Origin of the sequence: Gordonia sp. McavH-238-E, from assembly GCF_022348225.1 — a bacterium.
GTDB lineage: Bacteria > Actinomycetota > Actinomycetes > Mycobacteriales > Mycobacteriaceae > Gordonia > Gordonia terrae.
Genome location: NZ_JAKRFE010000006.1, coordinates 287,316 through 344,986, shown reverse-complemented (window position 1 = coordinate 344,986; position 57,671 = coordinate 287,316). Strand labels below are relative to the sequence as shown.

The following is a 57,671-nucleotide window of genomic DNA, read 5'->3' as shown; positions in this document are numbered from 1 at the left end:
GCCACCAACCGGTGTGACCGGCCGGACGGGGCATCATCTCGTCTTCGATATCCATGATCGCCATAACATCGGCGATGTGCATCGGGGCCTCCGGTTCCTTGTCGAACCGCCACGACGGGATGAACTTGGCTCGAAACTGACCGTGAATGTCGGCGCCGCCGATGAGAACTCGTTCGATGTTGTTCTCCGCCAACAGAGCGCGAACTCGTGCGAGTTCTTCGGGTGCGGCTCCGGGTGTGCTGACCATTGATCCTCCAGGTGTGGTCTTATGCGAGTGGCTAAGAGTGTGAGACCGGGTGACGCCCGTTACAACAGAGTGGTTTCAGCCTTCGGAACCGTGCGAGCGCGCCCTTGCGATCTGAGGTCACCCGCTTTGAGCCGCGCATACTCGGAGAATGCCCGCCCGCGAACCCGCTCACCGCCGTCACACTCGATAACCGATCCAGTGATAGTGCGCGCGTCGTCCGCAGAGGCAAGCGACACATACCACCCCGTATAGTCCTCCGGCTCCGGCAAGAACCCCAGCGGCGAGACCGTCGAGATCAGCTCGTCCATCGGGAGATCGGCTATTGACGTCGCTCCGGTCGCCAACGCAGGCGGACCTGTCAGCGACGTCAGCATCCCGCCAGGCGCTACCGCGTTGACCCGGACAGCGGGGGCGAGTTCGTAGGCGAGCTGACGAACCAGGCCCACGACCGCATGCTTCGACGCGGTGTAAAGGGGCCCCCCGCCCCCGGGATGCATGCTCGCGTTCGACGCGGTCATCACCAGTGATCCACGGGTCTCCCGAAGTGCGGACGTAGCCGCTTTCGCCCCGGCTAGAAAAGCTTTCACGTTCAGATCAAAGATCTGACCGAAGGCGAGGTCGAATCTCTCGTCGTCCGGCAACTGCTCCATACTCTGCCCGAAATCCCAGAACCCAGTATTGGCCACGAAGCAGTGCACTGACCCGAAGGCTTCCCGGGCCGTGGCGACCACGTCGCGGTTGTCGCCGAGTCGCGTCGCATCACCGCGCACGGTAAGCACCGCGTCGCCATACGACTCTTGCAACGCAGCGATTCTGGGCTCGGACAATTCGAGCACGGCGACCGACGCGCCCTCACGGACGAATCGGTCGACCACCGCCCTACCGATTCCCGCCCCACCTCCGGTCACCACGGCGATGCGGCCGGCCAGCCGCCCGTGCGCCGCCACCGACGGCTGGTGCGAGTCATCCATCGAGATCGACCATCACAATCCCATCGTCCACCCGGACCGGGTACACCGTGATCGGAATGGTTGCCGGCGGCGCCAGCACCTCACCGGTCTTCAGCGAGAACCGGGCCATGTGAGCGACGCACTCCACCGAGCAGTCCGGTTCCACGTATCCCTCAGAGAGAGACGACTCGCCGTGAGTGCACACATCGTCGGTCGCGAAGAACTCCCCGTCGACGTTGAACACCGCCAGCACCTTGTCCCCGACGACCGCTCGATGTCCTTCGTCGACGGGAACGTCTTCAGTCGCGCAGGCCTTGGTCCATGCCATGGCAGTCACCTACTCGGCTTCAGATCGCGGTGACCCCACCAACTCGTAGTCGTGAAGCTGGCACCGTGGTGGGTGGCGTCGTCGACCAGCCGGCCACCGGCGCCGAACTCGATGGTGTACCCACCGGGCGCGAGAGCATAGAAGGAGAACATGAGGTCGTTCGAGTGTCGGCCCAGGTTCGTCTGCGCCAACGCGGCTGCGTCGCAGCGTTCGAACGCGGCGCCCACTGTATCAATGTCGTCGACCTCGAACATGATGTGCTGCAGCGTGAAACTTGTGCGACCCGGCACGAGTGCCAAACTGTGGTGGCGCTCGTTGCAGTGCAGGAAGTAGATCGTCTCCTCGGACAGATGGATCACGTCGGTGAGGCGCAGGCCGAGCAGGTCGCAGTAGAAGGACAACATCTTTTCGATGTCGCTGCAGAAGAGGACCATGTGACCGACGCCGAGCTCGGTCTGGAACGTGCTCTGGTACGGCGAAGTGAACGGGTCACCGGAGACAGCCGCCGAATGGAACAGCTCCACGGCGTTACCGTCCGGGTCGCTCCCAACGACGAGCCGCTCCACGCCGCGCTCGGCGCGGAGATCCGCGTCGGCCTCGACAAACCTGTGCCCGGCCGCAGACAGCTCATCGACGAGGGCATCCACCTCGCGATCGTCGGCCAGTTCCCAACCCGCAAATCGCAGATCGTTCTCGTCGCCTCGCACGATCCGGGTGCGCCACGCGCGGCGGTCGAGCCGGATGTCGAGCTCATCGTCGCCACGGTCCCGGACCTCGGCACCGAGCATCGGGCCCGCCATCTCGCGCCAACCGTCGAGATCGTCGGTCGTGAGTCCTAGATATCCAAGTGCACGAACATTGGTCATGAGGGCAACGCAGCCTTTCGTAGGTCGAGGGAGGGGTCGGCAATGGCAACCGGGTCGATCGGCGACTGTTTGTCGATCAGTCGCGAGACCGCGCGCATCTCGCGCGAGGCGTCCAGCGCCACCGCGCCGACGACCCGGTCACCGTGAAGATGGATGGACATTCGGATCTCACCGTTCCGGTCGTGCCGGAAAGCGATGTCGTCGCCGAGTGACGGACGACCGGCGACCTCGACTCGATGTTGGTACTGGTCGGTCCAGAACCAGGGGGCTCGAAGCGGGGGCACATCACGACCGGTGATGTCGGCGGCAACTACCTGCGCGTGGTCTCCGGCTGTGCGGAAGTGTTCGATTCGCACCCGGCCCAGCCCCGCGTACGGCCATGTCGCCACGTCGCCGATCGCATAGATGCTCGGGATCGATGTCCGCCCGCGCTCGTCGCACTCGATCCCATCGAACACCTTGATCCCGCACGACTGCGCGATCTCGACGTTGGGCACACTGCCGATGGCCACCAGGAGCAGATCGCAAGGCAACCGTTCTCCGGTCGTGGTGACCACGGCCTGAACGGCCTCATCACCCTCGATCGTTGCGATGGTGTCCCGGACGAACCGCACCCCGGCTTCCTCGTGGCGCTGGCGTAATCGCCGCGCGACCCAGGGCGCTGTGCGGGACGCGATCGGCAGATCGACGGGATCTACGATGGTGACCTCATGTCCGCGGGCGCGCAGACCCGCTGCAACCTCGGACCCGACGAACCCCCCACCGGCGATGACCACGTTCGCAGCATCGCCCAGGCGGCGCTGCACCAGAGCGGCATCGTCGATCGAACCCAGCGTCAGCACGTGGTCGAGATCGCCTCCAGCTATCGCCAACCGCCGCGGTGTCGACCCGGTCGCAAGGATCACGGTGTCGGCGTCGATCTTGTCACCGGCGTCGGTGCGCACGGCCCAGCCCGACGCGCGTGCAGCGAGGCTGGTTGCACGCGTGGCGATCCGGACGTCGACGTTCTCGTCAGCGTAGAAGTTCTCGGGCACGACCGGCGTCGGCGCTTCCCCGGCGAGCATCCCTTTCGACAACGGAGGCCGCTCATAGGGCAGAACCGACTCGGCGCACAGGAGCGTCACCGGACCGGCGTGCCCATACGCCCGCAGCGTGTGAGCGACGGTCGCACCGCCCTGTCCGCCACCGATGACGACCACATGGGGGTTCACAGGAACACCGACAGATTGTTGCCGAGCAAGACGGTCTGATCGAGCAAGATGGTACGACGAGCCAACTCGAGATCCCCGTGGTCGCCCGACCGACGACGGATCAGATCGCGTCGACCGCCGGCGAACTGGTCCTGGTAGGTCGCGCTCCGTGTCCGGTACAGGAAGAAGTTGGACATCACGCGGTACGAATCCGGCTCGTCACCGGGCTCCACCTCCACATTGGTGATGAGGTGGCGGGTACGTGACGCGGGAACCTCGGACCACGCGCGTCCACTGTTCACCTTTCGCACCCGTTGGGCCAGATCCTCTTTGGTGTCATCGAAGTGTGCACCTCCGCCTTCGGGCTCGAATTCCTTCCGTTGCTCACGCGGCATCCGCGCCAGACGAACGGGAGCGACGTACCGGATGTCCTCGGCCAAGAGGCCCAGCCACTCGTCGAAGAGACGGTCGTCCAGCAGGCGCGCTTCCCGGAACAAGAACTGGCTGATCTCGTGATGAACCTCGAGTGTGACTCTCTCCGTGGCAGTCTGAGGAATCATTGCTGCCCGCCCTCCATCAGTTCCAGCCAGCGCCGGTAGAACGCCCGGCCGGCCTCTTCGCTGTAAATGTTGCTGATCCGTCCTGGAAAGCCCTCTTCGCTACCGGCCGCCCCGAGGCCCATGGTGAAGTCGAAGTCGGAGCGTCGAGCCCGGCGTCCTTTGAGCACGTCCTGGATCTCGGCCCAGTTCTCGCCGTCCTCGGCCTCGAAGATCCCGCCGGCGCTGAACGTACGCAGTGCGTTGCGTCGCATCGCGTCCTTGACCTCGTCGGGGGCGTCGGCATCACCCAGGGTCCATGCCATCACCTCGATTTGATGCGGACCGCGGGGCTGCCATACGCGAAACGTGTTGGTACCGATCAGGAAGGAGAAGTTCGGGAAGACCGTGTTGTGGCCTCGTACGTGTACGGCCCGGTGCTCACCCAGACGCTCGATCTCCCGCTCCCGACTGGCCGCCCGGTATGCACGGGCGGCATCGCCGTAATCGGTCATGTCCGGCGCGTCATCGAGATAGAACCCCGTACCGTGCCCACCGGGGGAACTGAACTGCAGCCCCTTGGTCTCCGCGGTCACCCAGTCGCCGCCCTGCGCGATGAGCGCCGACACGTGACTCGTCTCCGCGTGGTAGACGTCGGTGGCGAACTGCTCCGACGGGAACTTCCAGTTGCAGTCGATCGTCCACCGATTGGCTGCGCCGAGGACCTCGTTGTTCTCCCAGCGATCAGCGAACGAATCGAAGTACCAGACCATGTCGCCGAGGTACTCCTCGAAGTCCGGAAGGTCCGAACTCCAGGTTCCGAATACGAAACCTCGGAAACAGACGATCCGGGGCACCTGCGTGGCCCCCATCCGGCCCTTGTCCAACTTCGACAGGTAGCCGTCTTCCTCATGCGGCACCTGGGTCAGATTGCCCTGGAGGTCGTACACCCATCCGTGGTACGAGCAGGTGAACGCTCTCGCATTGCCCTGGTCCGCCCGGCAGATCCGCATGCCGCGGTGACGACACTGGTTCATGAATGCCGCGTACTCGCCGCCGCCCTTGTTGACCACGACCACGGGGTCGTCGCCCATGGTCGTCGTCAGGTAGTCGCCGCGCTTGGGCAACATCGACTGATGGGCGAGGAACAGCCACGACTGACCGAAGATGCGATCCATCTCGGCTTCGTAGATGTCCTCGTCGGCGTAGATCGCTGCGCCCACTCGGCCCGCATCCGGGTCGACGAGCTGACTGTAGGTCTTCGACACAAGCTCCTCCTTTGTGACCTGCACAATGCACCGGGCGCACGGCGTCCGACCAGAGATCGATTCCAGGCAGCGGAACGGTCAACCGTTTCACCACTGCCTTTCGCCCGGCCGTCGTGGCCCCAACCCTTCCCGGGATCTAACGGGCCGAGGTCGGTACGGTCGGCGGTTCCGTTCTGCGGAACCGGCCCACCTGCGCGCGAGGACAGATCTCGATCCGGTCTGTACCGTCTGCACCACAATCGAAGACGCCGTCGATGCGCGGTGGGAGAACCTTCATGACGAAGGCGCCGTAGGAGCAACACCCTCCCCGGGAATCTCTCAGGCCCCAGTACCACTGCGCGAAGGCAACTCTGGAGAACAGACGGTCATCGTCGACCGGCTTACCGAAGGTGTAGGGCACCCCACGACGGAGCGCCCGGACTCTCAGGTCTCAGGACAGAGCGGGGAGGTGTTCCGCCATGTAATCCGGGAGATCACCGGACCGCCGAGATCTGGAGTGCCATGAAATCCGTCTGCGCCACCGGGGCCGGAGAGTTCGTCGACCGACACGTCGGGCCTGATGCCACCGCCATCGAGGCGATGCTGCGAGCTCTCGATCACCCGACACTGGATGCGCTGATCGACGCAGCAGTACCCCAGCAGATTCGCGACACGGTGCCGCTGACGCTCCCGGAGGCCGCACCGAGGCAGGCGTCTTGGCGTCTCTCCGCGAACTTTCCGAACGTAATTCGCCCCGCGTCCAGATGATCGGACTCGGGTACCACGACACGGTGACTCCCGCCGTGCTGCGACGCAACATCCTGGAGTCTCCCGCGTGGTACACGGCTTACACGCCGTACCAGCCCGAGATATCGCAGGGCCGGCTCGAGGCTCTGTTGAACTTCCAGACGGTCATCCAGGACCTGACCGCCCTCCCGGTGGCCGGAGCGTCCCTGCTCGACGAGGCCAGCGCGGTGATGGAGGCGATACTGCTGATGCGCCGCGCCAACCGGAAGTCGACCGCGTCTCGCGTGATCCTCGACGCCGCGTGCCTACCGCAAACCCTCGCTGTCGTCTCCGGGCGAGCGGCCGCTGTGGGCATCGAGGTCTCGACCGCAGACCTCTCCGCCGGCCTTCCGGCCGGCGAGTTGTTCGGACTCGTGATCCAGGCTCCAGGATCGTCCGGGGAGGTGCGAGACAACACCGGCCTGATCGCAGCCGCCCATGAACGCGGCGCCCTGGTCACCGTCGCCGCCGACCTGTTGTCCCTGACCATGGTGGTGCCACCCGGTGAACAGGGCGCCGATGTGGCGGTGGGTTCGGCTCAACGATTCGGGGTTCCGCTGTTCTTCGGCGGACCTCATGCCGCGTTCCTGTCGGTGCGCGCGGGACTCGAGCGGATGCTTCCGGGCCGACTCGTCGGAGTCTCGGTCGACATAGATGGCGCACCCGCGTACCGCCTCGCCCTACAAACCCGCGAGCAACACATACGACGCGACAAAGCCACCAGCAACATCTGCACTGCACAGGCTCTGCTCGCGAACGTCGCCGGAATGTTCGCGGTCTACCACGGTCCAGAGGGGCTGCGCGCCATCGCGGAACGAGTGCACAACCACGCCCGGCAGCTCGCGGCAGGGCTCGAAGCCGCCGGCTTCACACTCGAGCACGAGCAGTTCTTCGACACGCTCGTGGTCGCTGCCGACGGCCAGGCCCACGGGGTGGTGCGGCGGGCCGAACAGGCAGGGATCAATCTCCGACGTATCGATGTCGACCATGTCGGCATCGCCTGTGACGAACTGACGACCGACGGGATCGTCGACAGCGTGTTGGCCGCTTTCGGTGCGACGCGCGTGCCTCTCACCGACACCTGCCGACTGCCGGCATCTGTCCGGCGCACGACGGGGTATCTCACTCACCCTGTCTTTCACCGTCATCGGTCCGAAACCGCCATGCTCAGGTATCTGCGCTCCCTGTCCGACAAAGACCTCGCACTCGACCGAACGATGATCCCGTTGGGGTCGTGCACCATGAAGCTGAACTCCGCGGTGGAGATGGAACCGATCAGCTGGCCCGGGTTCGCCGGAATCCATCCGTACGCGCCTCCCCGGCAGACCGACGGCTACCTGACACTGATCGGTGACCTCGAGAACTGGCTCGCCGAGCTCACCGGCTACGCCCGGGTGTCCCTGCAGCCGAACGCTGGTTCGCAGGGCGAACTCGCAGGCCTCCTGGCGATAGCCGGATACCACTCCGCACGCGGTGAAGCCCATCGCAAGGTCTGTCTCATACCGCAGTCGGCTCACGGGACCAATGCGGCATCGGCGGTACTCGCCGGCATGAACGTGGTCGTCGTCAGAACCGCAGACAACGGCAACATCGACCTGGATGATCTGCGAACCAAGATCTCGGCACACGGCGAGCGCGTCGCTGCCATCATGTTGACCTACCCCTCTACACATGGCGTCTACGAACGTGACGCCCGGCAGGTGTGCGATCTCGTCCACGACGCGGGTGGGCAGGTGTATGTCGACGGAGCCAACCTGAATGCCCTTGTCGGACTTGCCAGGCCGGGATGGTTCGGTGGCGACGTCAGCCATCTGAACCTTCACAAGACCTTCTGCATCCCGCACGGCGGAGGCGGCCCGGGAGTCGGACCAGTGGCCGTTCGCGAACACCTCGCTCCGTACCTTCCGGCCGACCCCCTGGACAGTTCGACGTCTGGCGGCACACCGGTGTCCGCCGCCCGCCACGGATCGGCCGGCATCCTCCCGATCACATGGGCATATATCGCACTGATGGGCGGGGACGGACTCACCCACGCGACCAAGACCGCGGTGCTCGCGGCAAATTATGTCGCCAGGTCCCTCCGGGATCATTTCCCGGTGCTCTATACGGGTCCGTCCGGCCTGGTCGCGCATGAGTGCATCCTGGACCTCCGGGAGCTGACCAAGACCACCGGAGTTACGGCGGAGGACGTCGCCAAACGTCTCATCGACTACGGATTTCATGCTCCGACGCTGTCCTTTCCGGTCAACGGCACGCTGATGGTCGAACCGACCGAGTCGGAGAACCTCGCGGAATTGGACCGGTTCATCAAGGCGATGATCGCCATCCGGGCAGAGATCGACATGGTGGCCGAGGGCATGTGGCCACTCGAGCGAAGTCCGTTACGGCAGGCGCCGCACACACCCGAACAGGTGACCGCGGACAGGTGGGACCTCCCCTACCCGCGCAGTGTCGCCGCCTACCCGGTCGACTCGCTGCGCAACTCCAAGTACTGGCCGCCCGTCCGGCGGATCGACGGGGTGCACGGCGACCGCAATCTGGTCTGTTCCTGCCCTCCCTTAGACGCTTTCGATGAAACCGATTCCGGTGTCGCCGACAAACAGGAGATCCCCGTATGAGTAGCAGCAGCCCGTCCTCGGAGGTCCTTGAGTCTCCACTGCTGGCCGAACACGAAGCGCTGGATGCGCATTTCACCGATTTCGCAGGCTGGCGGATGCCACTCAAGTACGACAGCGATCTCACCGAACACCACGCCGTGCGTTCCGCAGCGGGTCTGTTCGACCTCTCCCACATGGGCGAGATCGCCGTGGAGGGTCCCGACGCCCCGGCGTTGCTCGATCACGCTCTGGTCGGTCGGCTGTCGTCGGTCAGCGTCGGACGCGCGAAGTACTCGCTGATGTGCTCCCCGGAGGGCGGAGTGATCGACGATCTCGTGGTGTACCGTCTGGGCGACACGCGTTACCTCGTGGTGGCAAACGCCGCGAACAGTCGTCGAGTCCTCCACGAGATGAATTCGCGTGCAGCACACTTCGATTCGGTCACGGTGACAGACGAGTCGCCGGCCACCGCTCTCATCGCCGTCCAGGGTCCGGCGTCCCGGGAGATCGTGCAGTCGTTGGTCCCCGTCGACCGTTCCGGCGATGTCACCGACCTCAAGTACTACGCCGCCGGCCCGGCCCGAGTCGCCGGTGTCGAGGTCCTCTTGGCGCGCACCGGTTATACCGGCGAGGACGGCTTCGAACTGTACGTACCCAACGACCACGCCGTCGAGCTGTGGCGAGCGCTACTCGCGAAGACAACCGAACTCTCCGGCCGCCCGGCCGGACTCGCATGCCGGGACACGCTGCGACTGGAAGCCGGGATGGCCCTGTACGGGCACGAACTGTCCGAGGAGACCAACCCGTTCGAAGCAGGACTCGACAAGGTCGTCCGCCTGGAGAAGGATTTCGTCGGACGCGATGCGCTGGCAAAGCTCGCGGAAGGCGAGGTGCGTCGCCGGCTCGTCGGACTCAGAGGGGACGGACGGCGAGCCGCGCGGGCCGGTTACCGGGTCCTCGACGGTTCCGGCAGTGCCGACATCGGCATCGTGACCTCTGGAGCCCTCTCACCGACACTCGGTCACCCCATTGCGCTCGCCTATGTCGACATCGAGTCGTGCGAACCCGGAACGCAGGTGAACGTCGGCATCCGTGGTCGTCACGAGGCGTTCATCGTGGCCCCCAGCCCCTTCTATCGCCGCTCTTGACCGCTATCGAACCAAGGAGACAACGATGCCCGCACAACCCCTCCCCGACGATCGCTGCTACACCGACGAGCACGAGTGGGTGCTCGTCGCGCCCGGTGCCGCACTCCCCGACGAACCGGTTCGGGTGGGGATCACCTCGGTGGCCGCAGATTCTCTCGGCGAGTTGGTCTTCGTCGAACTCCCCGAGGTCGGCACGACGCTCGTGGCCGGCGAATCATGCGGCGAGGTCGAGTCGACCAAGACCGTGTCGGAGTTGTATCCCCCTGTGAGCGGCCGAGTCTCGGCACTGAATGCCGCCGCGGTGGAGAATCCCGGTCTCATCACCGCCGATCCCTACGGGGAGGGGTGGCTGTTTGCCGTTCTCGCCAACGACACGGGGGTTCTGCTCACCGCCGCCGAGTATGCCGCCAAGAACGGCCTGGACTCGTGAACGTCCTGGACGCCGATCTCACCGCCTACGATCCCGAGATCGCGGCGCTGATCGCTCGAGAACTCCGTCGCCAGCGCACCGGCCTGGAGATGATCGCGTCGGAGAACCACGCACCGCTGGCAGTGATGCAGGCCCAGGGTTCGGTGCTGACCAACAAATACGCCGAGGGTTACCCGGGCCGGCGCTACTACGGGGGGTGTGAACACGTCGATGGCGTCGAACAGATCGCCATCGATCGGGTCAAGCGCCTCTTCGGCGCGGGATATGCCAACGTGCAACCACATTCGGGCGCGACCGCCAATGCATCGGTGATGCACGCATTGCTCACGCCCGGCGACACCATCCTCGGCTTGTCCCTGGACGCGGGTGGCCACCTCACCCATGGAATGCGCCTCAACTTCTCGGGCAAGTTGTATGACGTCGCGGCTTACGGGGTGTCCGAGTACAATCACCTCATCGACATGGACGCTGTCGCCCGCGCGGCCCGCGAGCATCGTCCGCGCCTCATCATCGCCGGCTGGTCGGCCTACCCGCGCCACCTTGATTTCGCCGCGTTTCGGGAGATCGCCGACGAGGTCGGCGCCCACCTGATGGTCGACATGGCCCACTTCGCCGGCTTGGTGGCGGCGGGGCTTCATCCCTCACCGATCCGGCACGCACACGTGGTCACCTCCACCACCCACAAGACGCTCGGGGGGCCCCGCGGCGGGATCATCCTGACGAACGACGGTGACATCGCGAAGAAGATCAATTCCGCAGTCTTCCCCGGGCAACAGGGTGGGCCCCTGGAACACGTGATCGCGGCGAAGGCCACCGCCTTCAAGATGGCCGCCGACCCCGACTTCGTCGAACGTCAGCAACGGTGCCTGAACGGGTCGCGGGTGTTGGCCGACAGGCTGATGCGCCCCGACGTGTCACGAGCCGGAATCAGCGTCGTGACCGGAGGAACCGACGTGCACCTCGTTCTGGTGGACCTGCGAGATGCCTCGATCAACGGACGCGAGGCCGAGGACCGGCTGGCGGCCGTCGGGATCACGGTGAACCGCAACGCCGTACCATTCGATCCGCGTCCGCCGATGGTGACGTCGGGTCTCCGCATCGGTACGCCCGCGCTCGCCACCCGGGGTTTCACCACTGTCGATTTCGAGGCGGTCGCCGACGTGATCGCACGCACGCTCTCCGCACCTGCCGACGCCGATCTCTCCAGCGAAGCCGAAACCGTACGCTCGCTGGCGGCGAGACACCCCCTTTACCAGAGCGTGACGTCGGCATGACGGTCAGCGTATTCAACCTCTTCAGTGTCGGCATCGGCCCGTCCAGTTCGCATACCGTCGGTCCGATGCGCGCCGCCGCGAGGTTCGCCGCCGAACTGCTGGACAACGGGGCACTGTCCCGGGTCGTCGACCTGCACATCGATCTCTACGGATCTCTGGCCGCCACCGGGGCCGGGCATGGCTCGATGCCCGCGATTCTCCTAGGACTCGAAGGACTCTCGCCCGAACACTCAGATGCTGACGAAGTCGAGACCCGGATCAGCCGAATCCGGGAGTGCGGCCGGGTCGAGATAGCCGGCGCGCAGGCTGTGGCCTTCGCCGAAGAAGACATCGCACTGCATCCTGCGACGTTTCTCGAGCGCCATCCGAACGCGTTGACGCTCACCGTCTCCGATGTGCTGGGAGATCCGATCTCGTCGAAGACCTACTATTCGATCGGTGGCGGATTCGTGATCGCCGACGAGGACCAGGACACCGGGACGCGGGAGCTACCGAAGGGGCCGTTCTCCTTCGCCACTGCGGGCGAATTGCTCGCGCTGGCCGAAGGGCACAACAAGTCCATCAGCGAGGTCATGCTGGCCAATGAAGTGGCCGTGCGGAGCGACCGGGAAGTTCGCTCGGGGCTGCTCCATCTGCAGGATGTGATGTTCGCCTGTCAGCAGCGTGGACTCACTCGAGACGGTCTGCTACCCGGCAATTTGCGTGTTCGCCGCCGCGCGCATAACTGGTACGAACGTCTACGAGTTGAGGACCCCCATCGCGATCCCGCATTCGCCGAGGACTGGGTGAACCTGGTGGCTCTCGCGGTCAACGAGGAGAACGCTGCCGGGGGCCGGATCGTCACGGCGCCCACCAACGGCGCCGCCGGGATCATTCCTGCAGTCCTGCACTACGCCCGCCACTACACGCCCGCGGGTCGCATGGACCCGGACGACAGCTGCGTCCGCTTTCTCCTCACCGCGGGCGCCATCGGTTCGCTGTACAAAGAACGCGCTTCGATCTCGGGCGCAGAGGTGGGATGCCAGGGCGAAGTCGGCTCCGCTGCTTCCATGGCTGCTGCTGGGCTTGCCGAAATCCTCGGCGGCACAGCCGCGCAGGTCGAGAACGCCGCAGAAATCGCGATGGAACACAGTCTCGGTCTGACCTGCGACCCCATCGAGGGACTGGTTCAGATCCCCTGTATCGAACGTAACGCGATCTCGGCAGGCAAGGCGATCAATGCCGCCCGGATGGCTCTGCGCGGTGACGGCACTCATCGCGTCAGTCTCGACCAGGTCATCGAGACGATGCGAGCCACCGGAATGGACATGAGCGCGAAGTACAAGGAAACGTCTACCGGTGGACTGGCCATCAACGTCCCGGTGAACCTCGTCGAATGTTGATGTGCGGGAACGCCTGTGCAAGCCCATCGGGAGGTGAGGCCCTATGAATGCAAGCCCAGACGGCCGACGGTTACTGCGCCTCGAGGTGCGGAACAGCCAGACCCCCGTGGAACGGAAGCCGGCCTGGATGCGTGCACCCCTCAAAACGAGTACCGGCCACCGCGAACTGCTTGCGCTGGTCGAACGTGAGAGCCTCCACACCGTGTGCCAGGAAGCCGCCTGCCCGAACATCTTCGAGTGCTGGGAGAATCGCGAGGCAACACTTCTCATCGGCGGTGACCAATGCACTCGGCGCTGCGACTTCTGCCAGATCGACACCGGGAAGCCGATGCCGATAGATCGTGACGAGCCGCGTAGGGTGGCCGACTCCGTCGAGGCGATGGGTCTGCGCTACGCAACGGTGACCGGCGTCGCACGCGATGACCAGCCCGACGGCGGGGCGTGGCTGTACGCGGAGACGGTTCGTCAGATACACAGTCGGTGCCCGGGTACCGGCGTCGAACTGCTGATTCCCGACTTCAAAGCCGGCAACACCCAATTGCAGCAAGTATTCGACAGTCGACCCGAAGTTCTGGCCCACAATGTGGAGACGGTGCCCAGGATCTTCCGCAGAATCCGGCCCGGATTCGACTATGCGCGTTCACTCGATGTCCTCCGCCGTGCCCGCTCGGAAGGACTGATCGTCAAATCCAACTTGATCCTCGGACTGGGCGAGACCACCGAGGAGGTCATGACGGTTCTCGATGACCTGCATGAGGCCGGGTGCCAGTTGATCACCATCACGCAGTACTTACGTCCATCTGCCCGACATCACCCGGTTTCCCGTTGGGTCACGCCAGAGGAATTCGCAACGCTGGAGGGTGCCGCGCGCGACGCCGGATTCCTCGGGGTCATGTCGGGGCCTCTCGTCCGGTCGTCTTATCGAGCGGGACATCTTTATGCAGAGGCGTTGCGTTCGGCTGTACCCGGCCCAGCCTGAATCGACACAGATGCACATCTCAGCAGACATCGTCGTTCTCGGTGCCGGGCCGGCCGGGTACGCGACTGCATTACGCGCATCCGAACTCGGTCGATCGGTCATACTGATCGAATAAGCACAACTCGGCGGTTCTCGCCTGCACCAGGAGTGCATACCCATGGCCACGCTCCTACAGAGTGCTCATTCTTTCGCCCAGGGCTGCGCTACCGCAACTCTCCGGGCACACATGTCGTCCGACTGTGGACGCACGGGGCAGCCGATCGCCCACCCGCAGTCCGTCGTGTCTCGGATGCATGAGGGTCTGCGGTCACTGATCGCACGTCGTGACATCACCACCATCCGGGGGCGAGGCCGTCTCTTCCGGGATCGGGCCGTGGAGGTCGACCGACACCGCATCGTCGGCGAGTATCTGGTCCTCGCAATGGGATCACGCCCGATGGCAGCAATACCTGCCGGTAGCGGCGCCACCGGAATCGGAAGGATGCCACCAGCAAGCTCCGACTCCGGAGAGCCCTTCTCTGCCATTCGGAGCCTCCCAGTGGAACATCGCCTGCCGAGTACCGATGGCGCCGGCCTCGAAGTCGCCGGCGTGTTCACCGACGGTGAATACGTGATGACCGACGACAGACTCAGCACCAATCTGCCTGGCGTGTACGCCGTCGGCGATATCCTCGCCGGCCCCCATCTTCCCCACCGCGAGTTGAGGCACGGGCTCTTCATCGCTGCGGAGATGTGCGGGCTTCACCCCGTTGGCATGCTTGTCAGCCCGAGATGAACTCCGGCAGGACCTGACCACCGTCGACCGCGATCGCCTGGCCGGTGATGTAGCCGGCTTCGCGGCTGGCGAGGTAGACGACGAGATTCCCGACATCCTCCGGCGACCCAAGGCGCCCCATCGGGATTCCCGCGCTCACCCCAGCAACGTATTCGGGGCCTCGTGAAGCCATGCTCTCGGTCAGTATGTTCCCCGGCAGCACCGCGTTGACGGTCACGCCATCGGAGGCGAGTTCCACTGCCGCACTTCGCATAAAGCCCAACTGCGCAGCCTTGGATGCACCGTAGTGCGACCAGCCCGCCACCCCTGTCACCGGGCCGGTGATGGACGAGGTGAGAATGATCCGCCCATACTCGGCGCGCTTCACCGCATCCAGACAAGCCTGCACGATCCGGATCGAACCTTTGACGTTGACATCGAGAACATGATCCAGAACTTGTTCGGACATGTCGCCGATCAGTGCCTCAGGGAAAACACCTGCGTTCGCACAGACGATGTCGATCCCGCCGAAAGCCTCCACGGCCGCGTTCGCCAACTCATCAGTAGATTCTCGACTGGTCACGTCGGTCGGCACTGCGACCGCGCGGGCCGTCGTCTCGGCCTCGACGACGTCCACGACGGAAGACAGGTCGGAGGCGGAGCGCGCGGCGAGTACTACATTCGCGCCGCCCCTTGCGAGGGCGAGGGCGATCCCGCTGCCGATACCTCGCCCGGCACCGGTCACCACCGCCGTGCGGCCATCGAGATCGAACATGGCTACCCTCCTGCTGCACTGGCCCCCGCCGAAACCAGCCTCCGCCAGAACCAACGGAGTCGCCGTCAGAGACGGTACCTCTGCTGGAGCCGACAGATCTGCTCGCGGACTTCGTATAACTCCTGCCGGATTGTCCATACGCGAGGATCGCGCTGATCCGCCCCGCCGACCGAAGTCGACAACGCATCAGCTGATCGTTCAATTCGGCGACGAAGACACGGGCTTGCGCCCTGGACACATCTTCGACTCTTTGTCTGAGCGGGTTGTTCATACGCGTTCTGGGTGTTCCTCATCCGGTGCCGACAACGATTACGCACACCGGGCGGGTGACCCGCAATCCGTTCGTGCACCATCATCGGCGCCCACGACCCGCTCCAACAGTGGCCCATACGCCCACCTACGATGCTTTCAGGCCACCTTCGTCGAATGCGTACTTTCGTCCTCTCTCGATTCGGAGACGACGAGATCAGTACCATGTGGTGGCGCAAGCCCATCGAAAGCGAGTCCCGCATGCGTATCGCCGTCTACGCCTTCGACGGGGTCCCGCTTTTCCATCTCGCCGCACCTCAGCTCGTGTTCGCGGAGGTTGCGCGGATACACCCGGACGCTCCCTGGCAGACCGTGGTGTGGACCTTCGACGGTGGCGAAGTGACGGTCGCGGAGGGTTACCGCCTCGGCGGCCTCTCCGGTGTCGAGGCCGTCGAGGCAGCCGACATGGTGATCGTTCCATCCTGGCCCGAGAGCTTTCCGCCACTCGACGATGCCTTGCGTACGGTGCTTCTCGACTCCCACAGTCGTGGCGCGACCGTTGTCGGCCTGTGCCTAGGCTCGATCGCGGTGGCCGACTCCGGCCTGCTCGCGGGTCGCTCCGCGGTCACCCACTGGGCGGCGATGGACGTTCTACGCAACCGACATGCCGACATCTCACTCGATTCGCTGGTCCTGTATGTCGACCACGGCGATGTGCTGACCTCGGCAGGCACCGCCTCCGCGATAGATGCCTGCCTACATGTGGTCCGCGACCGACTAGGAGCGGAAGCGGCCAACGACGTCGCCAGGCAACTCGTGGTCGCGCCACATCGTGATGGCGGGCAAGCCCAATTCACTCGGCAGCCGGTGCCGACGACGTCGGCGGAGAACCCGATCGGGCAAGTCATCGAGTGGTCGCTTGAACACCTAGACAAACGACTGACCGTCGACAGCCTTGCGATCCGCGCGTGCATGAGCAAACGTAGCTTCCTCCGCAGGTTCAAAGCGGCAACCGGTACGACCCCTGCCCAGTGGGTACTGCAACAACGACTTGATCGGGCGCGCGTCCTACTCGAGTCGACAGACCTGCCGATCGAGTCGATCGCGCAGAGGTGCGGTTTCGGTAGCAGCGTCACGATGCGGCAGAACTTCGCCACTTCTTTTGCGACGTCTCCCGCGACCTATCGGAGGCAGTTCCGCTCCGCAACGTGATCGCCCTCAGCCGCCTTGCTTTGGTCCATTCCTTCAGGTGAGGCGTCGCCGACGGTCTTACCGTCGCCGTATCCGGTGCGGACCTCGGTCTCGGATCGAGGGTGTGAATCGTCTCGGCGATCGAGGAGATCATCGGCGGGAAGCTCGGGTACGAGCGGCCCGTCGCACCTGACCCATCCTGGAACACTGCTCGTCAGGGTGTTTCGAGACGCCAATCGAAAGATCGCAGATCCACGGCGACCATCGTGCGCTGGGTCGAGACACTCGCCGAAATCGCCCCATGGTGGCACCGATGATCACTTCGATGGTTGGCCGGTGCACCTCCAACCAAACTCTCCGGTGAGGCGACGAGGGGAACGAACGCGCTCGAAATCGCCTCGCGCCAGGCGTCGAGACCGACGCGGCTCGCGGTCGACGCCGCGGGCTCACGCGGCGACCCGACGGACATGGGTTCCGGCTCGGGCATCTCGGCTCCTCGGCGCTCGGTCCTTCGGGCGATCAGACCTTCGGACGGTTGTCGATCAACCGCTTGGCCTTGCCGACCGACCGGAACAGTGCAGCCGGCTCCACGGCGTCGACGGTCACGGTGACCCCGATACGGTTCTTGATCAACTTCTGCAGTTCGACGGCCGCGGCGCCCCGATGCTCGGCCGGTACATCGTGACGGTACTCCACCTTGACCGTCATCTGGTCCATACGACCTGGTCGTTCGAGTACACACTGAAACTGCGGCGCGAGGGCGGGCACGGCGAGGATGAGTTCTTCGATCTGGGTCGGGAACAGGTTGACCCCGCGCAGGATGATCATGTCGTCGGTGCGGCCGGTGATCTTCTGCATTCGTCGCATGGATCGCGCGGTCCCGGGGAGCAGGCGCGTCAGATCGCGGGTGCGGTACCGGACGATCGGCATCGCCTCTTTCGTCAGCGAGGTGAAGACCAGTTCGCCCTCCTCCCCGTCGGGCAGCACCTCACCGGTCATCGGATCGATGACTTCCGGGTAGAAATGGTCTTCCCAGATGTGCAGGCCGTCCTTGGTCTCCACACATTCCATCGCCACGCCGGGGCCCATCACCTCCGACAGGCCGTAGATGTCGACCGCGTCCATACCGAGTTGGGCCTCGAGCTCGGTGCGCATCTGCTCGGTCCAGGGCTCGGCCCCGAACACGCCGGTGCGCAGCGAGGTCTGCGCCGGATCGATCCCGGCGGCCAGCATCGCGTCGACGATCGTCAGCATGTACGACGGGGTGACCATGATCGCGTCCGGACGGAAGTCCTGGATCAGCTGGATCTGCCGCTCGGTCATCCCGCCCGACATGGGGATCACCGTGGCGCCCAATCGTTCCGCGCCGTAGTGCGCGCCCAGGCCACCGGTGAACAACCCGTAACCGTAGGCCACGTGCACCTTGTCACCGCGTCGGACGCCGGCGGCGCTCAGGCTCCGCGCGACGAGATCGGCCCAGTTGCTGACATCGTTCGCGGTGTACCCGACCACAGTCGGCCGGCCCGTGGTGCCCGACGACGCGTGGACACGCGAGACCTGGTCCTGCGGCACGGCGAGCATCCCGAACGGATAGTTCTCGCGCAGATCGGCTTTCGCGGTGAACGGGAAGAGTTTGAGGTCGTCCAGGGACTGCAGGTCCTCCGGGTGCACGCCACGCTCATCGAAGGCTTTCCGGTAATGCGGCACGTTCTCGTAGGCGTGACGCAGTGACCACTGCAGCCGCGAGAGCTGGGTGGCGGCTATCTCGTCGCGCGAGGCGTATTCGAGATCCTTCTCGGCTCCGTCGGCGGCCGGGCGGGGCAGGGTGCTGGTCATGTCGTACTCCGGTGATCGTGGGCTGGTGATGTGCCGTCAGGCGTCGAAGTCCACGGTGACGGCGTCACCGAGGGGGAAGGTCTGGCAGGTGAGGACGAAACCGTCGGCCACCTCGGACTTTTCGAGCGCATAGTTGCGCCGCATGTCCGCGTCTCCGTGGGTGATCTTGGCGCGGCAGGTTCCGCACACCCCGCCCTTGCATGCGAACGGCAGGTCAGAGCGCAGTTGTTCGGCCGCATCGAGGATCGACTCATCCTGCGGCAGAGTGCCGGTGACCGATCGCCCGTCGAGCACGATGGTGACCTCGCTGCTCGGGCTCTCGATGCCGGGCTCGCGCTGCTTCTTCTCCGGCGGCGGGCCGTCGTCGACATAGAACAGCTCGTGGTGAATCCGCTCGGCCGGGACGCCGCGTTCGGCGAGCACGGTCTGCGCGTCGGTGACCATCCCGAAAGGACCGCACAGCCAGAAGTGGTCGATGTCGGGAACCGGGACCACCGCGGCGAAGATGTCGCGCAATCGGTCGGCATCGAGTCGCCCGGAGAACAGCTCCACCTCTCGCGGCTCCCGCGACAACACGTGGATCACGTCGAACCGCGCGCCGTATCGGTCCTTGAGGTCGGCGATCTCCTCGGCGAACATCACCGACCGGGTTCGCTTGTTGCCGTAAAGCAGAACGACTTCGGTATCCGGATGGGCCAGTACCGAGGCCGCTATCGAGAGCATCGGGGTGATCCCGGATCCTGCGGCGATGAGCACGTGCCTCCCCCCGGCATCGGGGTCCGCAGCGAAAGTACCGGCCGGGGTCTGCACGTCGATCTGGTCGCCGGGCCGGACATCGTGGACCAGCCAGGTCGAGAAGAGGCCGTCGGCCACCTCACGGACCCCGACGCGGGGCGCCGCGCCCGCCGGAGCGCAGATCGAGTACGACCGGCGATGCTCGACGCCATCGACTTTGCGGCGCAGCATGAGTGACTGCCCCGGTCGAAAGGTGAAGCTCTCGGCGAGGTCATCGGGCACATCGAACCGGACGGCGACCGCATCGTCGCAGAGAGCCTCGACATCGACGACCCGAAGGGTGTGAAAGGGCCGGTTGCGCGAGGACACCGGCGCCTGCGGATCGACGGTGGGACGGGTGTCGGACTGGACTGTGGTCATCGCGGTTCAGATCTCCTTCACATGGTCGAACGGCTCCGAGCAGCTCAGGCAGCGGTAGTGCGCCTTGCAGAGCGTCGCACCGAACTCCGAGATGAGTTGCGTTGTCTCCGAACCACAGCGGGGGCAGGTCAACGATCTCGGGCGGGGGATGAGCGTCAACGGAATCGGACCGGGCGCGGCAGGTGATGCCGGCCGGGGGGTCGAGTACCCGCTTTCGGCCAGTTTGCGGAGTCCCTCGTCGGTGATCCAGTCGGTGGACCACGCCGGGTCCAGCTGCGTCCGCACCTCTACCGAGTCGTACCCATGTCGTGTCAGCGTGTGCTCGATGTCGTCGCGCATCGTCGCGATGGCCGGGCATCCCGAATAGGTGGGTGTGATGGTCACGGTCACGCCGCCGCGGTCGTCAACCTGGATGTCACGCAGCACGCCGAGATCGGCGAGCGTGAGCATCGGCATCTCCGGGTCGGTCACCGACGCGACGAGTTCGCGGGCGTCGTGGCTTCGGGTAGGCGTCACCATGGTCACCACACCCCCTCCGGGTGTGCGCGGGCCACGCTCTGCATCTCGGCGAGCAGCAGTCCCATCGATTCGGTGTGCAGTCCCTGCCGGCCGCCGCGGCCGCCCACGGTCCCGACGAAGCCGACCCGCGGCACCTGGAGTTCGGCTGCGTGGAACACCTGCTCCACTACGGAGTCGAACTCCTCGCGCACGGTTCGCGGGTCGACACCCACCGACACCCGGGCCAGTTCGATCTCCCCGGCGGTGGGCCGGAACAGTTCATCGACATACGGCCACACCCGCGTCAGTGCAGTGGTCACACGTCGACGGGACTCCGCGGTCCCGCATCCGAGCGTGACCACCCAGCGTGCGGCGTAGTCGCGGTGATAGGTGAGCTCCTTGACGCCCTTGGCGGCGACAGCGGCGAGTACCGGGTCCCGGGAGTCTCGCAATCGGGTGAAGACAGCCAGTCGGAACGTGGCGAAGACGAAAAGCCGGACCATCGACGCCGCGAAGTCGCCGTTGCCGAGCTCGACCAACCGCACGTTGCGGAAGTCCGCCTCGGCGCGGAAGAAGGCGAGTGCGTCTTCGTCTGGCACGGGAGACGTCTCCGAGATCCACGGGACCACCGAGCTGTCGGCCGCAGCGGCGCGGGCGAGCAGGAGCCGGGCCTGCCCGAGAAGGTCGAGGCCGACGTTCGCGAGTGCCACCTCTTCCTCGAGTTCCGGTGCGCGGGTGCTCCATTGGGCCAGACGCTGCGAACTCACGAGGGCGTCGTCGCCCAGCATCAGGCAGTACGCGGCGAGCGCGGCGAGGTCGACGTCATCGGGCACGGTGGTGTCGACGCCGGCCAGCGGGTCGTCGAAACTGGTGCCGAATGCCCACTGTCCGTGCGAATCCTCGTCTACCAAGCCCTCATAGGCGTTGTCGTGATCGGTCATCATCGGCCTCACATGTGGGGAACGTCGTCGGGGATGTCGTAGAACGTGGGGTGCCGGTAGACCTTGTCGGCGCTGGGCGCGAAGAACGGATCCTTCTCGGCGGGACTGGACGCTGCGATCGCGGCGGACGCGATGACCCAGATGCTCACGCCCTCATTGCGCCGCGTGTAGACGTCTCGAGCGTGTCGCAATGCCATCTCATCGTCCGCCGCGTGCAGCGAACCGACGTGGACGTGGTTCAGTCCGCGCTTGCCCCGGAGGAAGACCTCGTACAGCGGCCAGTCCGCGCGAACCTGCGCGCGTTCGGGTTCGACGGGGATGCCGGTGGTCGGCACCGCGCCGTGTCCACCTTCTGCGGTCATGTCGGTCATCGGTTGGTCTCCTGGTTCCGGGCCGCGAAGGCCAGGGCGGCCTCACGCACCCATGCGCCGTCCTCGTGTGCGGCACGACGGTTCGTGATGCGTTCGGCATTGGCCGCACCGTTGCCCTTGATAACCTCGGTGAACTCGCTCCAGTCCGGTTCCCCGAAGTCATAGGAGCCGCGTTCCTCGTTCCAGGCGAGGTCCGGGTCGGGGAAGGTGACACCGAGCGCCTTCGCCTGCGGCATGCTCATGTCCACGAACCGCTGGCGGAGTTCGTCATTGGTGTGTCGCTTGATCTTCCACTGCATGGACTGCTCGGTGTTCGGTGACTTGTCGTCGGGAGGGCCGAACATCATGAGCGCGGGCCACCACCAGCGGTTCACCGACTCCTGGACCATGGCGCGCTGCTCGTCCGTGCCGCGCATCATGGTCGCGAGCAGTTCGTAACCCTGGCGCTGGTGGAACGACTCCTCCTTGCACACTCGGATCATCGCTCGCGCGTACGGTCCGAAGGAGCTGCGGCACAACGGGACCTGGTTGCAGATGGCCGCCCCGTCGACGAGCCACCCGATGGTCCCGACATCTGCGTAGGTCAGTGTCGGGTAGTTGAAGATCGACGAGTACTTCTGCTTGCCCTCGATCAACTTCGCGGTCAGGTCAGCGCGGTCGGCACCCAGGGTCTCTGCTGCCGAGTAGAGGTACAGGCCGTGGCCGGCCTCGTCCTGCACCTTGGCCGTCAGGATGGCTTTGCGCCGGAGCGACGGCGCGCGGGTCAGCCAGTTGCCTTCCGGCTGCATACCGATGATCTCGGAATGCGCGTGCTGCGCGACCTGGCGGATCAGGGTCTTGCGGTACCCGTCGGGCATCCAGTCGCGCGGCTCGATGCGCGCATCCTCGGCGATCGTCTTATCGAAGAGATGCTCGAGGTCGGCGTCGCTGACCCCAGTGGGCTGTGACGTGGGCATTCGTCCTACTTTCAATACCGACTATTCGGTTGGTAATAGTATGCGTGAGAGTGCGCCGGAACACAAGGGCGTCTGAACTCAGCTCCCGGTGAAGACCGGCTTCTCCTTCGCTAGGAAGGCGGCGACCGCCGCTTTGTGGTCGGCAGTCTGGCCGAGAGCGACCTGGGCATCGCGTTCACGGTCGAGCGCAGCGTCGAGGCCTGCTGCCGAGGCGCCGACGAGCGACTTCGCCTCCCGATAGGCGGCTGTGGGCCCGCTCGCCAGACCCTTCGCGATGTCCAGCGCAGCGGCGCGCACATCGTCGTCGGCGACCACCCGGTGCACCAGACCCCACTCGAGGGCCTGGGCGGCGGTCACCTTCTCGCCGAGCAGGAGCAGGGCGCCGGCCCGACTCGCACCGAGATTCTGCACCAGGGAGTGACTCAGACCCGAGTCACTGGCCAGCCCGATCCCGCTGAACGCCGTCGCGAAGGACGTCCGCTCCCCCGCAACCCGGATGTCGCCGGCCAACGCGATGCCCCACCCCGCCCCCACACAGGCGCCGGGAATCGCGACCACCACCGGCACGCGCAGCGCGGCCAACGCACGGATGAGCGGGTTGTAGTGTTCGGCGACGGTGTCCATCGCGGTGGCCGGGTCGGCGTCGAGGGCCGCGACGTGATCGCCGAGATCCTGTCCGACGCAGAAGTTCTTGCCCTCGGCGGTCAGCAGCACCGCGCGCACCTCGAGCGACGCCTCGGCCTTGCCGACCGCGTCGAGGAACGCCGTCTTCATGCCCGCGTCCAGTGCATTGTGTGCAGTCGCACGGGCCAGTGTGATCGTGGCCAGTCCGCCGCTGATGTCGAGCGTGACAGTCATGATGTGAGACCTTCCCATTCGTGGAATCCCCGGCCGGTCTTGCGACCGAGCTCCCCGCGGGAAACCTTGTCCCGCAGCAGTTGTGGTGGGTCAAATCGAGACCCGAGGGTCGAGGCGAGATGCTCGGCGATCGCCAGCCGGACGTCGAGACCGACGAGGTCGGTGGAGCGCAGTGGCCCCATCGGGTGGCGGTACCCCAGTTCCATTGCGCGGTCGATGGAGTCGGCGTCGGCGACACCCTCCTCCAGCATGCGGATCGCCTCCAGGCCGAGGCACACCCCGAGTCGGCTGGTTGCGAACCCCGGAGAGTCGTTGACCAGGATGTCGGACTTGCCGAGCAAGCCCACCCATCCGCGCACCCCGTCGACGACGGAGTCGGAGGCCGCCGGGGTCCGGACGATCTCAACCAGCACCGAGGACGGCACCGGGTTGAAGAAGTGCATGCCGATGAATCTGGACGGATCATTCAGCACAGCACCGAGTTCGGCGATCGACAGGGAACTGGTGTTGGTGGCGACGACGGTGGAATCGCCCACCGCCTTCTCGATCTCGGCGAGAACCTCCACCTTCAGCGCGGGGATCTCGGGGACCGCCTCGACGACAAGGGCGAGGTCGGCGGGCAGATCGGCGGGGGACGCGACCGTCGTCACCCGCGCGAGCACGGCGTCGACCGACTGACCGTCGAGCTTGCCGCGCTCGTCGGCGCGCCGGAGTCCGGTGGCCACACGGTCGAGGGCGGCGGACTGATCGGCGGCCTCGGCCACCGTGACGGTCGAACCGAGTGTCGCGAACACCTGGGCTATACCTGCGCCCATCCGTCCGCCGCCGACAACTGCGACGTGTGCGGGGGTGTCGATCATCGTTTCCTCTCCACGAACGCGGTCATGCGCTCGCGTTTGTCGTCGGTCTCGAACAGCACCGCCTGGGCGATGTCGTCGACCCACGGCTGACTGCCGGGTGCGTCGACGATGGTCTTCGTCAGCCGTAGGGCAAGCGCCGATTGGCGGCCGATCCGGTCGACGACACGGTGGGCCGCGGCGAGGTGATCCTCGGTGATCTCCAGGACGAGGCCGGCGGCCAACGCCGTGGCGGCGTCCAGGGTCCGGCCCGCCAGCAGGACCTGTTTGGCCACCGACCGGCCGACCAGGTCGGGCAGCCGGTAGCTTGCGCCCGCGGCCGCGAGAATGCCGAGGCCGGGCTCCGGATTGCCGAACACCGCGGTCGGTGTCGCGATCCTGATGTCGCAGGCATAGGTCAGTTCGGCACCTCCTCCGAGTGCGAAACCGCTGACCGCGGCGACGGTCGGCAGCGGCAGAGCCGCGACGCGGTCGAACAGCGTGCGGTTGATCCCGGCCAGCGCTTCGTCGCGACGTCGTTCGCGAAGCTCGGCGATGTCCGCACCGCCGGCGAAATGGTCGCCGCGACCGACCAGGATCACCGGCCTGGGATCGGCCTCGACCCGGGCGCACACGTCGTGCAGCTCGCGGATCATCGCCCCGTTGATCGCGTTTCGCTGCTCCGGGCGGTCGAGCACGACGACGAACCGGTCGTCGTGCTCCTCGTATTCGATGGTGCTCATCTCGACGGTGTTCATACAGCCTCGATCAGCATCGAGACACCCTGTCCCACACCGACGCACAAGGTGGCGAGACCACGTCGGGCATTCTCCCGCTCCATCCGGCCGAGCAGAGTCAGCACGATGCGCGCGCCCGAGGCCCCGAGCGGATGCCCGAGTGCGATGGCGCCACCGTCACAGTTGACGATGGCCTCGTCGAGCTCCAGTTGCCGGATGACGCCGAGCGATTGAGCGGCGAACGCCTCGTTGAGCTCGACGGCGTCCAGGTCGTCGATGCCCCACCCAGCCCGCCCGAGGACCTTCTGGGTCGCCGGAACCGGGCCGAGGCCCATTACATTGGGCGCCACGCCGGCGGACGCGCTTCCCACGATCCGGGCCCGGACCCGCAACCCGTGTTCGCGGACGGCCGACTCGCTCGCGACGACCAGTGCAGCGGCACCGTCGGTCAGCGGGGACGAGCTCCCGGCCGTCACGATCCCCCCGTCGCGGAAGATGGCGGGCAGGCCGGCGAGCCGGTCCATCGTGGTGTCCGGGCGTGGGGTCTCATCGACCACGACGTCACCGCCGCGACGCCGCGGGACGGGCACGATCTCGGCGTCGAAGCGCCCCGCATCGAGAGCCGCCGCGGCGCGTTGCTGGCTGCGCAGTGCGAAGGCGTCGCTCTCCTCGCGGCTGATCCCCTCCAGCACGGCCACCTCCTCGGCGGTCTCGCCCATGGCGAGCGTGATCCGCCGGTGTTCCGGGGACGCCGGCACCGGGGCCGTCCGATCGTGTTCGGCGAATCGCGGATTGGTGAACCGCCACCCCAGCGCGGTGTCGGCGGTTTCGCCGGGCTTCGCCCACGCACGCGACGGCTTCGCAGTGACCCACGGCGCGCGGGTCATCGACTCGACGCCGCCGGCGACGACGATGTCGGCCTCGCCCGCGCGGATGGTGGTCGCCGCACTCGCAAGGGCGGTGAGACCGCTCGCGCACAGCCGGTTCACGGTGTAGCCCGGAACGGTATCGGGCAGCCCGGCCAGCAGCACAGCCATCCGTGCCACGTTGCGATTGTCCTCGCCGGCCTGATTGGCGGCGCCGAGTACGACCTCGTCCACCCGATCGGCGGGTACACCGGCTCGTCGTACCGCCTCGGCCACCACCAGGCCGGCCAGATCGTCGGCGCGCACCTCCGCCAGTGCACCGCCGTACCGGCCCTGTGGGGTCCGGGCACCGTCCACCAGATAGACCTCGGTCACTGCTCACTCCTCGTCTCGTCCGGCACGGCACACGGTCGCGTGGCGAGCGGACACCTCGACACAGTAACCAACCTTTCGGTCGGTATTCAAGACCCGCCCGCAGCCGTCCCTGCCGGCGTCGCCGCCGTCGGGTGCGAAGATGGATTCCATGACGACCGCACGCACCCCACGACGCACCGGGCGTCCCGGCCGCCCCGGATACGACCTCGACTCCCTGCTCGCAGTCGCGGTGAAGGTGTTCAACGACAAGGGATACGACGGCACGAGCATGGACGTGCTCGCCGAACGACTCGGGATCAGCAAGTCGTCGATCTACCACCATGTCTCCGGCAAACAGGAACTACTCGAACTCGCCCTCAACCGGGCACTGAACGCACTCTTCGCGGTCACCACCGAGTCCGGTGCCACCGAGGGCCCCTCGATCGATCGACTCGAATACCTGGTCCGACGCAGTGTCGACATCCTGGTGAGCGAACTGCCCTATGTCACGCTGCTCCTCCGAGTCCGCGGCAACTCCGCCGTCGAACGTCGCGCACTCGCCCGCAGACGCGAGTTCGACGAGTTCGTGTCCGGGCTGGTCGTCGCCGCGGCCGACGAGGGCGACCTCCGCGGGGACACCGACCCCCACCTGGTGGCTCGACTCCTCTTCGGCACGGTCAACTCCCTCATCGAGTGGTATCGGCCGCGGTCCGGCGGCTCGTCGGCCGAACTCGGCGACGCGCTGGTCGCGCTGACCTTCGACGGCCTCCGCCGACCCTGACCCAGGGGGGCCCCGCTTCTGGTCCTTGACATTGGGCCACTACCGCGGCGATGGTAATTACCGACCGAACGTACGGTGGGATGGAGTAGACGTGAGCAGACTATTGGAGAGCTACGCGGCAGGGCGTTGGTTCGTCGCGGAGGACACCGGCACGCCACTGATGAGCGCCGTGGACGGCAGCGAGGTCGCTCGCATCTCGTCCACCGGACTCGACGTGGCCGAGATGGTCGAGTACGCGCGCACGGTGGGCGGGCCCGCACTGCGGGCGTTGACCTTCCATGAGCGCGCCGCGCTCCTCAAACAGCTCGGACTGACGCTGATGGCAGGAAAGGACGAGTTCTACCGCCTCTCCGCGTCGACCGGTGCGACGGCCCGCGACTCCGCGGTCGACATCGACGGCGGCATCGGCACGGTGTTGAGTTATGCGAGCAAGGCACGTCGCGAATTGCCCAACGACACCGTGTATCTCGACGGCGCGGTCGAGCAGCTCGGCAAGAAGGGGACCTTTCTCGGCCAGCACATCTACACCCCACGCCACGGGGTGGCCGTACAGATCAATGCGTTCAACTTCCCGGTGTGGGGGTTCCTGGAGAAGCTCGCACCAGCCTTCATCGCCGGTGTGCCCTCGATCATCAAACCGGCGAGCCAGACTGCCTACCTGACCGAGCTCGTGGTCCGCCGGATCGTCGAGACCGGGATTCTGCCCGAGGGCTCGGTACAGCTCGTCTCGGGCAGCGCACGCGATCTGCTCGACCATCTGGGGGGCCAGGATTCCGTCGCGTTCACCGGATCCGCCGACACCGCGGCGCTGCTGCGGTCCCATCCGAGCGTCCTCGACGACGGTGTGCACTTCAACGCCGAAGCCGACTCCCTCAACGCATCGATCCTCGGCCCCGATGTCACCCCCGATGACCCGGAGTTCGAGCTCTTCGTCAAGCAGCTCGTCGCCGAGATGACGGTCAAGACCGGCCAGAAGTGCACCGCCATCCGCCGTGCCCTGGTTCCCAGGACACAGATGGACGCGGTGATCGAGGCGACGACTGCGCGACTGGCGAAGATCGTCGTCGGCAACCCCGACTCCGAGGCGGTACGGATGGGCGCGTTGGCCAGCCTCGAACAACGCGACGAAGTCCTCAGATCCGTTCGCGGACTGACCAAGTCGGCGCAGATCGTGTTCGGCGACCCGGATCGGGTCGAGGTCGTCGACGCCGACGCCGCCACCGGCGCCTTCCTGTCCCCCATTCTGTTGCGCGCCGATGACCGGGACGCGAACGAACCGCACGAGATCGAGGCCTTCGGACCGGTGTCGACGGTGATCGGATACGACGACACCGCCGACGCGATCGAGCTCGCCGCACGTGGCAAGGGCAGCCTCGTCGCCTCGGTGGTCACCAAGGACGCCGGGATCGCCCGTGAGATCGTGCTGGGACTCGCGCCCTACCACGGTCGGGTGCTCGTGCTCGACAGCGACGACGCCAAGGAATCGACGGGACACGGCTCCCCATTGCCGGTGCTCGTCCACGGCGGGCCCGGACGGGCGGGCGGTGGCGAGGAACTCGGCGGAATTCGCGGCGTCCTGCACCACATGCAGCGCACCGCCGTCCAGGGGTCACCCGAGGTCCTCACCGCGGTCGGCAACACGTGGTTCACCGGTGCACGACGCAACCACGATGGTGTTCATCCGTTCCGGAAGAGTCTGGCGGAGCTGCGGATCGGCGACACGATCGTCGGCGGACCGCGTCAGGTCACACGAGCCGACATCGATCACTTCGCCGAGTTCACCGGCGACACGTTCTACGCACACACCGATCCGGGTGCTGCAGCGGCCAATCCGCTGTTCGGGGGCATCGTCGCGCATGGATATCTCGTCGTGTCCCTCGCCGCAGGACTTTTCGTCGATCCGGCACCGGGACCCGTATTGGCCAACTTCGGAGTCGACGCCCTGCGGTTCCTCACGCCGGTCAAGGCCGAGGACAGCCTCACCGTGACCCTCACGGCGAAGAAGGTCACCCCCCGTCAGAGCGCCGACTACGGCGAGGTGCGGTGGGATGCGGTGGTGACCAACCAGAACGACGACCCGGTCGCGACCTACGACGTCCTGACCCTGGTCGCGAAGGAGCAATCAGCATGAGTCCCCGTATCTCGGTGTGCTACGGAAAACCCACCGACGAAGCAGCTTTCGACGATTACTACACCCGCGTGCACATGCCGCTGGCCAAGGCGGTTCCCGGGTTGACCCGCTTCACCTTCGGTAAGGTGTCGTCACTGGACGGCACCGAGCCTCCGTATTATGCCGTCGCCGGTCTGTACTTCGCGGACGCCGAGACGATGCAGACCGGGCTCAGGTCTCCCGAGATGCGCGCCGCAGGTGCGGATGTGCAGAACTTCGCCACTGGCGGCGCGACGATGTTCGTCGCCGACGAGCACGAGTTCGACTTGTGACCGCGCCCGCAGCCGAACGACCCGGCCGTCCGCGCGATCACGCGATCGCGCGGACGATGCTGGACGCCGACGCAGCATCGAAGGCCGTCGGCATCGAGTTGCTCGACCTGGCCGAGGGGCGCGCCCAGACCACCATGACCGTCACCGAGACCATGGTGAACGGTCACGGAATCACGCACGGCGGGTACGTGTTCCTGGTCGCTGACACCACCTTCGCGCTCGCCTGCAACAGTCGCGACGACCACGCGGCGGCCGCTCGCGCCGACATCCGGTACCTCCGACCGACCCACCTCGGAGATGTTCTGACGGCGACGGCGATCGAGCGGGCACGCTTCGGCCGCAACGGTATCTACGACGTCACGGTCACCGTCGACGACGAGGTCGTCGCCGAGTTCCGAGGCGACAGCCGCGTCATTCCGCCGCCGTCCGGACCGGAGAGCACCGAGCGTCGGACGTGACCCGCACGCCCTCCTGCACGAAGACGGCACCCGGACAGGTTCATGGGCGCCGTCTTCGGTGTCAGGAGGGTTCGTAGGACAGCGACGACCGGCGCGCGCGAGACTCCCACCCTGCTCTGCCTCGAGGGCCTCGCCCCAGCACTCTCATCGACGTGCGTCCGGACCACGACACCGATCAGGACCATCACTGCACTCGCCAGGAACGGAATGCGCCGTCCCCAGTCGAGCAGGTCGATCCGGCCACCTGCGAATCGGTGTGGTGGTAGACCCGGCCACGTCTTCCCGAAGCGCTCGACTATCGCCACCCACCGAGTTCAAGGCATCCCTGAACGCATCCCGTTCCTCGTCGATCTCGGTCGGTCCACCGCTCGCGACATCGGCTTCGCGCTGGCGCAGTGAGCGAAGAGGTCTAGACTCGAACCCGTGCCAGCCTTCAGCCCCCTCGAATGGCCGGTGTTACGCCAGCTGCGGTCGGGCGACGTCTTCGGACGCGGGCCGGCGGTCACGTCGGCGAAGACACGCGGCATCGAACCGCGCACCGCCACCGCGGACCGCGTGGTCCAGAGCGTGTGCCCGTTCTGCGCGGTCGGTTGCGGACAAAAGGTGTACGTGAAGGACAAGAAGGTCGTCCAGATCGAGGGCGATCCCGACTCACCGATCTCGCGCGGCCGCCTCTGCCCCAAGGGGGCGTCGAGCGAGCAGCTGGTCAACAACCCGATGCGGCAGACCGCGATCCGCTACCGCGCCCCGTATGCGACGGAGTGGCAAGACCTCGACCGCGACACCGCGATCGACATGATCGCCGACCGCTTCCTCGAAGCCAGGCGCCGCGGATGGCAGGACACCGACGACGAGGGTCGGCTGCTCCGGCGCACGATGGGCATCGCCTCGCTCGGTGGCGCCACCCTCGACAACGAAGAGAACTACCTGATCAAGAAGCTGTTCACCGCCGCGGGTGCGATCCAGATCGAGAACCAAGCACGTATATGACACTCCGCCACGGTCCCCGGTCTGGGGGCCTCGTTCGGACGCGGCGGCGCAACGCAATCACTGCAGGACATGGCCAACGCCGATTGCATCGTCCTCATGGGCGGCAACATGGCCGAGGCGCACCCGGTGGGTTTCCAGTGGGTGTCGGAGGCGAAAGCCAAGGGCGCAAGGGTCATCCATGTCGACCCGCGCTTCACCCGCACCTCCGCGGTGGCGGACAAGCACATCTCGATCCGGGCCGGTTCTGACGTCGTCCTGCTCGGCGCGCTGATCAACTACGCCATCACGCACGAGAAGTACTTCCGCGAGTACGTCGTCGCCTACACCAATGCGGCGACCCTGGTCTCGGAGGACTTCCGCGACACCGAGGACCTCGACGGCCTCTTCTCCGGGTTCGACGCCGAGACCGGCGAATACGACGCCTCCAGTTGGGCATACGAGGAACCGGCCGCCCCGTCCGACGACAGTGGCGGCGGCGAGGACGGCAAGGTCGAGTCGCCCGGACACCCCGACGACGGACCTCCCGTCAAGGACCGCGCCGTCGGCCACGAACACGGATCCGGCGGGCCGCCGCTCGAGCACGGTGCGACGGTGCGCGACGACTCGCTCGAACATCCGCGCAGCGTGTTCCAGATCGTCAAGCGCCACTATTCGCGCTACACCCCCGAGATGGTGCGCGACATGTGCGGGATCTCGGTACGCGACTTCGACTATCTCGCCCGGGCCGTCACCGACAACTCCGGACGCGAGCGCACCACCTGCTTCGGGTATGCGACCGGATGGACCCAGCACACCTTCGGTGCCCAGTTCATCCGTGCCGCATCGGTTCTGCAGCTCCTGCTCGGCAACATCGGTCGCCCGGGCGGCGGGATCATGGCGCTCCGCGGCCACGCGAGCATCCAAGGTTCCACGGACATCCCCACCCTGTTCAACCTGTTGCCCGGTTATCTACCGATGCCCTCGGCAGGCAAGCACGACAGCTTCGACGAGTACATCGACGCCATCACCTCGAAGGCCGAGAAGGGTTTCTGGGCCAACGCCGAGGACTACACCGTGAGTCTCCTCAAGGCGTGGTTCGGCGACGCCGCGACCGCCGAGAACGACTGGTGTTACGACCATCTGCCGCGGCTCACCGGCCCGGCGGGCACCTTCCAGACGACCGTCGACATGCTCGCCGACAAGGTCGACGGCTACTTCGTCCTCGGTCAGAACCCCGCAGTGGGTTCGGCCAACGGCCGCCAGGCGCGGATGGCGATGTCGCACCTCAAGTGGCTCGTCGTCCGCGATCTCAACATGATCGAGACGGCCACCTGGTGGAAGGACGGACCGGAGATCGAGTCCGGCGAGCTACGCACCGAAGACATCGCCACCGAGGTGTTCTTTCTGCCCGCGGCCACACACGTCGAGAAGGCCGGCTCGTTCACCCAGACCCAGCGCATGGTCCAGTGGCGTCACCAGGCCGTCGAGCCACCGGGCCAGTGCCAGAGCGAGATGGACTTCTTCTACGAGCTCGGACGGCGCATCCGCGAACGTCTCGCCGGGTCGACCGACGATCGCGACCGTCCGCTGCTCGACATCACCTGGGACTATCCCCTCGACCAGCACGGCAACCCCGATCCCGAAGCGGTGCTGTCGGAGATCAACGGCTACCACGTGACCGGCCCCGACGCAGGCAAGAACCTCACGTCCTACACCCAGATGCGACGCGACGGCTCGACCGCCGGCGGCTGCTGGATCTACACCGGCGTGTACCCGGGCTCCGACACCGACGGGCCGTCGAACTCCGCCGCCCGCCGGGTCCCGCAGGGCGGTGGCGTTGTCACCCAACACGAGTGGGGCTGGGTGTGGCCCGCGGATCGTCGAATCCTCTACAACCGCGCATCGGCCGACCCCGACGGCCGGCCGTGGAGCGAGCGCAAGCGGTATATGGAATGGGACGCCGACGCCGGTCGATGGGTCGGTCCCGACGTACCCGACTTCCCCGTCGACCTCGCACCCGGCGCCCGACCCGACCCCTCGGTCGGCGGCGTCGAAGCCCTGTGCGGCGACGATCCGTTCGTCATGCAGGCCGACGGCAAGGGCTGGCTCTACGCCCCGCGTGGATTGGTCGACGGCCCACTTCCGACGCACTACGAGCCGCAGGAATCGCCCGTGGTCAACACGCTGTATCCGCAACAGCAGTCGCCCGCGCGGGTCCTGTTCCCCCGCGCGGACAACCTCGACGCGCCGAGCGGCGATGTCCCGGGCTCCGAGGTGTATCCGTTCGTGTTCACCACGTACCGCCTCACCGAGCATCACACCGCCGGCGGCATGAGCCGGTGGTCGCCATACCTCTCGGAGCTGCAACCGGAGATGTTCTGCGAGATCTCCCCCGAACTGGCAGCCGAGCGCGGCCTGACCAACGAGGGCTGGGCGACGATCGTCTCGCCGCGCGGCGCGATCGAGGCACGCGTGCTGGTGACCGACCGCATGATGCCGCTGACCATCAACGGCCGGCAGGTACATCAGGTCGGTCTCCCCTACCACTGGGGCGTCGGTTCCGACGCGGTGGTCAGCGGTGACGCCGCGAACGACCTCATCGGGGTCACACTGGATCCGAACGTCCAGATCCAGGAATCCAAGGTCGGTTCGTGCGACGTCGTCGCCGGACGCCGACCGCAGGGTAGGGCACTGCTCGACCTGGTGCGCACCTACCAGGAGCGAGCCGGGGTCACGGTCGAGACAGACAATCAGCACATCACCGGGAAGGTGGACGAGTAGATGGGGCAACTGTCCGGACCCTCCGACCCCAGTGCCGACGCACACTGGGCCACGCACGAATCCCGGAAGGGGTTCTTCACCGACACGTCGATCTGCATCGGCTGCAAGGCCTGCGAGGTGGCCTGCAAGGAATGGAACTCCAACCCCCGCGACGGCGACCTGGCGCTGACCGGGATGTCGTACGACAACACCGTCGCACTCGGTGCGAGCACCTGGCGGCACGTCGCCTTCATCGAACAGAACTCCGACCGCATCGCCGAGGCCCGCGAATCCGGCCGCATGCTGGTCGGTCTCGGAATGCCCGCCATGCCCGAACCCGAGGGGTCCGGTGGTACTGATCAACCGGTCGGTACCACCCTCCCGGACACCCCCGAGTTCCGCTGGCTGATGTCGTCGGATGTGTGCAAGCACTGCACCCATGCGGGATGCCTCGACGTCTGCCCGACCGGCGCGCTGTTCCGCACCGAGTTCGGCACCGTGGTGATCCAGGACGACGTCTGCAACGGCTGCGGGACGTGCGTCGCGGGATGTCCGTTCGGCGTCGTCGAACGTCGCGCCGACGGCACCGCGGCGCCGACGACGCGTTCCGGCGAGCGCAAGGGTGAACAGCCCGAGGTGCCCAAACGCGGTGTCGCACAGAAGTGCACGCTCTGTTACGACCGCCTGGTCGACGACGAGACGCCCGCGTGTGCCAAGACCTGCCCGACCGCGTCGATCAAGTACGGCGACCACGACGACCTCGTCGACGACGCCCACGCCCGGGTGCGGGCGCTGCACGATCAAGGCATGACCGAGGCGCGGCTGTACGGTGCCAACCCGAATGACGGTGTGGGAGGCACGGGTTCGGTGTTCTTGCTGCTCGACGAACCGGAGGTCTACGGGCTGCCGCCAGACCCGCGGGTGTGCACCGCCGACCTGCCGGCCATGTACAGACGCGCCGGCATCGCCGCGGCCGGGATGCTCGCCGCAGCTGCACTCTCGTTCCTGCGCGGTGGCCGATGACCTCGTCGGAGTTCGATTCGTTCCGCCCGCCGGAGCCGCCCCGGCGGCGCGGGCGGGGGTTCGGTCGTGGCGGTCAACGCAAGCCACGCAAGAACTTCGGGCAGGGCGACGGCAACCGTGAGATGTCGATGGTGCCCGACGCCGAATTCACCTCGTACTACGGACATCCGGTGGTCAAACCGCCGCCCTGGGACGAGAAGGTCGCCGCCTACCTGTTCCTGGGCGGTGTCGCAGGCGGCTCCGGTGTGCTCGCCGCCGGCGCACAGCTCACGGGACGCGATGTGTTGCGCCGCAACGCCCGTCTCGGCGGACTGGGCGCGGTGGGTCTGGGCGCGATCGCACTCGTCGCCGATCTCGGCCGCCCCGACCGTTTTTACAACATGCTGCGGACGTTCAAGGTGACCTCGCCGATGAGCGTCGGCTCGTGGATCCTGTCGGCGTTCAGCGGCGCGCTCGGCGTGGCCGCGGTCGGCGAGATCGACCGGATGTCCGGGGCACGTCTCCCGCTGGGGCCGCTACGTCCGGTGCTTCGCGCCGTCGAGGCCCCGGCCGGGCTGGCGGCGGGTCTCGCGGGACCGCCGCTCGCGGTCTACACCGCGGTGCTGCTCTCCGACACCGCCGTGCCGACCTGGAACGCCATGCACCGCGACCTGCCGTTCGTGTTCGTCAGTTCGGCGAGCCTGGCGTCGAGCGGGCTGGCACTGGTCACCACGCCCACGCGCCAGGCGGCCCCGGCACGCACCCTGGCCGCCATCGGCGTGATCGGCGACCTCACCGCGATGCGACTCATGGAACGCCGGATGGACCCGGTGACGACCGAACCGATGCACGACGGCACCGCCGGAAAGCTGCTGCGGTGGAGTGAGCGGCTGGCCGTGGTCGGCGGCGTCGGCGCCCTCCTCAGCAGCCGGTCCCGGCCGCTGGCCGTCGCGTCGGGACTGGCGTTGCTCGCCGCATCGGCGTGCACACGTTTCGGCGTCTTCGATGCCGGGATCGAATCCGCGAAGAACCCGCGCTACACCATCGAACCGCAAAAACGGCGCCTCGCGGCCCGTCGCGCCGCCGGAATCACCGACGACTCGATCACCACCGGACCGCCCGCGCCCTGAGTGTGGGTAGCGCTTCTGCTCCGTGAGCGCCAGGAGCGTCAGCGCACCGTGATTCCGGAGCCGGCCACCGTCGCCCCGATCACCGGATAGCCCGGCACCTCACCGACCACGAGGAGCCCGCCCGATGTCTGGGCGTCGGCCAGGAACAGCATGTCGTCGTCGGTGATCCCGGCACCGAGGGTCAGGTGCGGCCGCACCCAGTCGAGGTTGCGGCGGGTTCCGCCGGACACGAACCCGTCCCGCAGGGCCTCGGCCGCGCCGCCCACCGCGGGTACCGCGCTGCGGTCGAGCACCGCGCCGACGCCGGAGGCTCGGCACAACTTGTGCAGGTGACCGAGCAGGCCGAATCCGGTGACGTCGGTCGCCGCGCGGGCACCGGCCGCGACCGCGGCCGTCGAAGCGTCGCGATTGAGCGTCGTCATCAGGGCGATCGCCTCGTCGAACACCTCGCCGGTCTGCTTGTGCCGGTTGTTCAGCAGGCCGACGCCGATCGGTTTGGTGAGGGTGATCGGCAGGCCCGCCTCGGCGGCGTCGTTGCGCAGCAGCCGGTCGGGGTGGGCGACACCGGTCACCGCCATGCCGTACTTGGGTTCCGGGTCGTCGATGGTGTGCCCGCCGATGACCGGGCAGCCCGCCGACGTCCCGACGTCGAGACCCCCGCGCAGCACCTCGGTCATCAACTCCATCGGCAGGACACCTCGCGGCCAGCCGACCAGGTTGATCGCGACGACGGGGGTACCGCCCATCGCGTAGATGTCGGACAGCGCGTTCGCGGCGGCGATGCGGCCCCAGTCGTAGGGATCGTCGACGACGGGGGTGAAGAAGTCGGCGGTGGAGAGCACCGCGAGGTCGTCACGGACGCGCACGGCCGCGGCGTCGTCCCCGGCGTCGAGCCCGACGATGACGTCGTCACCGACCTGGCCGGTCAGCCCGGCGACCGCCTGCTCGAGCTCGCCCGGCGGGATCTTGCACGCGCACCCGCCACCGTGGGCGTAGCCGGTGAGTCGGACGGGAGCATCATCATGCACAGTCACCGTGCCGAGGGTAGCCCTCACGCAATCAGACGTGTCCCCGACCGCGGATCGCTACCATCGGGCACATGAGGCAGGCAGACGGCGAGTACTACGTCACCGCAGACGAGTTACAGGCGTTCTGGGAGTCGGGTCACGACTACTGGTACATGCGGGAGGACGGTTCCACCGACCTGTATGGCGACGAACTCGACATCACCCACGGCTGGCCCATCTTCCTGATGAAGCGGGACGACGACTGGTTTGCGAAGTGGGACGGCGATTTTCGACGAGCGGTCGAGGATGATCTCAATCCGAAGCTGATCCGCCACTTCGAGGAGCTGATCACCCAGGGGAACTGGCCGCACCAGCAGGACTGACGGTTCTCGCCGTCGGATACGTTGGACAGCGCAGGGAGGCGTATGGGTCCTGGTGGGCTCCCCGGTCTTCAAAACCGGTGAGGTCGAGTATCTCGGTCTGGCGGGTTCGATTCCCGTCCGCCTCCGCCACCCACCGCCGGCTGAGCCGGTGACGAGCGAAGCGAGGAGCCGTGTCGAAGCCCCCCGTCGCCGACCCGCGTCGCCGCATTCCTCGCACCGATGCCCTGCTGTCGCTGCCCGCCGCGATCGACGCGCGAAAGCGGCTGGGCGACGGGACGGTTCGCGACACCATCCGTGCCGCCCAGGACGCCGCGCGGCGCGGTGAACTGCCGCCCGACGAGGTCGAGCAGGCGGTCGTCGACGCACTCTCCGGTCACCGCGCGTCCTCGGCACGCCCGGTGCTGAACGCCACCGGCGTCGTCGTGCACACCAATCTGGGTCGGGCGCCACTATCCCCCACCGCACTCGAAGCAGTGGTCGCAGCATCGGGCTATGTGGATGTGGAACTCGATCTCGGAACCGGGACGCGGTCGAAGCGCGGGGCGGCCACCCGCGCGGCGCTCGTGCGCGCGTGTCCCGCCGCCGGAGATGCGTTGATGGTCAACAACGGTGCCGCCGCGCTGGTGCTCGCGACGACCGCGCTGGCTGCCGGCCGGGCGGTGGTGATCAGCCGTGGCGAGATGATCGAGATCGGTGCCGGCTTCCGGCTCACCGAGCTGATCGCGTCGACCGGCGCACGGCTGCACGAGGTCGGTACGACCAACCGGACCCATGCACGCGATTACGCCGACGCCCTCGCCTCGGACGACGTCGGTGCCGTCCTCAAGGTCCACCCCAGCAATTTCCGCCTGGAGGGTTTCACCAGCGACACCTCGCTAGCCGAATTGCGCGACCTCGGCCGGGCGCACGACGTGCCCGTCGTCGCCGACATCGGCAGCGGCCTCCTGCGCCCAGACCCGCTGCTGCCCGACGAGCCGGACGCGACGACGACACTAAAATCCGGTGCCGATCTGGTGATCGCGAGCGGCGACAAGCTCCTGGGCGGACCGCAGGCCGGACTCCTCCTCGGTGATCCAACCCTCGTGCAGCGGTTGGCGAAACACCCTCTGGCGCGGGCGGTTCGCGCGGACAAGCTCGCACTCGCCGCCATGGAGGCCACCGTCGGCGGGCCACGGCCGCCGGTCTGGGAGTACCTCCATGCCGACTCCGAGAACCTTCGTGTACGCACTGAATCCCTGGCTGCTGCACTCGGTTTCCCGGTCGTCGCACACGACGGGCGGGTAGGTGGCGGTGGCGCACCCGGCGTGCCGCTACCCGGGTGGGCGGTGCGGCTCCCGGTCGCCGCGGCCGAACGCCTCCGCCTCGGCGATCCCGCCGTGCTGCCCCGCGTCCACGACGACGCATGTCTCGTCGACGTGCGGTGCGTCCCCGAGGCCGACGACCCGCGACTCCTCGCCGCGATCGTGCAGGCCCTGGACGAACTGTGATCCCCGAATCATGAAGTTCAGCGCATGAAGTACTGCTCATGAAATACGTGGTCGCCACCGCCGGACACGTGGACCACGGCAAGTCCACACTGGTGCGGGCTCTGACCGGCATCGAACCGGACCGGTGGGAGGAGGAACGACGCCGCGGCCTGACCATCGACCTCGGCTTCGCCTGGACGACACTGCCTTCCGGCGCCGATGTGGCTTTCGTCGACGTCCCCGGTCACGAGCGGTTCATCCCGAACATGTTGGCCGGCCTGGGACCTGCGCCGGTCGTCCTGTTCGTCGTGGCCGCCGACGAGGGGTGGCGTGCCCAGTCCGACGACCACCGCGACGCCATCGCCGCACTCGGCATCCAATCCGGGGTGCTCGTCATCACCCGCGCCGACCGGGCATCGGCTGATCGCATCCGCGAGGTGATCGACGAAGCGCGACACCGGCTGGGCGACACCGGTCTTGCCCATGTCCCCGCGGTGGTGGTGTCCGCAATCGACCACTCCGGCATCGACGAGTTGCGCACGACCCTCGATGATGTTCTCGCGCAGTCACCTTCGCCACCGTCCTCCGGTCGTGTGCGGTTCTGGGTCGACCGGGTGTTCACCCGCACCGGGGCCGGTACGGTCGTCACGGGCACCTTGGCGTCGGGAACGATCTCGGTCGGCGACACCCTGGAACTACATACTCCCCACGGCGGCCGCCGGGTCGATGTTCGCGGATTGCAAAGCGAGGGCACGACTCTCGCGACCGCCGGTCCGGTCAGCCGGGTCGCGGTCAACCTCCGCGGTGCGGGTGTCGACGACGTCGCGCGCGGTGACGCGCTCGTGACTCCGGGCGCCTGGCACGCGTCCGCCCTCATCGACCTACGACGCGCGAGCGGCACGCCGTTCGACGAGGCCCCCGAGCACCTGATCGCCCACATCGGCACGGCCGCGGTACCGGTGCGCGTGCGACCGCTCGACCCCGATCATGGCCGACTCACGCTCGCCCACGCTCTCCCGCTGTCGAACGGAGACCGGGTGGTACTGCGTGATCCCGGGCAGCGGATCGTCGGCGGCGGCGTCGTCCTGCACCCCGATCCGCCGCCACTGAATCGCCGGGGTGACGCCGCACGTCGAGCGGCAATCCTGGCGGCCGCGACCGACGGCGCGGGAGCTGCCGAGGAGGTCATGCGACGGGGCGCGGTGCGCGTCGCCGATCTCGCGCGACTCGGTCTCGTCGGCGACGCGGACTCCGCACCCCGGTCCGTCCGCGTGATCGACGGATGGTGGGTCGCCGAGGAGTCACTCGCGGCCTGGGCCGGACGACTACACACCTCCGTTCTCGAGCTGCACGAGCGGGACCCGTTGTCCGCGGGCATGTCCGCGGCGGGAGCGCCCGCACTGTTGGGTCTGCCGGACTCGGCGTTGCTGGACGCCGTCGTCGCCGAGGCGGGTCTCGCGTCATCCGATGGCCATCTGTCGGTGCCCGGCCACATCCCCTCCCTCGGCGACGCCGAGGACGCGGTCCGCGCCTTGGAGCGACGTCTCACCGACCAACCGTTTCGTGCTCCCGAGGCCGACGACCTCAGCACACTCGGACTGGGCGCCAAGGAACTGGCCGCAGCCGAGCACACGGGACGAGTGCTCCGGTTACGCGACGGGGTCGTGCTGTTGCCGGCCGCCCCAGCCATGGCGATGCGCATCCTCGCCTCGCTCGATCAACCGTTCACCACCAGTGCCGCCCGTCAGGCGCTGGGAACCACTCGGCGCGTGGTGATCCCGCTGCTCGAGTATCTCGACTCCCGCAGGTGGACCCGCCGCATCGACGCCGGGCACCGCGAGGTCGTGCGGTGAACTCGACGCGAGGCGGCTCGACGGACTCGTCCGAGTCAGCTGCCGGACGGCGGCCCCGGCACCATGAGGTCGAACATGCGCCGAAGACAGTGCCCGAGCTCGAGATCGTCTCGTCGGAGCCACATCTCGTGTGCAGCAGATGATCCGGCGATGACCGCGTACGCCACCGCGGTCGGGTACGCGTCGTCGCCACGACCGGCGGCACGCGTCCGGACGTGGTCGGCGATGACCGTCCGCCACTGCCGATAGACGACGTTCGCCTGCGCCTGCACTGCGGGCACGGTGAGAATGAGTTGCGCCCGATGACGCGCCCACCGCTCTTCGGCTCGTCCGTGATCGATCGCCGTGATGAACGCTTCGGTCACCGTCAGGTGGGGTGGCGTGTCGGTGGACGCCGCTGCGACGAGCCGGCGGAAGTGATCGAGTTCGGCCGCCGACTCGACCCACACCACGTCGGCCTTCGTCGGAAAGTAGCGAAAGAAGGTCCGGCGGCTGACTCCCGCCGCATCGGCGATGTCGCCCACACTCGTCTTCTCGAAGCCGCGCTCGAGGAACAATTCCTGTGCTCGTGCGGCGAGCTCATGCGCGCTGGTCGTGGCGGGACGGCCGCCCCGGTCGACGCGCACCTCCTCAGACCGTGCGGTTTCCATGCCCGCCATCGTGTCACCCCCGCCTGCCGCGGACGCCTGACACCGGAAAAGTCGGTTTTGGCACCGTTATGGCACGCTGTGACATATCGTCACCGGTGAGACGTGCATCACTCGTCGCACGTCGTGTCGAAGGGATCACCATGGGCAAACTCGAGGGCAAGGTCGCCTTCATCACCGGAGCCGCACGCGGTCAGGGACGCAGTCACGCGATACGCCTGGCCCAGGAGGGCGCGGACATCATCGCGGTCGATGTCTCCCAGCAGGTCGAGACCGTCCCCTACGACACCGCCCGCCCGGGCGACCTCGAGGAGACCGTGCGCGAGGTGGAGGCACTCGACCGCCGGATCATCGCCACCGAGGCCGACGTGCGTGACCTGTCCGCGCTGAAGCAGGCCGCCGACGACGGGGTGGCACAGCTCGGCCGCATCGACATCGTCCTCGCCAACGCCGGTATCAGCACCATGGCGCCCACTCTCGAGATGGACGAGACCATGTGGCAGACCATGATCGACATCAACCTGACCGGAGTGTGGAAGACCGTTCGCGCGGCGGCACCACACATCGTCGCCGGTGGGCGCGGCGGCTCGATCGTCCTGACCAGTTCACTCGCCGCGATGTGGGCCAACGAGAACATCGCGCACTACTCCGCGGCCAAGGCAGGACTGATCGGCATGATGCAGGTCCTCGCGAAAGAGTTGGCGCCGCAGAGTATTCGCGTGAACACGGTGCACCCGACCACGGTGGCGACCGAGATGATCCTCAACGACGCCACCTACAAACTCTTCCGTCCCGACATCGAGCAACCCACCCGGGCCGATTTCGAGGAAGCCGCCCGAGAATTGAACAGGCTGCCGGTGTCGATGGTTGAACCGGTCGACATCTCGAACGCGGTCCTCTACCTCGTCTCCGACGACGGTCGCTATGTCACCGGGACCACCCACGTCGTCGACGCCGGCGGACGACTGTAGAGGGGGCATCGACATGGGACTTCTCGACGGCAAGACCGTACTGATCACCGGCGGAGCCCGCGGCCAGGGTCGCGCGCACGCGCTCACCTCCGCCCGCGAGGGCGCGGACGTCATCCTGCTCGACATCACCCGGCAGCTCGACTCCGTCGAATATCCGCTGGCCACAGCCGATGACATGACCGAAACCGTGCGCCAGGTCGAAGCGCTCGACCGGCGGGCTCTGACCTTCGACGCCGACGTCCGCGATCAGACGCAACTCGACGACGCGGTGGCCGCGGGGATCACCGAGTTCGGCAAGATCGACGTCCTGATCGCCAACGCCGGCATCTGGACCCGCGCCCCGTTCTGGGAGATGTCCGAACAGATGTGGTCGGACATGATGGATGTCAACCTCACCGGGGTGTGGAAGTCCGCCAAAGCCGTTGCACCGCACATGATCGAGCGACAGAGCGGATCGATCGTCATCACCTCGTCGGTGAACGGACTCGAACCCGGCATGAACTACGCGCACTACGTGGCCACGAAACATGGCGTGATCGGGCTGATGAAGAACATCGCGCTGGAGCTCGCGCCGCACGGAATTCGCTGCAACTCCATCAATCCGGGCGCGATCCGTACCCCGATGACCGATCAGCAGGGCGCGTGGGACATGTTCGCCGGCCACGAGGGCGGCACCCCCGACGACCTGATCGAGGGCGGATATCACTTCCACGCACTCAAGGGGCACTCGTTCATGCCACCCGAGGTGATCGCGAACACCGCCCTGTATCTGAACTCGGACCTGGCAGCTTCTGTCACGGGCGTGACCATCCCGGTGGATGCCGGTCACCTTCTCCTCACCGGGGTCAACCAGGAACCGGTCAGGTGACCTCACTTCGGCCGATGGAAACACATGGCCTCGCGGCGATCCGGGCACGGATCGCCGCCGAGGTCGTCGGCCGCGATCGCGAACTCGACCTCGTCCTGGCCGCGGTGGCCGCAGGCCGGGACCTGATCCTGGAAGGCCCACCGGGAACATCCAAGAGCACACTGCTGCGCTCGATCACCGCCGACTGGGGCATCCCACTCGTCCTGGTGGAGGGCAATGCCGACCTGACTCCCGGACGCCTGGTGGGGCACCACAACCCGGCGCGGGTCTTGCGCGAGGACTACTCCCCCGACAACTTCGTCGACGGCCCGCTCATCGAGGCCATGCGCGCCGGCGGGTTCCTCTATGTCGAGGAGTTCAACCGCGCGCCGGAGGACACCATCGACACTCTGCTCACCGCGATGGCCGAGCGGACCATCACCGTCCCGCGCGTCGGCACCATCGCCGCCCAGCCAAGTTTTCGCATCGTGGCGTCGATGAATCCCTTCGACAATGTCGGCACCACGCGCCTGTCGACCTCGGTCTACGATCGCATGTGCCGGCTGGTCGTCGACTATCAGGACGACGCGGCGGAGCGCGAGATCGTCTCGCGCAGGACAGAATTGTCGTCGGCGAGAGTGGTCGCGGATGCCGTCACCGTCACCCGCGACACCCGTCGACACGACGCCGTCCGTCAGGGCAGCAGCGTACGCGGAGCGATCGACACCGCACTCCTCGCGCACCAGCTGTGCGAGATGCGCGGCATCGCCGTCCCGGTCGACGACGCGGTCGAACCGCCACGCGACCTGCCGTCGGCGTACACCGCCACCTTCCTCGACGCCATGCAGGTTGCCCTGTCCGGGCGGATCCATCTCGACGACGTCGCGTTCACCACCGCCGAACAGGTGCTCGGCGAGATCTGGCAGAACCACTTCCTACTGGCGCCGGCGGCGGCCGACCCGGGTTGAAGAGCGGTCGACGCCGATTCACCGCTCCGGCGCGATTCGGTCAGCACTCAACCCCGTCGACGGAAGCCACTGCGGCGCAGACCCAAACAGCTGTCGGAAAGCCCGATGCTGTTCGAGCCCGCGGGCCGCGGCGGCGCCGTCGTCCCGATCGGTCGACGTGGACGTGCCCGGGACGTGCCCCGCGGGACCTCGGGTGCGGTCGTCGCGGTCACCGATGACGCAGGTACCCGTGACGACGATTCCCCTGCAGCACAGACCGACCCGGTCGCGCGAGAGCGGGCGATCGGACTCGCCAGACGACTCCGACTCGCACGTCCCGTGGAGACACGGAACGCACGCCGCAGCGCCAACGGTGTACTCACGACCCAGCGTTGGCGGGGTGGCTCCGATGAGCTCGATCTCGACGCGACCCTCGAGGCACTCATCGGCAACCCGATTCCTGAGGACGACGACATCCGCGTGCGCGAGCGCGTCCGGCGCCGACGCTCCATCGTGCTGGCGGTCGACGTGTCCGGCTCCACCCGCGGCGAGCAGGTCCGCACCGCGGCCGCGACAGCCGGCGCACTCGCCGGTGAACTCGGTCGCGACGACCTCGCCGTCATCGCCTTCTGGTCCGACGCCGCGCTCATCGTCCCTCTCGGCCGACCGGTCACCACCGAACATCTCGTCGATGAACTCCTCGCACTGCCCGCACAGGGCCTGACCAACGTGGCCTTCCCGCTGCAGACCGCCCTCGACCAGTTGGCCGGCACACCTTCCGCCGACGCTCGCGTGATCCTGTTGAGCGACTGCGTCCACAACGCCGGACCCGACCCCCGGGACGCGGCCGGTCGGTTACCCCGCGTCGACGTGCTGCTCGACATCTCCGGTGAACACGACGCCGAACTCGCACAAGACCTGGCGCTCATCGGCCGGGGCCGGTGCCGGCCGATCCGGGACCACCACGACGTGGTGCCCGCCCTCCAGGCGATCTTCGCCTAGGCGGTGGCGGGCAACCGCCCCTACCACACGGCACCGACAGAATTTGATCACTCAGTTCCGTTGCACACCAACACTTTCGGCGTTGCCAGACGACCCAGGTCGTGTACACTCGAAAGCACATTCGCATCAACGGTTCTCGGGGGAGGTGACCGTCATGACAGATACCCAACGACACGATGGCACCGGCGTGCCGTCCCCTGGTGCGGTCGAGCTGGTGGCCGAGCTGCATGCGATTCTCGACAAATTGCAGACTGTGGACCTGTCGCCGTGCACCGATACTGAGTTGGCCGACGTGGCAGCCGATACCGAACGTGCCATCGCACGCCTGACCGTTGCCGGTGACCGGCAGATCGATCAAGTCGAGGCCCGCGACCTCCCCCGCAAGACCGGCTGCCGCACGCTCATGCAGTTCATGACCCACCGACTGCGGGTGTCGAACCCGATGCGCCGGCGTAAGCAGATGGACGCCACCGCCACCCGCACCAGCCTCGGCGGTGAAATCTTGGAGCCCGAACACCCTTGCCTGGCTGAGGCATTCGCGCGAGGCACCGTCGGCACCGCACACGACCAAGCCGCCCTCGACGTCCTCGACCGCATCCCCGGCACCATCGACCACGACGTGAAAGTCGCTGCCGAACGGCAGATGGCCGAAATCGCCGAAGCCCACACCCCCGCCGACATCACCCAATTGGGCGCGCGCTTGTTGGCCCATCTCGACCCCGACGGCACCCTGGCCGACGACACCGACCAGAAACGACGCCGCGGCCTGTGGATCGGACGCCAACGCGCCGACGGCACCGCCACCATCTCCGGCACCCTCACTCCCGCACTCCACGCCCGACTCACGATGATGTTCGCCGTCTGGGGCAAACCCGGACTCAACAACCCCGACGACCCCGCCTCACCCCAGGGTCCGGCCGGCACCGCCGACCCCGACGCGCTGGCCACCGCCGCCGACCGTGACCAACGCACCCCCGCCCAGACAAATCACGACGCCCTCGATGCCGCACTCACCGCCGGCTTTTCAGACGGGATTCTCGGAACGTCGCACCGCGGCCTGCCCGCCCATCTGATCATCAAAGCCGATCTGGGCGACCTGATCCGCGAAGCCGGGCTCGCCACCACCGCCACCGGCACCCTGCTCCCGATCCCCGACCTGATCGCGATGGCCGGGGACATCCAGCCGTGGCTCGCGATCTTCAAAGATCACACCGCCGTGCCACTGTACTTCGGGCGCGGGAAACGTTTGGCAACCCGCGAACAACGTCTCGTCTCCTTCGCCCGCCCCGACGGCGAAGTCTGTTCCGCACCCGGCTGCGATCAGCCCGCCACCCAGATCGAACTCCATCACGCCCAGAAGGATTGGGCCAAGGGCGGTCTCACCGATATCGACGACCTCGCACCGGCGTGCCCGCGACACAACCGCATGGTCGGTGATCAGCCCGGCCAGTACGCCACCCGGATCGAACGGTCCGGACCCGACGAAGGCCGCTGCGTCTGGCGACTCAACGCCGAACCCGGCGCACCCCCCAACCCCGAACACATCAACCGCCGACCCGACATACCCCGGCGGTTCGCAGAACATCTGAACACCGTGCGCACCGAGATCTACGGACCGACCACCCTTCGTGACGCGCCCTCCGCAAGCTCCGGGCGCTCCTCAGGGAGCAGGGGGCCCGACGATCAAGCACGCCAATCATGGCTGACAATCAGCCACGTCATCGACGTCCGACCACCCCGACCCGGACCACCCTCACCCCGGCCCTCTCTCGTCGAAGCACACCTCATGGAGCTACTCGCCACCCTTTGAACCATGCACAACGACAAAGGGACCCATCCCGAAGGATGGGTCCCCTGTCTTGCGATGGACTCTGTCTCGCGATGAACTGTGACGAGCTGAGATCAGCCGAGTACCAACGACTCTCCGTCGGCACTGACGTTGACCGGCACCACGTCACCGTCGCGGATGTCTCCGGCGAGCAGTTGCTTGGCGAGCTGGTCACCGATGGCCTGCTGCACCAACCGGCGCAGTGGGCGCGCACCGTACAGCGGGTCGAATCCACGTGCGCCCAGCCATTCCTTGGCCTTGAGCGACACCTCGAGGTCGAGGCGACGCTGCGCGAGGCGCTTCTTGAGCTGGCCGAGCTGGATGTCGACGATCGACACCAGTTCCTCCGGGCTCAGGGCATCGAAGATCACCACATCGTCGAGACGGTTGATGAACTCCGGCTTGAACGCCGACCGCACCGCCATCATCACCTGGTCCTTGTCGCCACCCGCACCGAGGTTCGAGGTGAGGATCAGGATGGTGTTGCGGAAGTCCACCGTCCGGCCCTGGCCGTCGGTCAGTCGGCCTTCGTCCAGCACCTGCAGCAGTATGTCGAAGACGTCCGGGTGGGCCTTCTCGATCTCGTCGAACAGGACCACCGTGTACGGACGACGCCGCACCGCCTCGGTCAGCTGGCCGCCGGCCTCGTACCCGACGTAACCGGGCGGGGCACCGACGAGCCGTGCGACGCTGTGCTTCTCGCCGTACTCACTCATGTCGATGCGGACCATCGCCCGCTCGTCGTCGAACAGGAACTCGGCGAGCGCCTTGGCGAGCTCGGTCTTGCCGACACCGGTGGGGCCGAGGAACATGAAGGAACCGAGCGGCCGGTTCGGGTCGGCGACGCCTGCGCGGGCACGACGCACCGCGTCGGACACCGCCTGCACCGCGTCCTTCTGGCCGATGACCCGGTGTCCCAGTTCCTCTTCCATGCGCAGCAGCTTGGCGGTCTCGCCCTCGAGCATGCGTCCGGCCGGGATTCCGGTCCACGCCGACACGACCTGGGCCACATCGTCGGGTCCGACCTCCTCCTGCAACATCACGTCCTGCGACGGATCGGTGCCGGTCTTCTCGATCGCGGCCTCGAGTTCCTTCTCCAGTCCGGGGATCGTGCCGTACCGCAGCTCGGCAGCCCGTCCGAGGTCACCGTCGCGCTCGGCCCGATCCGCCTCGCCGCGAAGCCGTTCCAGCTCCTCCTTGAGGTCGCGGACCGCGTCGATCGCGGTCTTCTCCGACTGCCACCGGGCGGAGAGCTCGTTGAGCTTCTCCTTCTGGTCGGCCAGCTCGGCGCGCAGCTTCTCGAGCCGCTCCTTCGACGCCGCGTCGGTTTCCTTCTCCAAGGCGACCTCCTCGACCTCGAGACGGCGGACGATCCGCTCGACCTCGTCGATCTCGACGGGGCGCGAGTCGATCTCCATCCGCAACCGCGACGCGGCCTCGTCGACGAGGTCGATGGCCTTGTCGGGCAGGAAGCGCGAGGTGATGTACCGGTCGGACAGCGTTGCGGCAGCGACCAGTGCGGAGTCGGTGATGCGCACACCGTGGTGCACCTCGTACCGGTCCTTGAGGCCGCGGAGGATGCCGATGGCATCTTCGACCGACGGCTCACCGACGTACACCTGCTGGAATCGACGCTCGAGTGCGGCGTCCTTCTCGATGTACTTGCGGTACTCCTCGAGGGTCGTGGCACCGACCAGGCGCAGCTCACCGCGGGCGAGCATCGGCTTGATCATGTTGCCGGCGTCCATCGCGGAATCGCCTGTCGCACCGGCACCCACGATCGTATGCAGCTCGTCGATGAAGGTGATGACCTGTCCGGCCGACCCCTTGATCTCGTCGAGCACGGCCTTCAGGCGCTCCTCGAACTCGCCTCGGTACTTCGCGCCGGCGACCATCGATCCCATGTCGAGGGAGATGACGGTCTTGTTGCGCAACGACTCCGGCACGTCGCCGGCGACGATGCGCTGGGCGAGGCCTTCGACGATGGCGGTCTTGCCGACACCGGGCTCACCGATGAGGACCGGGTTGTTCTTGGTCCGTCGGCTGAGCACCTGTACGACGCGCCGGATCTCGGTGTCGCGGCCGATGACCGGGTCGAGCTTGCCCTCGCGGGCGGCCGCGGTCAGATCGGTCGAGTACTTCTCGAGAGCCTGGTAGGTCGATTCGGGATCCTCGGAGGTGACCCGCGCACTGCCGCGCACGGCGACGAATGCCTCGCGCAGAGCCTGCGGAGTCGCACCGAGGTTGTGCAGCAATTTGGCGACATCGGAGTCACCGGTCGCCAGACCGACGACGACGTGCTCGGTCGAGACGTACTCGTCGTCGAGTTCACCAGCCAGCTGCTGGGCTGCGGTGATGGCCGCGATCGATTCACGGGATAGTTGAGGCGTCGAGCTGGCGCCGGACACCGTCGGCATGCGATCGACCAATGCCTGGGCCTGCGCCTGAACGCTCGACGGGTCCACGCCCACTGCCTTCAGCAGTGGCGACGCGATGCCGTCGGACTGATCGAGCAGTGCCACCAGGATGTGGGCCGGTCGCACGTCGGGGTTTCCAGCGCTGGCCGCCGCCTGCACAGCAGCGCTCAATGCTTGCTGCGTCTTGGTGGTGGGGGTGAAGCTGTCCACTCGCGTGCACCTTTCTCTTTAGTCCAACAGGCTCAAGTATGAGCCATACGCGGTCTACAACGCCAACAGAGTTGAGTCCATTCCGCTCATGTTAACTGGGCATGTGATCTGCATCACTCCTTCCCGCGTCGGCGAGCAGGTCCGCTCTCCGCGCGTATCCGACCTCCGGCAGCGTCGATGGGCACTATTGATGCATGACCGCAGACAGCTCCGCACCGGAGAACGCGACACCGTCCGATTCTGACGCGGACTCAGCAGTGATCTTCGTACTCTTCGGGTCGACCGGCGACCTCGCCAAGCGGATGGTCCTGCCGTCGCTGTACGAACTCCACCGCCGCGATCTGCTCCCCCGCGGGTGGCAGCTCATCGGCAACGGGCGGGGCGACCGCACTGACGACGAGTTCCGACAGCACGTCAAGGATGCGATCGAGGAGTTCGGTGCGGACGGGTCGGGCTCGTCGGACGAGTGGAAGTCGTTCGCCGAGACCATCCGGTTCGCCGGCGGCGGGTTCACCGCGGACGACCCCGGCCGTCTGCTGGAGGTGATCGACGCCGCCCGCAACGCCGTCGGGGACACCGCTCAGCTGGTCCACTACCTCGCCCTCCCGCCCACCACTTTCGTCGACTACACGAAAGCCATTGCCGCGCATGGTCTCGCGAAGGGTTCGCGGGTCGTCTACGAGAAGCCGTTCGGGACGTCTCCCGACGGATTCCGGGCACTCGACGAAGCGGTGCACGAATCCCTCGACGAGAAGCAGATCTACCGGATCGACCACTTCCTCGGGAAGGAGAGCACCCAGAACCTGCACGTCCTGCGTTTCGCCAACGGACTGTTCGCCGGGGTGTGGAACCGCGAGCACGTGGCCGAGGTCCAGATCGACGTCCCGGAGACCCTCGACATCGCCGACCGCGCCGCGTTCTATGACGCCACCGGGGCCTTCCTGGACATGATCGTCACGCACCTGTTCCAGGTGGCGGCCGAGGTCGCCATGGAACCTCCGGCGTCGCTCGGCGCCGACGACCTGCTCGACGCGCGGGAGTCGGTCATCGCGGCCTTCCGTCCGCTCGACCCCGCCGAAGTGGTCTACGGCCAGTACGAGGGGTATCGCGACACCGAGGGGATTCCGGACGATTCCACCACCGAGACGTTCGCGGCAGTCCGCCTGTGGGTCGACACCGACCGCTGGCACGGCGTCCCGTTCCTGCTCCGGACCGGCAAGATGCTCGACCACAGCGCACAGCGACTCAGTCTCGTGTTCCGCGCCCCCAGCGACGGCCCGCTGACCGATACCCCGGAGGACGGCACCGTGCTGACCTTCGACCTGGCCGGTGACGGTGCCATCGATCTGGCCGTCACCGTCAAGGAACCGGGTTCGGGCACCGACCTGTCCGTCGCGCACATGACCGAACAGCTCGACGAGGTGGCCGACGGCCTGTCGCCGTACGCGCGGCTCATCGTCGACGTGCTGCGCGGTGACCGGTCGCTGTTCACCCGGCCCGACGGCCTCGCCCACGTGTGGGAGGTGGCCGCGCCGGTGCTGGACAATCCGCCTGCGCCGCAACCGTATGCGGCCGGATCGACCGGTCCCGCGGCCGCCGACGACCTGTGCGGCGGGTCCGGCTGGATCTGAGGCGCGCCGGCTCTATTCGCCGAGGCGCCGATCGAGATTGATGGCCGCGCTGATGAGGGCGAGGTGGGTGAACGCCTGCGGCATGTTCCCGAGTTGTTCGCCGGTGAGGCCGACCTGCTCGGCGTACAGGCCGAGATGATTGGCGTGGGTGAACATCTTCTCCAACGCCAGCCGGGCGTCGCCGAGCCGGCCGGTCCGGGTGAGCGCTTCGACGTACCAGAACGAGCAGAGCGAGAACGTCCCCTCGGCCCCGTCGAGGCCGTCGTGCCCGCCGTCGGTGTCGTACCGGAACACCAGGGAGTCGCTCACGAGTTCTTCCTCGATCCGCTCGAGGGTGCGGACGAAGCGCTCATCGGTGGGTGACAGCAACTTCACGGCGGGGATCAGCAGCAGCGCCGCATCCAGACGGTCGGAGTCGAGGGTCTGGACGAACGCCCCCACCTCGTCGTTCCAGCCGCGCTCCATGATCTGCACGAAGATGTCGTCGCGCGCCTTCATCCAGCCGGCGATGTCGCCGGGTAGTCCGCGCTGCCGGCTCATCCGGATCATCCGCTCGAGGGCCACCCACGACATCACTCGCGAGTAGACATAGTCCTGCGGCTTGCTGCGCACCTCCCAGATGCTCTGGTCCGGACGGTCCCAGTTGTCGACGAGCCACCCGGCCACCGTGCACAGATGGGTCCAGGCCCCGTACGAGATCCCCGGTCCGTATTTGTTGTAGAGGTACACCGAGTCGATGAGCTCACCGTAGATGTCGAGCTGGAGTTGATCGGCGGCGGCGTTTCCGATCAACACCGGGGAGGTTTGCCGGTAGCCCTCCCAGTGGTCGAGTTCGGTCTCCTTCGGTGGTGGATCCCCGTCGAGGGTGTACATCAATCGCAGCGGCCCCAGATCTCCCGACTCGTCGGCACCGTCGTCGAAGCGGCATGTCAGCCAGTCCATGAACGCACCGGCCTCGTCGGTGAAACCCAACCGGAGCAAGGCATACAGCGTGAACGCCGCATCGCGGATCCACACGTAGCGGTAGTCCCAGTTCCGTTCGCCACCGATCTCCTCGGGAAGCGCGGCGGTCACCGCCGACACCACTGCCCCGGACGGTTCGTGCGTCAGCAGTTTGAGTGTGAGCGCCGACCGATGCACCATCTCCCGCCACCGGCCGGTGTACGACGACCTCGACACCCAGTCCTGCCAGAAGGCGACCGTCGCGGCGACGACGGCGGGCGAACTGTCGTGGTCGAGAAGCTCGTCGTCGACGGGGTCGGGCGCGAGGACGAACGTGACGCACTCGCCGGTTTCGACGGTGAAATCGGCCTGCGCATCCCGGTCGTCCATCGTGTCGACATCGACCGTCGAGACGAGATGCAGCACCAAGCCGTCGGTCTCGAAGCGAACCCGACGCCCGTCCTCGACGACCAGCTTGTGTGCCTCACGGCCGTAGTCGAATCGCGGTGCGATCGTCACGCGAAATCGGACGGAACCCCGGACACAGGAGATCCGACGGATGATCCGCGTCCGGTGGTCGGGGTCGTGTGGTCTCGCGATCGGCATCAGGTCCTGCACCTCGGCGACGCCGTCCTCGCTCAGGTAGCGGGTGACGAGCACGTTGGAGTCGGGCAGATAGAACTGGCGCGTGGTGACGTCGCCGTCCACCGGTTCCACCGTCCAGGCGCCGCCTCGTCCGGCGTCGAGCAACGAGCCGAAGACGCTCGGCGAGTCGAATCGCGGACAGCAGAACCAGTCGATCCGCCCATCCACCCCCACGACGGCCGCCGTCCGCAGGTCACCGATCACACCGTGATCGGCGATCGGTAGGTAGTCGCCGGTAGCGTCGGCCGTCGTGGCGCCGTCGCATCGGGGAGTCGGATTCGCGTCCTCGCCGGATTCGGTCGGGGTGCTCATGGCGGCCATTCGTCGCCTGGCCCCTCCCGGATGGGCCGGCCACATTCGATCGGGTTCGCGATTCCGGCCAACTGGAACACCCCGATATCGGACACTCGGATCCAGAATCACCCTCGACCGAAGGACGCACCCGTTGACGACAAGCGACGTGAGCACGAGCACGGCAGACGACGCCGCCACCATCTTCGCCGACGCCAAGGCCTACACCGACGAGCCGCGCCTGTACGCGGCGATGGCATATCTGCGGGCACACGATCCGGTACCGCGCGTCGACCACGGGCCCTACCGACCGTTCTTCGCCGTCACCAAGCACGCCGACATCATGGACATCGAGCGCGACAACACCCTGTGGCTGAGTGAACCGCGGCCCGTGCTGACCACCGCTGCCGCCGACGATGTCGCACGGGCGCAGCTGGAATCCGGTGCGGGCCTGCGCACCCTGATCCACATGGACGATCCGCACCACCGCAAGGTCCGCGCGATCGGCGCCGATTGGTTCCGGCCGAAGGCCTTGCGCGACCTGCAGACCCGCGTCGACGAGCTCGCCAAGCGCTACGTCGACCGGATGCGCGACATCGGACCGGAATGCGACTTCGTCGAGGAGGTCGCGGTCGGTTTCCCGCTGTACGTGATCCTGTCGCTGCTCGGCCTGCCCGAAGAGGACTTCCCGCGGATGCACCAGCTGACGCAGGAGTTGTTCGGCGCCGACGACGTCGAATACCGCCGAGGGGCGACTCTCGAGGAGCGGATGGCGACGCTGCTGGACTTCTTCGCCTACTTCAACGAGCTGACCGCTTCCCGGCGCGCTCACCCCACCGACGATCTGGCCTCGGCCATCGCCAACGGCCTCATCGACGGGGAACCCCTGTCCGACGTCGACACCGCGTCGTACTACGTGATCGTGGCGAGTGCGGGCCACGACACCACCAAGGACGCCATCTCCGGCGGTCTCCGGGCGCTGATCGAGAATCCCGCCGAGCTCGACCGTCTCCGCCGCGAACCCGAGCTCATCGGCACCGCGGTCGAGGAGATGATCCGGTGGACCACGCCGGTCAAGGAGTTCATGCGCACCGCCGCCGCGGACACCTCGGTCCGCGGTGTACCGATCGCGAAGAGTGAATCCGTCTATCTCGCTTACACTTCGGGCAACCGGGACGAGGAGGTCTTCGACGATCCACACACCTTCGACGTCGGCCGCTTCCCCAACAAACACCTGTCGTTCGGGTACGGCGTCCATTTCTGTCTCGGCGCGGCGCTCGCGCGGATGGAGATGCGGAGTTTCTTCGCCGAACTGATCCCGAGGCTCGATTCCATCGAGCTCGCCGGAACACCCGAACTCGCCGCGACCGTCTTCGTGGGAGGACTCAAACACCTTCCGATCCGGTACTCGCTGCGCTGAGTAGGACCGTTCGAAGTCTCCTCCGCAGTGGGACAGCCGTCCAGGACTGATCGGGATCGCCCACCCTGGAGGCACACTCGGTCCAAGCAAGTTCACCCAGACAGACGACAGTCTCACTCGGGACAAACCAGACTCGGGTGAGCAAGGATGTCACGAGTACACAGACACGACGATCCGGCCGGGCGCGGGTGGTCGACCGAACATGCGGGGAGAGACGTTGAATCCAACGAAGGCCGCCCCCACTCCGGTCGAATTCCTCACCCTCGAATGGGAACCACGCCTCGACGATCTCGTGAACGAGCTCCATCGTGCCGGCCTTACCGTTCACATCTTGCGTGAGCTTCCCAGCGCCGACGCCGTCACGTCCGCCCGCGCCATCGTCGTGGTGGTCGAGGAACTCATTGCGCAACAGATCCCCGAGCAACAACTGCGCGCATTCGCGGGGACGGTCGCGGAAGTGATCCCGGTATCGTTGCGCCCACCCGGCACCGTCGACTACCTGGCGGATCTGTCCCACATGATCCTCGGCGCCACGTCAATTCCCGAGGCGGCCCAGGACATCGCGAAGATCGTGATCGTGGGCGGCAAGCGCATCACGGAGTGGAACCGTCACGTCGTGCGCGCCAAGGACTGGGAGGAGTCGCCCCAGTCCGTCCCCCTGTTGAGCGAAGCCGACGGCCGGGACGTCGCACTGATTCTCGCCGACCCTCCGGAACTCTTCTCGGCGGATGAGATCGCCGTCGTCCGACGCTATGCCGACGCCAGCGCTGCAGCCAGGGCCAGGCGACGTCGAACCGCGATCTCGGTTCTGTCGATCGTGTCGGTGCTGCTCGTCGCCCTGATCGTACTCGCCGGATTGCAGACGGTGAACGCGAACAACTCACGCACAGTGGCCGATGACCGACGCGCATCTGCCGAAGCCGACCGGATCGCAGATCTCGCCGTCCGGATGACTCCCGCAGACCCGGACCTCCCCGCGATCCTGCTGCACGATGCGACCGAGATCAAAGTGACCCAACGAGTGCGCGAAGCAGCCAACACGGTGGCCGCCAGCACGTGGCCGCATCGATCGATCAAGCTCACCGGGGAACCCCGCGTGGTCAGTGCCGCCGCGGACGCGCCCCGCGCTGCGGTCATGTTCTCGGACGAACCGACCATCGTCATCTACGACACCTCCACGGCAGAAGTGGTCACGCAGGTCCGGGCCCCCCAGCCCACTGCCGAGGGCACCGCGACGATTGCGCTGTCGCCCGACGGATCGACGGTCGCCATCCAGTACGAGAGCGAGCAGTTGCAGCTGTTTCCGGTCTCCGAAGGCGGCCCTCCGACCACGATCGCCGAGTCCGACGTGACTCTCCTTGGCTGGTGGGATGAGTCGTCTCTCGTCCTCGCCACGAGGGCCGGTCTGGAGCGCCGTCCGGTATCACTGGGCGTTCCGTTCCTGCTGGTACCGACACCGCCTGCAGATGGCCCTGTTCGCGGCTATGCGCGTGCCGAGGGTGGCAGCGCGGTCGCCGCAATCACCGCTGACGCACTGCACTATGCGCCCCACGGACAACGGCCCGTACGGACACCGGTAGAGGGTGCGATGGATGTGGCCCTCTCCGCAGACGGCCGCACAGTCGGCGTCGCCGCGTTCCCAGAAAGCCGCCTCATCAGCTTCGGCGACGACCTCGAACCGGACAGCTCGCCGCTCGATGTCAACGCCACACAAGTCGAAGCCCTCGGGACCAGGGCGTTCGCGTTCGGAACCCGAGACGGCCGGATCGTGCAGTACGACGCGGCCGACCGCAGGGCGACCCTGGTCCGCTCGATCCTCGCGCACACGCGCAGTCGCCTCCGGGCGTCGACAGACACGAACGGGACTGTCGCGACCGTCGGGTTGGACGGTTACCTCAGATTGTGGACACCGGAGGTGGACAAGTCGGAAGACGTGCCGCTGCCGTTCGGACTCCACCACATGAAGGCATCTGTGTTCGCGGCTCAACGCGAGAACGCGTACCGCGAGTCGACTCGCCACCAGATTCGGCTCCGCCCCGGGACAAACCTCGCAACTGTGCTCATGCAGCCCAACTACTACTGGACTGTCGACGTCTCCGACGGTAAAGCGATCAGTGACCGCCCGACCTACTTCGGGGGTCTCAACGCCGATTCCTCTCTGTCCCCCCGAGGAACGGCCTCCGCCAGGGTGATCTCGGACGGCGCAGGTTTCGCCACCATCGCCGCCAACGGCAGGTTGAAGCAAGCAGGCACCATCGAGGAGACGCCCGTGCCCATGACAATCGCCGGCAGAGGTGAAGGCGTGCTGTCGGTCAACGACGACGGCAACGTGCTTGTGATGGCAGATTCGACCCGCCTGAGCTGCTGGTCCACGGCCGCGAACTCAGCGCGGACGCAGGATCATCGCTTCGACACCGGCCGCATCCCGGTGGCGATGTCGGCGCACCTCATCGACGGCCAGGCGCGATGCATCGCCCTCACCGCGGACGGCTATCTCCGTGACCAGACCGGGAACGAGAAACAGATCGATGATCGAGTCCTGACCGAGAAGATCGTCTCGGGGGACCTCGACATCGCCGCCGGCGAGTTCGCCGACGACCAGCGGTCCGTTGTCGCGGTGACCTCACAAGGAGACGTCTACGAACTCTCGGACACCATCCGGCGGATCGGAACAGTCGGCGCCGGATTACAACCCTTCGCAGTACGTCTCTCTCCGACGGGCCGACTCGCCGCCGTGATCGCCGAAGGCGGAACAGCATTCGTCGACACTGCCACCGGGAGAACCCGCACAACCGTTCGGGCGCAGGGTGACTCGTTTGTGAGCGATGTGGCATTCATCGACTCCGAAGAGACCAGGGCGCTCGTGGTGACGTCTCAGGGTGCCGTCCGGTCGATAGGGATCAGGACCGAATGCGACCGTCCGCTGTGTATTGTCCCGGCCCCGAGAGAAGCAACGGCTGTTGAGCGCGCCGACTACGGTCTGCGGACCGGCACAGAGGACTGAGGTCGTATGGCAGACATCGCAATCTCCTACTCTCACCGTGACGTCGAACCGGCGCGCCGTGTGGAACACGATGCCCTGGCCGCCGGCCACACCGTCTGGCTGGACGACCCGGGCGAACGGACCACCTACGGCGTCGGGATCACGTTGCCCAGCGGTCAGAACCACTGGGATGTGATTTCGCGAGAGTTCGTCAGCGCATCGGTGATCATCGTCGTGGCGACGCCACAGTGGGAGGACTCGGCCTACTGCCGACGCGAGTACGAACTCGCAATCGAATGGGG

Annotated in this window: 48 protein-coding genes, 1 tRNA gene, 2 pseudogenes and 2 riboswitches (1 of these 53 only partly in view); of the genes and pseudogenes, 29 read left to right on the top strand and 22 right to left on the bottom strand. The window is 66.8% G+C overall.

Annotation, left to right across the window (positions count from 1 at the left end; all coding sequences use genetic code 11):
- From MHN80_RS11405 to MHN80_RS11375, 7 genes are all read right to left on the bottom strand, one after another.
- On the bottom strand, positions 1-193 hold the 5' end (the start) of the coding sequence (locus MHN80_RS11405) for a glutamine synthetase family protein (protein ID WP_239401697.1). 1,145 nt of this gene lie to the left of the window's left edge; only the first 193 of its 1,338 coding nucleotides appear in the window; the start codon lies at positions 191-193; its stop codon lies off the left edge, out of view.
- A gap of 113 nt (positions 194-306) precedes the next feature.
- Positions 307-1,218, bottom strand: a complete 912-nt coding sequence (locus MHN80_RS11400) for an SDR family NAD(P)-dependent oxidoreductase (RefSeq protein WP_239401695.1) — start codon at positions 1,216-1,218, stop codon at positions 307-309.
- Positions 1,211-1,525 (bottom strand): bifunctional 3-phenylpropionate/cinnamic acid dioxygenase ferredoxin subunit, encoded by a 315-nt coding sequence (locus tag MHN80_RS11395; RefSeq protein ID WP_239401693.1) that lies wholly within the window; start codon positions 1,523-1,525, stop codon positions 1,211-1,213. Before MHN80_RS11395 ends, MHN80_RS11400 begins: the two co-directional genes overlap by 8 nt.
- A 5-nt stretch (positions 1,526-1,530) precedes the next feature.
- On the bottom strand, positions 1,531-2,391 hold the full coding sequence (locus MHN80_RS11390) for a VOC family protein (protein ID WP_239401691.1): 861 nt from the start codon (positions 2,389-2,391) through the stop codon (positions 1,531-1,533).
- Positions 2,388-3,602, bottom strand: coding sequence for an FAD-dependent oxidoreductase (locus tag MHN80_RS11385; RefSeq protein WP_239401689.1), 1,215 nt, complete (start codon positions 3,600-3,602; stop codon positions 2,388-2,390). Before MHN80_RS11385 ends, MHN80_RS11390 begins: the two co-directional genes overlap by 4 nt.
- Positions 3,599-4,141: a 3-phenylpropionate/cinnamic acid dioxygenase subunit beta gene (locus tag MHN80_RS11380; protein ID WP_239401687.1), complete on the bottom strand. Its 543-nt coding sequence runs from the start codon at positions 4,139-4,141 to the stop codon at positions 3,599-3,601. The genes MHN80_RS11385 and MHN80_RS11380 overlap by 4 nt, the downstream gene beginning before the upstream one ends.
- A complete protein-coding gene (locus tag MHN80_RS11375) occupies positions 4,138-5,385 on the bottom strand; it encodes an aromatic ring-hydroxylating dioxygenase subunit alpha (RefSeq protein ID WP_239401685.1) in 1,248 nt (415 codons plus the stop codon). Before MHN80_RS11375 ends, MHN80_RS11380 begins: the two co-directional genes overlap by 4 nt.
- Before the next feature lie 252 nt (positions 5,386-5,637).
- Positions 5,638-5,729, top strand: a riboswitch (glycine riboswitch).
- Positions 5,730-5,834: riboswitch (glycine riboswitch) on the top strand. It begins immediately after the preceding riboswitch.
- A 52-nt stretch (positions 5,835-5,886) separates the two neighbouring features.
- On the opposite strand from MHN80_RS11375, the pseudogene gcvP reads away from it, so the two are divergent.
- The 8 genes and pseudogenes from gcvP (at position 5,887) to MHN80_RS11340 (ending at position 14,735) form a co-directional block, all read left to right on the top strand.
- A pseudogene (gcvP, locus tag MHN80_RS11370) lies at positions 5,887-8,768 on the top strand (aminomethyl-transferring glycine dehydrogenase).
- Positions 8,765-9,895: a glycine cleavage system aminomethyltransferase GcvT gene (gene gcvT / locus MHN80_RS11365; protein WP_239401683.1), complete on the top strand. Its 1,131-nt coding sequence runs from the start codon at positions 8,765-8,767 to the stop codon at positions 9,893-9,895. The pseudogene gcvP and the gene gcvT overlap by 4 nt, the downstream one beginning before the upstream one ends.
- Before the next feature lie 25 nt (positions 9,896-9,920).
- Positions 9,921-10,325, top strand: a complete 405-nt coding sequence (gene gcvH, locus MHN80_RS11360; RefSeq protein WP_239401681.1) for a glycine cleavage system protein GcvH — start codon at positions 9,921-9,923, stop codon at positions 10,323-10,325.
- Positions 10,322-11,599, top strand: a complete 1,278-nt coding sequence (gene glyA / locus MHN80_RS11355; RefSeq protein ID WP_239401679.1) for a serine hydroxymethyltransferase — start codon at positions 10,322-10,324, stop codon at positions 11,597-11,599. The genes gcvH and glyA overlap by 4 nt, the downstream gene beginning before the upstream one ends.
- Positions 11,596-12,981, top strand: a complete 1,386-nt coding sequence (locus MHN80_RS11350) for an L-serine ammonia-lyase (protein WP_239401677.1) — start codon at positions 11,596-11,598, stop codon at positions 12,979-12,981. Before glyA ends, MHN80_RS11350 begins: the two co-directional genes overlap by 4 nt.
- 43 nt (positions 12,982-13,024) lie before the next feature.
- On the top strand, positions 13,025-13,960 hold the full coding sequence (gene lipA / locus MHN80_RS11345; RefSeq protein ID WP_239401674.1) for a lipoyl synthase: 936 nt from the start codon (positions 13,025-13,027) through the stop codon (positions 13,958-13,960).
- The gene (locus MHN80_RS25915) at positions 13,920-14,075 is read left to right on the top strand and encodes an FAD-dependent oxidoreductase (protein WP_374206339.1); all 156 of its coding nucleotides are present in this window, start codon (positions 13,920-13,922) and stop codon (positions 14,073-14,075) included. The genes lipA and MHN80_RS25915 overlap by 41 nt, the downstream gene beginning before the upstream one ends.
- A 258-nt stretch (positions 14,076-14,333) precedes the next feature.
- Positions 14,334-14,735, top strand: a complete 402-nt coding sequence (locus MHN80_RS11340) for a hypothetical protein (protein ID WP_239401672.1) — start codon at positions 14,334-14,336, stop codon at positions 14,733-14,735.
- Here the strand turns inward: MHN80_RS11340 and fabG are convergent.
- The gene (gene fabG, locus MHN80_RS11335) at positions 14,722-15,489 is read right to left on the bottom strand and encodes a 3-oxoacyl-ACP reductase FabG (protein WP_239401669.1); all 768 of its coding nucleotides are present in this window, start codon (positions 15,487-15,489) and stop codon (positions 14,722-14,724) included. The genes MHN80_RS11340 and fabG overlap by 14 nt on opposite strands.
- 510 nt (positions 15,490-15,999) lie before the next feature.
- Here fabG and MHN80_RS11330 point away from each other — a divergent pair.
- Positions 16,000-16,950, top strand: coding sequence for a GlxA family transcriptional regulator (locus MHN80_RS11330; protein WP_239401781.1), 951 nt, complete (start codon positions 16,000-16,002; stop codon positions 16,948-16,950).
- Positions 16,951-17,448: 498 nt separating this feature from the next.
- On the opposite strand, the gene paaK is transcribed toward MHN80_RS11330, so the two are convergent.
- The 10 genes from paaK to MHN80_RS11275 form a co-directional block, all read right to left on the bottom strand.
- Entirely contained in the window at positions 17,449-18,765 is a 1,317-nt protein-coding gene (paaK, locus tag MHN80_RS11320) for a phenylacetate--CoA ligase PaaK (RefSeq protein WP_239401667.1), read from the bottom strand.
- 36 nt (positions 18,766-18,801) lie between these two features.
- The gene (paaE, locus tag MHN80_RS11315; protein ID WP_239401665.1) at positions 18,802-19,920 is read right to left on the bottom strand and encodes a 1,2-phenylacetyl-CoA epoxidase subunit PaaE; all 1,119 of its coding nucleotides are present in this window, start codon (positions 19,918-19,920) and stop codon (positions 18,802-18,804) included.
- 6 nt (positions 19,921-19,926) lie between these two features.
- Entirely contained in the window at positions 19,927-20,439 is a 513-nt protein-coding gene (gene paaD, locus MHN80_RS11310) for a 1,2-phenylacetyl-CoA epoxidase subunit PaaD (protein WP_239401662.1), read from the bottom strand.
- Between the two features lie 2 nt (positions 20,440-20,441).
- On the bottom strand, positions 20,442-21,359 hold the full coding sequence (gene paaC / locus MHN80_RS11305; RefSeq protein ID WP_239401779.1) for a 1,2-phenylacetyl-CoA epoxidase subunit PaaC: 918 nt from the start codon (positions 21,357-21,359) through the stop codon (positions 20,442-20,444).
- Between the two features lie 8 nt (positions 21,360-21,367).
- Positions 21,368-21,721 carry a 1,2-phenylacetyl-CoA epoxidase subunit PaaB gene (gene paaB / locus MHN80_RS11300; protein WP_374206343.1) on the bottom strand — a complete coding sequence of 118 codons (354 nt, stop codon included), beginning with the start codon at positions 21,719-21,721 and terminating at the stop codon, positions 21,368-21,370.
- 5 nt (positions 21,722-21,726) lie between these two features.
- Complete coding sequence (gene paaA / locus MHN80_RS11295) at positions 21,727-22,686, bottom strand: 1,2-phenylacetyl-CoA epoxidase subunit PaaA (protein WP_239401656.1); 960 nt, start codon at positions 22,684-22,686, stop codon at positions 21,727-21,729.
- 78 nt (positions 22,687-22,764) lie between these two features.
- The gene (locus tag MHN80_RS11290) at positions 22,765-23,544 is read right to left on the bottom strand and encodes an enoyl-CoA hydratase/isomerase family protein (RefSeq protein WP_239401654.1); all 780 of its coding nucleotides are present in this window, start codon (positions 23,542-23,544) and stop codon (positions 22,765-22,767) included.
- Positions 23,541-24,404, bottom strand: a complete 864-nt coding sequence (locus tag MHN80_RS11285; RefSeq protein ID WP_239401652.1) for a 3-hydroxyacyl-CoA dehydrogenase family protein — start codon at positions 24,402-24,404, stop codon at positions 23,541-23,543. Before MHN80_RS11285 ends, MHN80_RS11290 begins: the two co-directional genes overlap by 4 nt.
- Positions 24,401-25,123, bottom strand: coding sequence for an enoyl-CoA hydratase/isomerase family protein (locus MHN80_RS11280; protein WP_239401777.1), 723 nt, complete (start codon positions 25,121-25,123; stop codon positions 24,401-24,403). Before MHN80_RS11280 ends, MHN80_RS11285 begins: the two co-directional genes overlap by 4 nt.
- Positions 25,124-25,134: 11 nt before the next feature.
- Positions 25,135-26,358, bottom strand: a complete 1,224-nt coding sequence (locus tag MHN80_RS11275) for a thiolase family protein (protein WP_239401650.1) — start codon at positions 26,356-26,358, stop codon at positions 25,135-25,137.
- Positions 26,359-26,506: 148 nt separating this feature from the next.
- Between MHN80_RS11275 and MHN80_RS11270 the strand changes: the two genes are divergently transcribed.
- The 7 genes from MHN80_RS11270 to nrfD all read left to right on the top strand — a co-directional run bounded on the left by MHN80_RS11270 (position 26,507) and on the right by nrfD (position 35,879).
- On the top strand, positions 26,507-27,118 hold the full coding sequence (locus MHN80_RS11270) for a TetR/AcrR family transcriptional regulator (protein WP_239401648.1): 612 nt from the start codon (positions 26,507-26,509) through the stop codon (positions 27,116-27,118).
- Between the two features lie 91 nt (positions 27,119-27,209).
- Positions 27,210-29,249 (top strand): phenylacetic acid degradation bifunctional protein PaaZ, encoded by a 2,040-nt coding sequence (gene paaZ / locus MHN80_RS11265; protein ID WP_239401646.1) that lies wholly within the window; start codon positions 27,210-27,212, stop codon positions 29,247-29,249.
- Complete coding sequence (locus MHN80_RS11260) at positions 29,246-29,560, top strand: EthD family reductase (protein ID WP_239401644.1); 315 nt, start codon at positions 29,246-29,248, stop codon at positions 29,558-29,560. The genes paaZ and MHN80_RS11260 overlap by 4 nt, the downstream gene beginning before the upstream one ends.
- A 56-nt stretch (positions 29,561-29,616) precedes the next feature.
- On the top strand, positions 29,617-30,018 hold the full coding sequence (gene paaI / locus MHN80_RS11255; RefSeq protein WP_239401775.1) for a hydroxyphenylacetyl-CoA thioesterase PaaI: 402 nt from the start codon (positions 29,617-29,619) through the stop codon (positions 30,016-30,018).
- Between the two features lie 423 nt (positions 30,019-30,441).
- Positions 30,442-33,768, top strand: a complete 3,327-nt coding sequence (gene fdh / locus MHN80_RS11250) for a formate dehydrogenase (protein WP_239401642.1) — start codon at positions 30,442-30,444, stop codon at positions 33,766-33,768.
- Entirely contained in the window at positions 33,769-34,770 is a 1,002-nt protein-coding gene (locus MHN80_RS11245) for a 4Fe-4S dicluster domain-containing protein (RefSeq protein WP_239401640.1), read from the top strand.
- The gene (nrfD, locus tag MHN80_RS11240; protein ID WP_239401638.1) at positions 34,767-35,879 is read left to right on the top strand and encodes an NrfD/PsrC family molybdoenzyme membrane anchor subunit; all 1,113 of its coding nucleotides are present in this window, start codon (positions 34,767-34,769) and stop codon (positions 35,877-35,879) included. The genes MHN80_RS11245 and nrfD overlap by 4 nt, the downstream gene beginning before the upstream one ends.
- Before the next feature lie 38 nt (positions 35,880-35,917).
- On the opposite strand, the gene selD is transcribed toward nrfD, so the two are convergent.
- Positions 35,918-36,907, bottom strand: coding sequence for a selenide, water dikinase SelD (gene selD / locus MHN80_RS11235; protein ID WP_374206342.1), 990 nt, complete (start codon positions 36,905-36,907; stop codon positions 35,918-35,920).
- 71 nt (positions 36,908-36,978) lie between these two features.
- On the opposite strand from selD, the gene MHN80_RS11230 reads away from it, so the two are divergent.
- The 4 genes from MHN80_RS11230 to selB all read left to right on the top strand — a co-directional run bounded on the left by MHN80_RS11230 (position 36,979) and on the right by selB (position 40,588).
- Complete coding sequence (locus MHN80_RS11230; protein ID WP_101819680.1) at positions 36,979-37,269, top strand: hypothetical protein; 291 nt, start codon at positions 36,979-36,981, stop codon at positions 37,267-37,269.
- Between the two features lie 34 nt (positions 37,270-37,303).
- Positions 37,304-37,398: transfer RNA gene (locus MHN80_RS11225), tRNA-Sec, on the top strand.
- A gap of 41 nt (positions 37,399-37,439) precedes the next feature.
- The gene (gene selA, locus MHN80_RS11220) at positions 37,440-38,756 is read left to right on the top strand and encodes an L-seryl-tRNA(Sec) selenium transferase (RefSeq protein WP_239401634.1); all 1,317 of its coding nucleotides are present in this window, start codon (positions 37,440-37,442) and stop codon (positions 38,754-38,756) included.
- 38 nt (positions 38,757-38,794) lie between these two features.
- Positions 38,795-40,588, top strand: a complete 1,794-nt coding sequence (gene selB, locus MHN80_RS11215) for a selenocysteine-specific translation elongation factor (protein WP_239401632.1) — start codon at positions 38,795-38,797, stop codon at positions 40,586-40,588.
- A gap of 35 nt (positions 40,589-40,623) precedes the next feature.
- Here selB and MHN80_RS11210 read toward each other — a convergent pair whose 3' ends face one another.
- Positions 40,624-41,247: a TetR family transcriptional regulator gene (locus tag MHN80_RS11210; protein WP_239401630.1), complete on the bottom strand. Its 624-nt coding sequence runs from the start codon at positions 41,245-41,247 to the stop codon at positions 40,624-40,626.
- Between the two features lie 131 nt (positions 41,248-41,378).
- Here MHN80_RS11210 and MHN80_RS11205 point away from each other — a divergent pair, with 131 nt between their 5' ends.
- The 5 genes from MHN80_RS11205 (at position 41,379) to MHN80_RS11185 (ending at position 46,812) form a co-directional block, all read left to right on the top strand.
- Entirely contained in the window at positions 41,379-42,206 is an 828-nt protein-coding gene (locus tag MHN80_RS11205) for a mycofactocin-coupled SDR family oxidoreductase (RefSeq protein ID WP_004021919.1), read from the top strand.
- 13 nt (positions 42,207-42,219) lie between these two features.
- On the top strand, positions 42,220-43,074 hold the full coding sequence (locus MHN80_RS11200) for a mycofactocin-coupled SDR family oxidoreductase (protein WP_239401628.1): 855 nt from the start codon (positions 42,220-42,222) through the stop codon (positions 43,072-43,074).
- A gap of 14 nt (positions 43,075-43,088) precedes the next feature.
- Entirely contained in the window at positions 43,089-44,021 is a 933-nt protein-coding gene (locus MHN80_RS11195) for a MoxR family ATPase (protein WP_239401626.1), read from the top strand.
- Between the two features lie 105 nt (positions 44,022-44,126).
- Positions 44,127-45,002 carry a VWA domain-containing protein gene (locus MHN80_RS11190; RefSeq protein ID WP_239401624.1) on the top strand — a complete coding sequence of 292 codons (876 nt, stop codon included), beginning with the start codon at positions 44,127-44,129 and terminating at the stop codon, positions 45,000-45,002.
- Positions 45,003-45,156: 154 nt separating this feature from the next.
- Entirely contained in the window at positions 45,157-46,812 is a 1,656-nt protein-coding gene (locus tag MHN80_RS11185) for an HNH endonuclease signature motif containing protein (protein WP_239401622.1), read from the top strand.
- Positions 46,813-46,904: 92 nt separating this feature from the next.
- On the opposite strand, the gene clpB is transcribed toward MHN80_RS11185, so the two are convergent.
- Positions 46,905-49,457 (bottom strand): ATP-dependent chaperone ClpB, encoded by a 2,553-nt coding sequence (clpB, locus tag MHN80_RS11180; protein ID WP_239401620.1) that lies wholly within the window; start codon positions 49,455-49,457, stop codon positions 46,905-46,907.
- A gap of 194 nt (positions 49,458-49,651) precedes the next feature.
- Between clpB and MHN80_RS11175 the strand changes: the two genes are divergently transcribed.
- A complete protein-coding gene (locus MHN80_RS11175) occupies positions 49,652-51,088 on the top strand; it encodes a glucose-6-phosphate dehydrogenase (NADP(+)) (RefSeq protein WP_275447611.1) in 1,437 nt (478 codons plus the stop codon).
- A gap of 12 nt (positions 51,089-51,100) precedes the next feature.
- On the opposite strand, the gene MHN80_RS11170 is transcribed toward MHN80_RS11175, so the two are convergent.
- A complete protein-coding gene (locus MHN80_RS11170; RefSeq protein WP_239401618.1) occupies positions 51,101-52,996 on the bottom strand; it encodes a glycoside hydrolase family 15 protein in 1,896 nt (631 codons plus the stop codon).
- Positions 52,997-53,135: 139 nt separating this feature from the next.
- On the opposite strand from MHN80_RS11170, the gene MHN80_RS11165 reads away from it, so the two are divergent.
- The 3 genes and pseudogenes from MHN80_RS11165 to MHN80_RS25910 all read left to right on the top strand — a co-directional run.
- The gene (locus tag MHN80_RS11165) at positions 53,136-54,386 is read left to right on the top strand and encodes a cytochrome P450 (RefSeq protein ID WP_239401772.1); all 1,251 of its coding nucleotides are present in this window, start codon (positions 53,136-53,138) and stop codon (positions 54,384-54,386) included.
- A gap of 217 nt (positions 54,387-54,603) precedes the next feature.
- Complete coding sequence (locus MHN80_RS11160) at positions 54,604-57,390, top strand: hypothetical protein (RefSeq protein WP_239401616.1); 2,787 nt, start codon at positions 54,604-54,606, stop codon at positions 57,388-57,390.
- A 6-nt stretch (positions 57,391-57,396) separates the two neighbouring features.
- A pseudogene (locus MHN80_RS25910) lies at positions 57,397-57,654 on the top strand (toll/interleukin-1 receptor domain-containing protein); the annotation flags it as partial.
- Positions 57,655-57,671: the final 17 nt, after the last annotated feature.

What these genes read in the sequence shown, in the direction of transcription:
- MHN80_RS11400 (WP_239401695.1), bottom strand. Translation starts at nt 1,218, where the DNA reads ATGGATGACTCGCACCAGCCGTCGGTGGCGGCGCACGGGCGGCTGGCC.
- MHN80_RS11395 (WP_239401693.1), bottom strand. Translation starts at nt 1,525, where the DNA reads ATGGCATGGACCAAGGCCTGCGCGACTGAAGACGTTCCCGTCGACGAA.
- MHN80_RS11390 (WP_239401691.1), bottom strand. Translation starts at nt 2,391, where the DNA reads ATGACCAATGTTCGTGCACTTGGATATCTAGGACTCACGACCGACGAT.
- MHN80_RS11380 (WP_239401687.1), bottom strand. Translation starts at nt 4,141, where the DNA reads ATGATTCCTCAGACTGCCACGGAGAGAGTCACACTCGAGGTTCATCAC.
- gcvT (WP_239401683.1), top strand. Translation starts at nt 8,765, where the DNA reads ATGAGTAGCAGCAGCCCGTCCTCGGAGGTCCTTGAGTCTCCACTGCTG.
- gcvH (WP_239401681.1), top strand. Translation starts at nt 9,921, where the DNA reads ATGCCCGCACAACCCCTCCCCGACGATCGCTGCTACACCGACGAGCAC.
- MHN80_RS11350 (WP_239401677.1), top strand. Translation starts at nt 11,596, where the DNA reads ATGACGGTCAGCGTATTCAACCTCTTCAGTGTCGGCATCGGCCCGTCC.
- lipA (WP_239401674.1), top strand. Translation starts at nt 13,025, where the DNA reads ATGAATGCAAGCCCAGACGGCCGACGGTTACTGCGCCTCGAGGTGCGG.
- MHN80_RS25915 (WP_374206339.1), top strand. Translation starts at nt 13,920, where the DNA reads ATGCAGAGGCGTTGCGTTCGGCTGTACCCGGCCCAGCCTGAATCGACA.
- fabG (WP_239401669.1), bottom strand. Translation starts at nt 15,489, where the DNA reads ATGTTCGATCTCGATGGCCGCACGGCGGTGGTGACCGGTGCCGGGCGA.
- MHN80_RS11330 (WP_239401781.1), top strand. Translation starts at nt 16,000, where the DNA reads ATGCGTATCGCCGTCTACGCCTTCGACGGGGTCCCGCTTTTCCATCTC.
- paaK (WP_239401667.1), bottom strand. Translation starts at nt 18,765, where the DNA reads ATGACCAGCACCCTGCCCCGCCCGGCCGCCGACGGAGCCGAGAAGGAT.
- paaE (WP_239401665.1), bottom strand. Translation starts at nt 19,920, where the DNA reads ATGACCACAGTCCAGTCCGACACCCGTCCCACCGTCGATCCGCAGGCG.
- paaD (WP_239401662.1), bottom strand. Translation starts at nt 20,439, where the DNA reads ATGGTGACGCCTACCCGAAGCCACGACGCCCGCGAACTCGTCGCGTCG.
- paaC (WP_239401779.1), bottom strand. Translation starts at nt 21,359, where the DNA reads ATGACCGATCACGACAACGCCTATGAGGGCTTGGTAGACGAGGATTCG.
- paaB (WP_374206343.1), bottom strand. Translation starts at nt 21,721, where the DNA reads ATGACCGCAGAAGGTGGACACGGCGCGGTGCCGACCACCGGCATCCCC.
- paaA (WP_239401656.1), bottom strand. Translation starts at nt 22,686, where the DNA reads ATGCCCACGTCACAGCCCACTGGGGTCAGCGACGCCGACCTCGAGCAT.
- MHN80_RS11290 (WP_239401654.1), bottom strand. Translation starts at nt 23,544, where the DNA reads ATGACTGTCACGCTCGACATCAGCGGCGGACTGGCCACGATCACACTG.
- MHN80_RS11285 (WP_239401652.1), bottom strand. Translation starts at nt 24,404, where the DNA reads ATGATCGACACCCCCGCACACGTCGCAGTTGTCGGCGGCGGACGGATG.
- MHN80_RS11280 (WP_239401777.1), bottom strand. Translation starts at nt 25,123, where the DNA reads ATGAGCACCATCGAATACGAGGAGCACGACGACCGGTTCGTCGTCGTG.
- MHN80_RS11270 (WP_239401648.1), top strand. Translation starts at nt 26,507, where the DNA reads ATGACGACCGCACGCACCCCACGACGCACCGGGCGTCCCGGCCGCCCC.
- MHN80_RS11260 (WP_239401644.1), top strand. Translation starts at nt 29,246, where the DNA reads ATGAGTCCCCGTATCTCGGTGTGCTACGGAAAACCCACCGACGAAGCA.
- paaI (WP_239401775.1), top strand. Translation starts at nt 29,617, where the DNA reads ATGCTGGACGCCGACGCAGCATCGAAGGCCGTCGGCATCGAGTTGCTC.
- MHN80_RS11245 (WP_239401640.1), top strand. Translation starts at nt 33,769, where the DNA reads ATGGGGCAACTGTCCGGACCCTCCGACCCCAGTGCCGACGCACACTGG.
- nrfD (WP_239401638.1), top strand. Translation starts at nt 34,767, where the DNA reads ATGACCTCGTCGGAGTTCGATTCGTTCCGCCCGCCGGAGCCGCCCCGG.
- MHN80_RS11230 (WP_101819680.1), top strand. Translation starts at nt 36,979, where the DNA reads ATGAGGCAGGCAGACGGCGAGTACTACGTCACCGCAGACGAGTTACAG.
- selB (WP_239401632.1), top strand. Translation starts at nt 38,795, where the DNA reads ATGAAATACGTGGTCGCCACCGCCGGACACGTGGACCACGGCAAGTCC.
- MHN80_RS11210 (WP_239401630.1), bottom strand. Translation starts at nt 41,247, where the DNA reads ATGGCGGGCATGGAAACCGCACGGTCTGAGGAGGTGCGCGTCGACCGG.
- MHN80_RS11205 (WP_004021919.1), top strand. Translation starts at nt 41,379, where the DNA reads ATGGGCAAACTCGAGGGCAAGGTCGCCTTCATCACCGGAGCCGCACGC.
- MHN80_RS11200 (WP_239401628.1), top strand. Translation starts at nt 42,220, where the DNA reads ATGGGACTTCTCGACGGCAAGACCGTACTGATCACCGGCGGAGCCCGC.
- MHN80_RS11195 (WP_239401626.1), top strand. Translation starts at nt 43,089, where the DNA reads ATGGAAACACATGGCCTCGCGGCGATCCGGGCACGGATCGCCGCCGAG.
- MHN80_RS11190 (WP_239401624.1), top strand. Translation starts at nt 44,127, where the DNA reads ATGCTGTTCGAGCCCGCGGGCCGCGGCGGCGCCGTCGTCCCGATCGGT.
- MHN80_RS11185 (WP_239401622.1), top strand. Translation starts at nt 45,157, where the DNA reads ATGACAGATACCCAACGACACGATGGCACCGGCGTGCCGTCCCCTGGT.
- MHN80_RS11175 (WP_275447611.1), top strand. Translation starts at nt 49,652, where the DNA reads ATGACCGCAGACAGCTCCGCACCGGAGAACGCGACACCGTCCGATTCT.
- MHN80_RS11170 (WP_239401618.1), bottom strand. Translation starts at nt 52,996, where the DNA reads ATGGCCGCCATGAGCACCCCGACCGAATCCGGCGAGGACGCGAATCCG.